The following is a 57,671-nucleotide window of genomic DNA, read 5'->3' as shown; positions in this document are numbered from 1 at the left end:
TGGCCGCACCACCAGCGCCGGATCGATTCCACCGCGAATGCGGCGGTGTCGTGATCGGTGCCCACGTTGACCCAGCCGGTGTTCGCCGCGAGGTCGTAGATCCCGTACGGAACGGCCTTGCCCAGCTGGGGGTCGGCGAAGTCATGGACGTTCACCGGCGCCGGATCAGCCGCAGGCCGCCACTGGCGGCCGTTGTTCTTGAACTCGCCGACGAGCTCCTTCTTCTTGGTGTCCACGCTGATCACTGGCTGGCCGGCGTCCCGGTGGTCACGGGCCTGCTCGTTGAGATAGCGGAACTGGGCATCCCGGTCGGGATGTTGGTTTCCCTCGATGGTCTTGGCGTTGGCCTGCAGACTGAAGCCTTCCTCTCGCAGCAGGTCCGCGACGGTGTCCGCACTAACTTTGTGTCCGGTCCGGGCTAGCTCCCGCGCCAGAGTGCGGGTCGACTTCACCGTCCACCGCAGCGGCGACATCGGATCGCCTCGCTCGTCCGGCTCGACAAGAGCCAGGAGAGCTGGCCGCAGCCCCGGATCGAGATCTGCGACCCTCTTGCGGCCTCCGCCCGGCCGCCGCACCCGCCCCAGAGGGGCCTCACCGGCCTCCAACTCGGACACGCCCTTGCGGACCGTGGTCTCACTCACCGAGGCCGCCCGCGCGACGGCCCGAACACCACCATGTCCCAGAACACGGGCCTCTGCGGCCATCAGCAGCCGTCGTTGCCGCTCGTCCAGGTGCGGGAACAGCACCCCGAACTTCATGGTGAGTTGGGTACAGATCTCGTCCGGGATGCGCATACCACATCAACGAGCCATGGGACGGGAAGCAACACCTTGATGATCTGCAAGCCCTTAGGTCAAAGCCTGCCGTTACTGATCTCGGTGCGCAGTGTGTTGGCGTAGGTCTGCCACATGGTGTTGACCACTCCCGTGCTGATGCTCGTCGCAGCGCCGAGAGTCCACGGACCCCACCCTTCCACCCTCATCCTAAGTTCGAACGTGGGGGTCCGGTAGAAGGTGAATCGGATGTTGCGGTCGGCTCCCTCGGCGTGACCGGGAAGCGACAGAAACCCGAACGACGTGGTGGTGCGACTGACGACGGCTATGGGATTCCACAATGGGCCGACGGAGAGGTTGCAGCGCACAGGAGGCGTCTGTGCGGGAGGAAGCTGCGAATAGGATCCGCAGTTCGCCGGGACGGGGAAGGTGGACAGGAAAGTGCGAGCAGCACCGCTCATCACGCTCTCGCCGGTGTAAAAGAAAGAAGAGCCAAGTGAGTAGTCGTACTCGTAGGAGAGCGGTGAGGAAACATAGTTCGACACAGCGGTCGTGGCCGTCGACGCCCGCGGTACGTCCGGCGCGGTCGATGCATGGGCCGGCAGGGAGGTAGCCACCACAGCGACAAGAGACAGGGCTGCGGCGTGGAGGAATCTCTTACGCACCTTTTCATCCTTCTGTGTGGGGAATTCTGGAACAGTACGCCGGTCCCCGCAATACCGGAAATGACATTTAATGCACTTCCGGCCGACGGGCTGGTTCTTGACGTACCAGCAATCTGCTGACTCGCACGCACGCTAACACCTTCGCTGTCGCTCCCCTAGGTCCGTCGGCATAGCGAAGCAATTTTGAGTAGGCGCTACTCAGCTGAACGAGCAATGCTCAGGACTTGTGGATCGGTCTTCGGGACGGGACGCGAAGGGCGTACCTTCCCGAGTGATCTACAAGTCACCGAGTAGAGGCCCGCGTTCGCAGCGCGGGTCGGGAAGGCACGCCCGTGCTCAGCGTAGTGAACGCCGACGGCTCGACCGAGTCCGGCTCCCTGATCGACGAGATCGTCCGCGAGGGCGCCCGGCGGATGCTCGCCGCCGCGCTGGAGGCCGAGGTCAACCAGTACATAGCCGAGCTGGCCGCCGAGACCGACGGGGCCGGACGGCGCCTGGTGGTCCGCAACGGCCACCACCGGCCTCGCACCGTGACCACCGCCGCGGGTCCCGTCGAGGTCACGGCCCCGCGCGTGAACGACAAGCGGGTGGGGCCTTGGGTCAAGGCCCCCTGGACGGCTACCCCCGCGACCCCAACCTGCGTTCCTTCCGCCAGCCCGCGCTCGCGCTCACCCAAGCCATCAGCCCAGAAACCGACCCGGGCTACGTACCCCGCCTCACCAAGGTCCTCAAGCTCAGCACCGCGACGAGCTACCGGCTCACCATCCCCGGCGCCGCCCACCTCACCTTCATGGACGCCCCCCTGTACCTGCCGCCGGTGCCCTCGATAGTCGGGTCCCTGGGCCGCACCGAGAGCCCAAGCATTGTCGCCGCAGCCACTCTCACCTTCCTGGACACCACACTGCGGCACAGGCCCGACAACCTTTCCGCCGTCCTGTCGGGCTACGGCGACCTCAGCGTCTATCACCCAGATCTTTGATGTGCTGGATGACCTGCTTACTTTTTCGTCATCCGGCGAGGTTGCTGAACCGTTCCGGGTGCAAACATCGCCAGCGGCCGACGCGCGCACACCCAACCCGAAACTCAACGGCGGCCTCACCTGCTCGGAGCCCACCGGAACCAGTAGGCGGCCCCCTCGGCCCGGTAGCGAGCGTCGGCGTCGAACCGCAACTCGCCTATAAACCGCCGCGCGTCGTCCGGCGCCTCACGGTGCGGCGCGAGCAGCAAGGCCAGTTCGTCGTAGCGGGCGTTGACTCCACCCTGACCGGGATGTGTGCCCAATGCGTCGGTCCCTGCTTCGTTCCGCGCGTACCACCTGGCGAAGATCGCCCATTGCTCCAGCTCCAGTGCGAGAACGGCCACATCCGCAGGCCACACTAGGTACTCGTCACCCGCATCGGAGGGGGCAAAGTCGTGATTGAGAAAGTAGTGCGGGACCCCGCCGACGTCGGCGATCCCCTCCCGGGGACCGTCATACCACGCCAACTCGACATGCACACGCTCGAATCCATCCGCTACCAGCTGCTGTTCATCCCAGATCTCAGCCACGCAGGCAGGCTACTGAAAGTGGCCTCCGCATACATGATCACGATCTGCGGCTGAAGTACTGCTACTTCGGTCGCAGATCGCTATCACTGCTGGTCAGAGCCGTTTTTCTTAGGGCACTTGGCTGACTTCACGTCAGGTTGTGGAAGTCCGTGACCTCGGATGCGGCGGCGGTAGTGGCAGCCTCTGGCGGTGGCCTGGTGGTGCCTGCGCCAGCGCGACCAGTTCAGCGCACGTCCTGTGCGCCCCAGATGTGTCACGGGGGACAGGCCGGCTGCCAGGAGTCGCCGCATTTCTGCCACGGTGAGTGGCGCGAGAGTGCCGGAACCGTTTCTGCCGCCCCCTTTTCGGCTGCCGTCGAGGCCATGGAGGCGAGGAAGGCGTGGGCGAGCATGGCCAGTCTGATGTGGCGGTACCAGCCCGCATAACGGCGGACCTCGTACTGGTCGAGGCCGCGCTTGTTCTTCGTGGCCTGGAAGGCTTCCTCGATCACCCAGCGGCTCCCGGCAACGCGCACGGGTTCGGCGACGGCGGCGTCGCACGACTGAAGTCCTGGCGCATCTTCCGCAGATCCCGGTGCAGCCCGAATCGAATGACGTCAATCGCCGCAGCCGTCCCACTGGCCAGAAGGTGGATGTCATCTACCAAGAGTGGGGTATAGGCGGCGTTTTCTCCTCGCAGGCTTCGCGCGATGAAGGAGAACGATGTGAGCGGGTCGGTGAGGTCCACTCCTGGGGGCAGCACGGGCGCGATCGCCCCGAGCGGCGTGTCTGAAGCCAGCACACTCGCCGTGGCCCGTGCGGTGCACACGCCTCGATGTACGGCCAGCGCCAGGTACTCGTCGGGCAGGCGTGTTGTGCCCACGCCAGTCGGTCCGCAAATGATCCACCCGCCGCCGCGCCGACCGCTGTCGAACTCACGAGCGTATGCGGCTGATCCAACGGCCTCTCCGCCCCACGGAGCCATGTTCGGGCTCATACCCCGGTATGAGTCCGGCGGTTGCCGCAGGGTGCAGGCCGTACCTCAGTACGGGACCGGGTTGGCTCCGGAGCGGGATCCGCCGCAACACCCTCCCGGCCTACCTTTTCGGTGTTCCCACGGCCACCGACTACGGAGGGCTCCGACAATTACTGTGTTCCCTTGTCTCCTCCCCGCCGCAGCCTGCGGGCCAGGGCCGACCGGAGAAGTCGTTGCTCGTGCCACCGGCCCACTGAAGGTCTACGGCAGCGTGGATGACCGGGTAGCGGTCCTGGACCAGGGGATCGGTATCTGCCGATCCGGACGGCGCGGTCGTCAGCTCCATCCACCGGGACGCGCTCGCGCTCGGGTGGCAACCCCTCCCCGTCCGCCCACGGACCCGGGTTCGGGCTGTTCTGCCGCCACACCGCAATCGCGCTAGGACTCACCGCGCGGCAACTGCGCCACCGGGATGACCCGGTTACCTCGCACCCTCGTTAGGAGAATCCGATGAACCAACCACGGCGGCTCACGCTGCTTGTCGCGGTGCTGGCCACAACCGCGGGGCTCGCCGCGGTACCCGCCGTGCATGCTGACACAACGCACGACGCCAAACTCGCCCCATACCACCATCAACACATCGACTGGAAATCATGCCAGCGTAGCGCGGACGATACCGACGGCCACGCGCTGAATGAAGCCGGTGTGCAGTGCGCCGACATCCGCGTTCCGCTGGACTACAACCGGCCTGGCAGGCGTACCATCACGGTCGCAATCGCCCGCAGCAAGGCCACCGACACGGCCCATTACGCCGGTCCGCTGATCTTCAACCTGGGCGGCCCGGCCAACCCGGCGCTCGACTCCGTGCCGCTTGCAAGGCAGGGGCTGGGCGCCACCGGCGCCAAGTTCGACATCATCGGTATGGACATCCGCTTTTCCGGACGCAGCACGCCGATCGACTGCGATTGGCCCGCCAACTGGCTGCCACGCTCCGCCGGCACCGACCGGGACAGCTTCAACCGCATGGTGACGCAGTCGAGCGACCTGGCCAGCCGGTGCGCCCGGACCAACGCTGACGTGCTGCCATATGCCTCCACGGCCAACGCCGCCCGTGACATGGACGTCATCCGTGCCGCGCTTGGCGCGCCGAAGCTGTCATTCCTTGGCTACTCGCAGGGCAGTTACCTGGGCGCGCAGTACATGCAGCGGTTCCCCAAGCGAGCTGGGCGGATGGTGCTCGACAGCGCCGTCGACCCGGATCGCCCCGGTGTCACGTCCTTCCCGGACCGAACGGTGTTCGCACGGCGCGGGGCAGCGCTACGCGAGTGGGCCGAACTGGCTGCGGCGCACGATGACCGGTTTCATCTGGGCACGACGACCGGGCAGGTGCTGAGCACGGTGAACCGGGTCTACCGAGCCGCCGCGCGCACGCGGCTACGGGTGGGCCAGTATCTGGTGGACGACACCATTATCCCGGGAGTCATTGCTAACCTCTTGGTCGACGACACTGAGGAGAGCGCCGTCGAGCTGGCGGCTACCGTCCGGGTGCTCGTGGAGGCGGCCGACACCGGTAGCGCCGAGCCGACAGAGGCCCTCGCGAGCACGCTAGCGGGCCAACTGACCGGCCGGGACTCCGCGCAGCGCAGCGCCGCGACAGCCGTGCAGTGCGCCGACGCGCCGGTGTCGCGCGACGTCGAGGCGTACTGGCGCGACATCGAGGCCGGGCGTGCCGCAGCTCCCCTGTTCGGCCCGCTGGGCAGCAACATCACGCCGTGCGCGTTCTGGCCCAACCCGCCGGGCGAAGGCCCGATCTGGATCCGCAACGGCGTGCCGGCCCTCGTTGTCCAGGCCGCCGGTGACGTCAACGCAATCCTGGAGATGGGCCAGGCCATGCACCGGGCCCTCAACGGTTCCCGCATGATCACCTTGGATGGCGTCCGCGACCATGGCGTCTACCTGTTCCGGGGCTCCGGGTGTGTTGACGCGGCTGTGAACGCCTACCTCGACACGGGCGATCTGCCTGCGGCCGATCAGACCTGCCCCGAATAGCTTGAAGTGCCCTCGTTACCGTCCTCGTGGAGGTTCCCCCGAGGTGCGGGAGAGGTGACAGCAGGTCAGATGGTTCTCAGCTTGACTCTGTCGGGGATCTTGGTTGCGCCGGGAGGCGCTGTGGTTCGAGTGAAGGTGAAAGACCATCACCTCCGGCCTGTCGCAGCAGGTCGGTGTAGCTGAGGACAGCCTGATCCGGGTGGTGCCGGGGAAGGTACGAGCGGCCGTGACAAAGCCGGGACGTACCACAGTCACGGCTTCGGCTCCGGGCAGGTTCTCATCACGCGCAGGATGCGGTGGCTTGAGTGGCGATGAGTATCGGCTACTCAAGCCGCAGCCGTTGCCGACCTGCCAGGCTTCCTAGGGTTCACTGATCATCTCTCCTGACAGGTCTCTCCGGATGAGACACAGGGGCACCGGATGGTGCTCGAACTCGGAGGTGTTCGCCGTAAGAAGCCGGCGGGTCAGGCGGCGAACCGCCGGTTGATCTTCTCGGCGGTACTACGCCGGCTTCCGCCCCGCACCCATCACCTGCAGGTCCCGTGATCGCTCCAGAAAGATGCGTCTGCTGGTGGCGTTCTGGGCGAGGGCGAAGCTGAGGGCGAAGACCTTTTGGCGTTCGAGGCCGTAGGAGATCATGCGGTCGTTCCACAGGCTTTGGTCGAACTGGTTGTGTACGGACTCGGAGTCGCTGCGGTACGGGTAGAGCTGCTGGTGGGTGAGGGTGGACTCCGGGATCTGCTGAAGGTGTTCGGCGCGGTGGAAGCCGCGTTCGCTGTCGCTCTTGAATCTGCGGCCGGTGGCCGAATCCTTGGCCATGCGGTCGTCGGGGGTCGTGGTGATCCCGACCTGCACGCGATACGTGTGGGCGCCGTGGCGGCATGGGATCTGCAGCAGGTGATACCAGCGCGACTTGGTACGGCCCTGTCGGTGTTCGAGGCGGCTGATGGGAACCGGAATCAGGGTGCTCGTGCCGTCGTCGAGGAGGACGCGCTCGGCGATGCGGCCCTGGTTGCACCACAGGTCGTGGCGGCAGCGCCCCAAGCGCAGGAGTTCGTAGGCACGTGGCTTGACCGAGCCGTGCTGCCGGTTGATGACCAGCAGACCGAGGCGGGCGAGGACGTCGCGGTGGACGCCGCGGAACGCTCCGTCGTAGATGACGCCCATGCAGCCGGGAAGCAGGCGGCTGAGCTGGGTGAAGGAACGCACGGCGACGGCGGCCTCGTCCTCGTAGTCGCCGCCGGCGACGTGGCGGACGGCCAGGATGACACGCTGCCAGTAGCCGTCGTCACGAGCCGAGGCGAAGAACCACTTCGTGCCCCGTGCGAGACGCTTCTCCTTCTCGCCGTTCTCGTAGTAGAGGCGGGCCGCGGGGTCTACTCGGTGCCTGCGCATCTCCCCGGTGGTGGTGTCGACCGTAAAAGGGTGTTCCGCTTTGGAGGGCGCTTTGGGGACAGTGGCGTCGCCGACGAGGAGCTGACTACGCGCGGGCCTCACCCAGTTGCGCGTGGCGTCCTCCGGGAACAGGCCCTGGCTCAGGGCCTGTTGCACAGCATGCCGCTCGAAGAGGTCCTGGAGCAGCTCGATGCTGGGGGCCAGGAGCTTCAGCTCGGCGTACTGGAACTGGAAGCGGCTCGGCGCGGTGAGCGGCAGCAAGGCGGCTGCAGTGCGTCCGGCATTCCGTCGTACGGAGGCGCGGACGGCACGCCACTGTTTGCTGTCGAGGGTGCCGACGGCGGAGCGTTTGGAGCCCGTGACGGTCATCAGGGTGGCGAGCAGGAGGTAGACGACGGCTGGGTACTGGCGGGGACAGCCTCGGCTGGCCGGAGCGGGCAGGTGTTCGGCCATCTCGTAGATGAGGGGCTCGTCGAGGCAGTCCGCGATCCGCTGTGGCTGGGTGCGCTGTTCCTTGTCGCTCAGCTGGCGTTTTCTGCTGGGCCGCAGTTCTTGGGGAAGAGGATCACCGAAGATATCGTCAGGCACCGAGTGCCTCCCGGTCTCTCTCATCGCCGGGTGTGCGCCAGGTGTGGCCGATGACGGCTGCGGCGCGGTCGAGGGAGCGCAGGCCGAGACGACGCGCGGCATCCTCGATGTGCCCGGTGCGTTCGAACTCCGTGACCGCGGCCCAGGCGGTGACCGAGGACGGTTTGATGTCCTCCTCGTCGCCCAGGCCGATGCGTTTGAGCAGGTCGCCCAGGGCGACACACGCGCGGGCCTGCAGGTAGGCGTCGGATCCGTGACGATCTGACACGGCCAGGCGGGCATTCGGCGCGGACTCTTTGCGGAGCTGCCGTGCGCTGACGAACTTGGCTCGGGTGGTCAGGACGTTGAGACCCCAGTCGTCCAGGGGACACCAGCGAGCATCCACCTTGGTGGAGCCGTGCATCCACACACGGCGACGGCTGGCGTCGAGGTCTCGTACGCGGATGTGCCCGATCTCCCCGCTGTGGCCGCCGGCCAGCGCGAGGGCGGCGGCTGCTCCGTGGCGGCTGGGGCGGGTGACGAATGAGGCGTGGTGGCGAAGGTCGATGACCTCGTCCTCGGCCAGTGGCCGGACGCCGCCGATCGCGCGGGTGGCCAGGACGATGTCGCGGGCGGGGTCGGCGTTGCTCAGACCGAGTTCGCGCAGGGTGCGGTAGGCGGTACGGACGACCGATCGTCGCAGCCGCATCGTGGCCGCGGCGGAGTCTGTGACACGGCCGTGGCGGCTGCGGCCTCGGGCGGTGACGAAGTCCTCCGCCAGATCGGTGGTGACGTCGCCGAGGACGACGGCGCCGCGCAGCTGCATGTAGCGCTCGAAGCGTTTGAGTAGCAGACCGAATTTGTCGAGGGTCTGCTCGGTGAACTCGCCGCAGGCGGCCATGGTCTGCCAGGCGTCCTGGACACGGTCGAACGCGTACGTGAGAGAGGGATCGCTTCCCACAGTGAGGGCCCTTCGCCGGGGTGGTACCAGCACAACCGGCTCTGATCCCTGGACGACAGGACGCGCAATGGGAGGGGTCAAAACCGTTGGAACTGGGGTGTTCCATACATGCGACACCTTGGGCATGGATGATCTCCGCGGCAACAGGAAGGGGGTGAAGGGGTGAAAGACGCCGCGCGGGCAGGTGCGCTCACGGCACGTCGGCATTGCGGCGTACCGTGAGCGAGGGCGGCATGAGGTGGTGCACTGCGGGCTTGGACGGGCAGGCGCGCATGCCGGGGTGCGGGCCGTCAGTGCAGGCCGCAGCACCCCTCATCCGGTGAGCGCTGGTCAGCTTCCTTGCTGGCTTGGGGCCTTCGGTGTGAGGGACGCGAAGACCGTCCTGTAGGCACTCATCAAGGCGATGAACTCGACGTCGGGCAATGCGGAGAGCTGCTCAGCGGACGCGTTCATCAAAGGGTCCAGAACTCCCATCGGACCCGAGGGCCCCGGGCCGGAGGGCGTGGCAGTCTGCTGCTCGGCAGGCAGGGTGAGACGCCCCTGCTCGTCGCGGTCGAGCAGTAGGGCGTACGTCATCCATTCCGTCAGATACAGGCCGCGCTCGAGCGGCCCAGGCCGGTCGGCGCACAGATGGGCGGCAAGCTCCGCCTCCTCCAGTGGGCCCGATGCCAGCAGCCGCTGGGCGCGCTGCTGGAACCAGGTGCCCTGCCAGTGGTCCCGCAACAGGAGCCGGGCGCGTGCCGAATCACTGGACCGCAGCCGGGCCAGGGAGTACCCGAGCTCGGTCAGTGCCCACGCGCCCCGGCCGGGTTGGAGGATCGCGGCGTGTGTGAGGAACCCGGTCGCTCTGCTGATGGTCTTCGGCGTGATGCCGAGTCGGGTGGCAAGAGCCTTGGCAGTCACGGGGTGGCGCTCGGGGCCACCCAGATCGGCCATGGCGTCGACCACCTCGAGCTGGCGGCGCGGGGTGAGGCGCTCGGTTGGAAGTACATTCAAGTACTGGGATCCGGGGATGGTCACAGGCTGCCTCCCGCCGGTGCGGAGGCGGACAGCGCCGGAAGCGGTATGCCGAGACAGCCGTCAGGGGAAGGCAGGAAAAGAGTCATTTTGGGCCCTCAAATAGTGCGCGAATGCAAGAATTTCCTAGCGAGGGCCTGGCAGGGACAAGCGGGCATGACGCTGCAAGAACAGGCGGGCATGCCTTAAGGTGAGTCCGATGCGTGGGCCCTCAGCTGACGCGTCGCGGGCGCCGCTGGAAGATCGCCAAATATTCCGGCGGCGCCTTTGTGCGCGTCACTAGGGTGATGCGTTGTGATCTCTATCCGTCCGCCTGATAGTCCTCCGGAAGCTTCAGGAGACGGTAGACGCTCCGACGGACGAGCTTCACGGAGCCGGCCTTGTGTAGTTGTGACAGCGCTGAACGGATCGCGCTGTTGGTGGTTCCGGGCCGCAGGCGCTGCACATTCCCGTAGATCGCGTGGAGCTCGGTGTCTTTCTCCGGCTCCAGTGTGTCCACGATCAGCTGCATGACTGATCCGGGCCTGGGACTCGTCGGTGCTGCTGGTTCCGCCGCGGGTGCGGTGTCGGATTCGGGCTCGGCGGTGTTGTGCTGCGCGCCTGCCAGGTCGAGATCGGCTGCATAGGCTTCGGCGGCCTCTACCGTCGCCATGACCGCCGCGTGCCGCTCTGCCGCGACACGCTGAGCCTCACGCGCTTCCTGCAGGATTCGCTCAGCTTCGGCGACGGCCGCTTCGGCCCGCAGCCACCGGGTCTGCTCAGCATCCGCGATCTGTCGCAGTCGGGAGATGAGCGGCTGTGTGGGCCCGCTGGTCACGTTGCTCAACACACCCTCCTCATCCGCATCCGAAGCGACTTGCGGCACACCCTACCTGTCCCCGAAGCGGAGCGCACTCAGTGCCTGAATCATTGTGAAGCCAGATGCTTCTGATGACCCATCACATCTTGCAGAGCGGCAGATGGAGCCCCATGAGGGACTGTGGGATCCGTTCGGAAAACTTGTTTCTGGTCAGCTTTAAGAAAGTTGACGTCACGTCAGACAACGGTGTTCCAACTGCCCTGTCTGACTCGATATTTGACGATGCAATCGGCGCCAGAGCGATAGTCGGCGCCGGAGCGCCCTCGTCGGCGGCAGCTGCCCGTAGAGCAATCAGGAAGCGGAACATTGGGCCATGCGCCGTACGGAGCGCTCTGTCGAGTCGGGTGGCCCTGGCCGTGCCCGGCGGTCCAGGACAGCCCGCGGGCCCGCCGAAGTCACCTCTGCCACGTGGCACGATCGGAACATGCCGCGCAGTAACAACGACAAGTACCCCCTGTTCTACGTAGCGGACGGCACCTGGCCCGAGGTGATCCTCGCTGCTGACGCTCCGCTGAGCGCCCACTGCGGCCTGCTGCTCGCCCGCGACCTGAACCGGACGATGCGCTCCCGTGGTCTGTCCTTGAGGAGCCTCGCCGAGACCGCCCGCGTCGCTCACTCCACTGTCGCCCGCGTTCTCAATGGTGACGTCCTGCCGGACATCGGCACCCTTACCCGGCTTGAGGACGCCCTCGACTTTCAGCTGTGGCCGGGACCGTCCGCTGTCAGAGCAGCCGCTTCAGGTCAGGGATTCCCTCAGGGGTGACCGTGAGTCCGCGGCTGTTCTGTGAAGCCGTTGTCGTACCGAGCATGGTGAACGTGAGGGCGGCGGCTGAGACGGGAGATCGTTCCGCAGTCGGGGCATGAAGGGATCGCTCACGGGCCCGCCCGTTCGACCTCCGGCTTGGCTTCGCCGTCCAGCCCTTCAGACGAGCCCGTTGTACGCCGCGATGGCGGGGCCGCACACTGCCCCAACGCTACTTCGAGACGGGTGAGTGTCCCCATATCGAGTGAAACCATGCCTCGGGGCAGTTGACTGATGGTTGAGCACGAGACCCCCTTTCGTCCCGAGTGCTCTGAGTCCGACCTCCGAAAGCGCGATCGCCTACGCCAGGTTCCGCACGAACGCGGGGCGCAGTGCGCACTGACACGAGCGCTCTGGATGAGCCAAGGCGGTATTACGCCGACAACCTGGTCGCCCGTGTGCTGTAGAGGGCAGGGCGACGGAAGCCCGCCCTGGTGGGTCCTAGCCTTGGGCGCGACCAGCCACCACTGACGCCTCAGTTGTCGTTGCTGCGGCTGATGCGTTCGCGCAGTTTCAGCAGTCCGGTGCGCTCGGTGGAGTAGCCGACGGCCTTCAGCGCCTTGATGCCGCGCTGTTCGAGGCTGCTCCACTTCTTGGCGCTGGCTTCGACAGCCGTACGCACGGCTTTGCCCATTCCCTTGGGGACGGATTCCATGAGCTGCGGCAGATAGGACAGCGCGTGTTCGGCGGCTCCCTGGTTGGCCTCGAGCATCGGGAGGAGGATTGTCTGGAGCAGGTCGCGGCGGGCGGCCGGATGCGTGATGTTCGCGGCCTTCCACAAGTCGAGAACGGCGCGCCGGTCGGGATTCTTGGATGCACGGGCGAATCTGTCGGCCAGCAGCTCGGCGGCGAAGGCGTCCGGGAGCGACGGCCATCCGGCCGCGGTCAGTGCCCGCTCCGGCAGCTGAATGCTTGGGCCTCCCAGCAGATCTTTCCAGAAGCCGGCCTGCTCCTGGGCGGGCAAAGCCGCCAACCGTGAGGCCACTGCCTGAAGCAGCGTCGTGTCGGTCTGAAGGAGAGATGGTTTTCGCAGGCATGCCGATATGGCTGTGAGCAGGTCTGAGGTGGCAGGCTCTTCGAGCGCGATCCACGCGGCCAGCGTTTCGCCGGCACGGTCGGGGCGTTTACGGGCGTGGTCAGCCATGGAAGCCGCCGATGGCAGTGCCTCCAGAGTTACCCTGGGGATTCCACCCGTCAGCAGGAGATGGCGCGCACGGACCCTCAAGTGGGTGTGTTCATGTCCTGGGAGCCAGCCCGAGTCGTCAAGGGTGCCCACCAGAGAGCGGGCCTCCTCGGGACTGAGCGGATGCGTTACGGGAGAGCCCAGGTCACGCAGGCAGTCGTTCATGACCGACTCGATGTAGGCCAGGAGGGCACTGTCCTGCGAAATGACCAGGTCATCCCCATTGTTGAGCAACTCAGTGAGCGCTGCCGCTTGATGGTGAACGAGTGCCGTGCGCTCCAGCAGGCCGCTGTTTTCCAGCGGCCCAAGTGCTTCGAGCAGTCGCATCTGCTCGGTGGCTTCCTCATCGGTCGAGGGCAGGGACAGCGACCGCAGGACGAAGGGCGTGATTTGCGGATGCCGATTGGGGGGCTGGTGATCGAAGAGCCGCATGAAGCTGTCCGCGATGCGCTCTACCTCGGCGGGTTCCAGAGGATCGTCAGGGTCGCTGGCTCTCACCCACAGGTTCTTCAGCAGGCTGTCGAACTCCGCGGTCATGTCGTCGGTGGATGAGTGCGGGTCCAGCAACCCCAGCCACGTCGGCCACTGGTCGGCCGAACGTCGAAGGGCGCTCGACAGCACAGCGCGTATCAAGGCCGTTTCCCGCACCGTGGGGATCGTCGCTGTGTGTCGCCCCACGATGTCCCGGCCGCCTTTGCTGCCCAACGCCAGCAACAGACCCACGACGGCGTGTGCTGCTCCGGGGCATGCCTCGCACCAGTGTTCCAGCAGCCCTTCCAGTCTCCGGAGTGCCTCGGCTGGAGATACCGGCTCAGGTTGGGGCTGCGACGCGACGACTCCGGGCTGCGCCTGCGCTGCAACCCATTCCGCATGCTCCTCGACCAGCGCTCGCAGTTCTTTCGCGGTGTGAGGGCCGACCTGTGTCATGAGGGTCGCGGCTTCCGAGGGAGGGAGCCCGGCGAGCAGGCCCACCATGTCCTCTTCCTCGCCCAGCAGATGTCGGGACACCAGCTCCGGCACATGGTCGGGGGCCGCTGCGAGAGCCTGTTCGACATTGCGCACCACCATGGCGGCCACCGAGGCGTTCTGCTCGACCGAAGGGTGTCGCAGCACGATCGTGCGCAGCTCCAGAGCAGCTGGCCGGTCACTCGCCAGCGCCAGTCGCCAGCAACCGGCCAGCACCTCGTCCGGCAGTTCGTGGGGGGAGTGCGTCAGGATCGGTGTGACTATCTCGACCGCTGTGTCCGCCGTACTGTCCAGCGAGATGGCTGTGTCGCCACAGACTGCCAGAACGGCATGGGCGACGTTCTCCTCCTCCAGGCCGATCGCGTCCCGCGCCTGTTGCGTCAGCAGTCTCAGTGCGGCAGGGCGCTCGTCGGTGGGGAGGCCGCCAACGGACGACAGCACTGCGTCCAGCTCGGCGTTCTGTGCCTGTTGCTCCAATGTCTCGGCCAGAGCGGCGGGCAGACCGAAGACGCTGCCGCTGGTCTCCATGAAAATCAGGTCACGACTCGGGCCCGGTACCTTCCGGGTCCGGTTGAGGTAGGACACGAGTTGCTGGCCGTGGCGCTTTCGGATGTTGGTCGACTTCTCCTCTTCGTCCTCGTCGCAAGTCTCAGGATCGCTCAGATGCTGGTCGACAGCGGCGTCGAGGTTCGCGTACCGTCGCGCGGCTTCCCTGACCTGTTCTCGCACATGAGGGCCCAGATCGGCCTCAGGGTCGGCGTCCAGTGCCAGGACGTACTCGCACAGCCGGTGGTCGAGCAGCAGATCTCTGGTGAACAGAGGGAATTCCACCCGGAGGCAGACCAGCTTGGCGATTTCCTCTACTCGTGTGATCGGGTCAATCTCCAGCAGACCGTCCACAGCCCGTCGCTGGGCCAGCCGGTACGTCAGTGCGAACGTGTTGAGCAGTGTCTTCACCCGGCGGGGGCTACGCACGTGCGAGGGCACGAGGACGCTCACCACCAGATTGACGTCCACGGCTCCCCACACGCCGCCCCGCCCGCGCACCAGTTCTGCGGCAAAGCTGGTCACCTTCGGTACCAGCAGTGGGGGGAGACTGATCTGATACTGGAAGACCTTGTCCAGGTAGCCGCTTCCACTGCTGTAGTACGGGTTGATGGCGTCCGCGGGCGTGGCCTGTTCCAGGGCCTGGGTGAGCGCCTCTTCCAGGACTTGTTGGTCGGCGGCCACGACGAAGATGCAGCCGTCGACCCCCAGAAATGTACGCAGGGCGTTCAGGGCCGCCACCACATCGGAGGGGGTACAGCGGTCCAGCTCGTCGACGAACACGACCAGACGCTTGGAGCCGGAGAATGAGACGAGGTTGGAGAAGATCTTCTCGAACTGCTCGTCGCTGTCGGCTGCCTCTGTTTTGTGCTCGCGGGTGAGGGTGCGCGATACCAGAACGGCCAGAGAGGTCAGCAGTGCCGCTGGCGCGATACCTGCCTTCAGTGCTTCGGTCGCTACGTCGGCGAAAGCGGGCCGGAAGGCCCCTCCGCGCACCCAGGCGAGAAGGGACATGACGACGGCGACGAAGAGGACAACAGCACTGAACATCTGGCCGAACATCTTCAGGAGGCGCCACATCTCGGCGCGCTCGAACTGAAGCTTCACGGCGACTCGCCCGTTGTACAACTCGTCGTGGAAGCGCGGGTCCTTGATGCCCAGGGCGGTGGCGACGGCGATGATGAAGTTCCTGCGCAGCGGGTTCTCCGCGTACTTGAATGCGTCGAACCGCACGAAGCGCACGTCCCGTTGCTTCTCCAGTCGGCCCTTCAGGAGATTGGCCACACCCGACTTGCCTGATCCCCAGGGACCCCACACAGCGATGTTGGTCGGCATGGGGACCGACAGCACCAAATCATGGAGCTGATCGGCTATATGACTGTGAGCCAGGCGATCCCCCTGAGCGTTGTCGACTTCACGGTCCTGGATGAGGTCGTCCGGTTCCAGACGGCTGCTGTCCTCTGCTGCCACTGCTGCCCCACTTTCGGGCTCTAGGTGCCCACGTCCCCCGAAGCCCACGGTTCGCGCCATTGCTTCACCTGATCGGCACGATAACGGGCACCACTGACAACGGGAGGGGAGTGCGCGGTCAGCGGCGCGCCGATGGTGGTGGCGGCGCGTCGACCGGCCTCGATCTCGAACAAGAGGCTGGAGGTCAGCCCAGCGGCTCACGCCGAGTCGGCGACGACCGGATTTCGCTGAGCGAAGAGCGGCACGCTCCGCACGAGGCAGTCCTCGCGCATATGTGGCTGGAGCGTCCGCGACTGCGATGCGTGCTTCTGAACTACACATGTGTCGCAGGGGGGAATCTGAGCTCTGGAGGCAGGCTTGTATGGCCCGCTTCGTTCCCTGCTCTGTCAGCTGGCCCTGTCGTGAGAGTCGGCCGTACTCACGGCGACAGGTCAGGCCCCTCCGCGCTTTCTGCAGAGCCACGTAGGTCCGCAAGGATCCGCCTGATGTCCGCGGCCAACACCGTGGGTGTGGAAATCAGGCCGACTCGAACGGTCAGGGCACCCGGAGTGTCAGTGGAATCAGCCTCCACCAGGTAGCCGACTTCCGACAGGATGCCGAACAGAGCCGCATGCAAATGACGTCGAGCGGCCTCGTGTGCACGGTCCGCCGCGCCCATGGGCCAGCCTCGTAGCTGTTCGTCGGCGGCGGCGCGACGCAGACTGCGAGAGGTGAACCACTCCACGCCGACCGAATCACCGCGATCGGTCACCATCATGCCGTGGGCGCGGTAGCGGTCGTCGGTGTCCGCTTCGGGCAGTCCTGCGGCTGCCAAGAGGGTCCGAACTTCCAATCCCAAGGGGCCGCGCGTCGGAGACCGGCGTCGGTGCTGAGGACTTGGCACGGGGGACTCTCCTTTGCTCTCTGACAGCCGGCGTCGGGCCGAGATGTACGTGGTCACTCAACGAGAGTGATGACACCATCAGGAATCCATCCCTCAAGGTATCCGCGCAGAAATGATCCGAGCTCGCGTGGATACACGTCAAAATCCTCGTCCTCGACATCGGACAGAGGATGCCAGACGTAGTCGGCTTCCAGAGAGGAATGGGTGCGAGCGCGAAGGCTTAGCCGACGCATTCTGCTGTGACGGGCAATGAAAATGCGGGTCATGCCGCACGGTTCGCCTCGTTCCGACAGCGGATCGACCCTGCCGACTACCGGAGTGGCCGCAAGGAACCAGTGAGAGAAGAGCGTGTCCAGAACGTGAATGACGGAGAACCTGGACGGCTGAACACGGATCACTCTTGCCTCTACCGGCCGCCAAGAACTCTCGCCGTGAATTCGGCATAGCAGCACCCGTTCCTGGCGGTCAATCACAGCCAGCACGGTTGATGACGACTTCTTTCGGAGTGCGCTCCTCATGCGCTGAGCGTCCGTCAGAACCGGTCCGCATGCCTGCGCTCAGCCGCAAGCGAATGAAGCCGAAAGCAACCAGGCGATTCGTTGAAGTGAGATCCCAGTGGCCCACCAGGAGATCACTCCGGAACGCATGCCCCTCATGATGTCCACCAGGTCCTGGCGGGCGTCGAGTTGCAGCAACTGCCCGACCTTCTCCGGCAGGGTCATCCGGGCCACCAGATCCTCGACCCGCGCCGCCACGGATGCGCGCGGGTCCAGGTACATCGCCGGGTGGATCGAGTGTTCCAAAACGAGCTCCAAGAGCGTTGGCTGTGCGTACGTCTCACGCCGGGGCGAGAGCGGAGTCGATCTCGTGGCCGGTCGGCGGCCGCGCGCCGGCCCGGCTACAGGCGAGCGCGCCGCCGACGGCACATCGTCGAAGAACCGCCCGCAGCGCGTCCGGGGTCGTGGGGATGCGTACGCCGTCCGGTGTCATCAGGCAGTCGAGCAGGGATGCTTGGAAGGCGTCTCCGGCGCCGATGGTGTCGACGACGTTCACGGCGGGCGCGGGCACGGTGATGTGGTGGTCGGCTGTGATGGCCGTGGCGCCGTCGGGGCCCTGGGTGATGACGACCAGGCGCGGGCCGAGATCGAGCAGGACGCGGGCCGCAGCAACCGGGGCGAGGTCGGGGTACAGCCAGGTCAAGTCCTCGTCGCTGGCCTTGACGATGTCGGCGACCTCAACGAGCCGGGTGACGGCCGAGAGGTAGGCGGTGCGGTCGGGTAGGGCTGCGGGGCGGACGTTGAGGTCGACGGCGACCGCGCGGCCTGGGCGGCCGTGCAACTGGCGGCAGGCTGCGAGGACTTGTTCCGCTCCGGGGGTGAGGACTGTGGCCAGCGAACCGGTGTGCAGCAGCGTCACCTCGGGGTCGAGGGGGATGCCGGTCGGGTCCCAGGCGGGGAGGAAGTCGTAGGTCGCTGAGCCGTCGGCCGCGTCCACGTACGCGAGTGCGACCGTGCTGCGGCCGGAGGCGCTGGGGAGGCGGCGTACCGGCACGCCGGTGGCGGCGAGGTGGGCGGCGATCAGGGTGCCGGGCGGGTCGTCGCCCCAGCAGGTGGCCAGGGTCACCGGTCTGCCGAGGCGGTGCAGGCCGAGGGCGACGTTGGCGGGGCTGCCGCCGGCGTGCGGGGTGAGCTGGCCGGCGCCGGTGGGCCAGACCAGGTCGACCAGGACTTCGCCGATTACCGCGATGGTCATGCCGCGTCTCCTTCGGCCAGGTCCGATTCCGTGGTGAGCGGCGACAACTCCCATGCCTCGACGGTGTAGTCGAGATCCCCGCCTGCCTGGATGCGCCAGGGGTCGTCGCCGGTGGGGTAGAAGCGCAGGGTGAGGGTCTGTCCGGTGGACAGGTACAGCTCGGCCACGGAGTGGTCGACGATCAGGCGCAGTTCCACGGTCTCGGTTGCCGCATCGGGCAGGGGCAGCCGGTAGGAGCCGCCGTGTGCCCGGGGGTCGAGGGAGGCGTGGTCGCGGTCGACGACAAGCTGCCGGGTTGCCGGGTCGATGCGGATGTCGAGGTGTTCGCTGTCGTCGGCGGTGGTGACCAGCCGCAGGACCGGCTCCTCGGATCCGGTGGCTCTCAGGCGGGCGGTCAGGTCGAAGCAGCGCTCGACCTGACCGAGGTCGACGGGTTCGTACGACGTGCTGCAGCCGTTGGACTTCAGCGTCTGCGGGCCGCGCAGGGCGAGGAGTTCGCGGGCGGGTTGCTGGTGGATCGTGCCGTCATCGGCGAGGGTCAGTTCGCGCGGGAGGGTGAGGAGGCCGGACCAGCCCCACTCGTCTGCCCAGTCGGGGTCGCGGGCTTCCCCGGCCCAGCCCCACAGCAGCAGTCGGCCGTCGGCGGCGGGCAGCAGCGCGGGGGCGTAGAGGTCGGGGCCGTAATCCAGCGGCACGGGGGCGGCGGCCGAGAACTGCCCGTCGCGCACACTGCCCAAGAGGACGAGCGTGCCGCGCGGTCCGTCCTGCGGGTGCCAGTCGCTGACGATCAGCGCGCCGCTGCCCGCGCCGAAGTCCGCGTACTGCGGGCACTCCCACCCGGTGTCGGGAACGTCGCCTGAGTCGCTGGTCTCACTGGTGAGGAAGGGCCCCTCGGACGTCCACTGGTCGAGGTCGTCCGAGGTGTACAGGTACGCCGCACCGCGGCCGTCTGCGAGGGCGGCGCCGACGAGCATCCGCCAGCGGCCGTCCTGGCGCCACACGTACGGATCGCGCCACATGATGGTGCCGTCCGGTGGCTCGGGGATCACCAGCTCGGGGCGCTTGGTCCAGCTCAGGCCGCCGTCGTGGGAGTCGGCGGCGGCGATCGACTGCCACCAGCGGTCTTCGCGGTGGGCGGAGTAGAAGGCCACCAAGCGGTCGCCGTCGCTGACCGCGTTGCCCGAGAAACAGCCGTCGGCGTCGTAGCCACCGGGGGTCGGGGCGAGGGCGGGCGGCAGCAACTGCCAATGGGTGAGGTCCGGGCTGCGGAAGTGGCCCCAGTGGATCGTCCCGTGGCGGGAGCCGTGCGGGTTGTACTGGAAGAAGACGTGGTAGTGGCCGTCGTGGAAGACCAGTCCGTTGGGGTCGTTGATCCAGCCCCGCGGCGGGCGCAGATGGACGGCGGGCCGATGGGGGTCGGAGCCGAGGGGTATGGACATGGTCGGGCCTTTCTTGACGGGAGGGGACTCGCCGTGCACGGTGCGCGGGGCAGGGCGTGGCCGTGCACGGCGAGTGACGGGAGCCGGTGGGGGTCAGGGGTCCCACCGGCTCCCGCGTTCACGGGGCGGACGGGTCAGGAGGCCGTACGCGGTAGTTCGCGGGTGCGGCCGAGGCCGCCGAGCCAGACGGCGGACGGTTTCGCCGTGCGCTCGAAGGTGCTGGGGTCGACTGCGATGAGGCCGAAGGTGGACTTGTAGGTCCCCCACTCGTAGTTGTCGAGGGCGCTCCAGGCCAGGTAGCCCTGGACGTCGATCCCGTCCTCGATGGCGGCGGCGACCTGGTCCAGGGCTGCGGCGTAGTAGTCGATGCGGCGGGTGTCGTCGGCGGTGGCGATGCCGTTCTCGGTGACGATGAGCGGTGTGCCGTCACCGATCACGTCGGCGGTGTGGCGCAGCGCATGCCCCACAGCGGCGGGGTAGTACTCCCACCCCGTCAGCGTCCGCTCGGCGTCCGCGGGGGCCGGGACGGGCCCGTCGGGGCCGATCCGGGTGCGGGTGTAGGACTGGACGCCGATGAAGTCGTCGCCGCGGGCGGCCTCGATGAAGACGTCCTCGCGGGGGTGGGTGTAGGCGACCGTGGCATCCTCGGCGCCGGACAGTGCCTGGTAGACCTGGTTGGCGACGGTCCAGCCGACCTTGATCTCGGAGTTGACGGTCCGTACCGCCCCGACCGCGGCCCGGTGCGCGGCGATGAGGGCGTGGGTGGTCTCCTCGTCGGGGGTGACGGTTCCGCCCGCGGTCGGCCAGGGCTGGTCGCCCGTCCGGGCGCCGGCCGCGAGGATGGCGATCACGTTCGGTTCGTTGATGGTGCACACGTGGCGGACGCCGTCGGCGATGATCGGCGCGCAGGCTTCGACGTACCGGGTGAACGCCTGGACGGCCCCGTCGGCCGTCCAGCCGCCGAGGTCCTCGAACCAGCGGGGGACGGTGAAGTGGTGCAGGGTCACCATCGGGCGCAGACCGCGGGCGAGTGCTCCGTCCACCATGCGCCGGTAGTGCGCGATCTCGGCCCGGGAGAAGAAGCCGCGCTCCGGTTCGATGCGGGCCCACTCGATGCCGAAGCGGTAGTCGGTGAAGCCGAGTTCGGCCAGCAGGTCCATGTCCTGCTCCCAGCGGTGGTAGCTGTCGCAGGCGTCCAGGCTCGGTACCTCGATCTTCGCCGCCGGGTCGTGTTCCCTGCGCCACCAGTCGCTGTTGACGTTGTTGCCCTCGATCTGGTGGCCGGCGGTGGAGGCACCCCACAGGAAGCCGTCGGGGAAGGGAGTCGCGGTGTGCGTCATCGTCTGAGCTGTCTTTCTGGCGTGTGGGGGGCTGAACGTGTTGCGGGCTAGGCGTCGGTGGTGAGCCGGCCGGTCTTGGCGACCTGACCCAGCCAGTGGGCACTGGGTTTGGGCGTGCGGACGAAGGTCTCGCGGTCGACGGCGATGAGGCCGAACGTCGGGCGGTAGCCGGAGCCCCACTCGTAGTTGTCCAGCGCCGACCAGTGCAGATAGCCGCGCACGTCGATGCCGTCGGCCATGGCCTGGTGGACGGCGGTCAGCGCGCCGGCGGTGTAGGCGATGCGGCGGGTGTCGTCGGCGGTACCGATGCCGTTCTCGGTGACGAAGACGGGGACGCCGTCGGTGAGTTTCCAGGCATTGCGTATGCCGTCGCCGACGGCGGGCGGGTAGTACTCCCAGCCCATCTGGGTCCTCTCGACGCCCTCGCGGGGAGGCTTGGGGCCGTCGGGGCCGATGATCGTACGGGTGTACGCCTGGACGCCGATGAAGTCGTCGCCGCGGGCGGCTTCGAGGAAGAAGTCCTCGCGGGGGTGGCCGTAGGTGTGGGCGACTTCTTCACAGCCCGGCTCGGGCTGGAACGCCTGGGTGGCGATCGCCCAGCCCGACTTGATCGTGGGGATCGCGGAGAGCACGGCGCGGCTGCGGCGGTGGGCCTGGACCAGTGTCTGGGAGACCTGCGGGTCAGGCAGGGCGTAGACGTGGTTGGGCAGGTTGAGGTTGGCTCCGCCGATGGCGCCGGCGACGCCGTTCGGCTCGTTGATCGTGCACACCCAGTCCACGCCGTCGGCGACGATGGGCAGCGCGGCCTCGGTGAAGCGGGCGAACAGGTCGACCGCGTCCGGGGACTGCCAGCCACCGAGATCGGCGAACCAGCGGGGGTTGCTGAAGTGGTGCAGCGTGACCATCGGGGTGAGGCCGGCCTCGTGGCAGGCGGCGACCATGCGCCGGTAGTGCTCGATCGCCGCGCGGGAGACGAAGCCGCGCTCGGGCTCGATGCGGGCCCACTCGATGCTGAACCGGTAGGTGTCGAACCCGAGGTCGGCCAGGAGGCGGATCTCCTCGCCGTAGCGGTGGTAGCTGTCGCAGGCGTCCCCGCTGACCTCGGGCAGCGTGGTGCCGGGGGCGTGCTCGCGGGCCCACCAGTCGCTGTTGACGTTGTTGCCCTCGATCTGGTGGGCGGCGGTCGCGGCGCCCCACAGGAAGCCGGAGGGGAAGTGGAGCTCGTTCGGGTTCGGTGGCACGGTGAATCCTTGGTTCAGAGGTGGGGGTGTGTTCGGGCCGGGAGTTAGCGGTCCAGAGGCGTCACGGACATCTCCTCGGCCCGGAAGTAGCGCGAGACGACCTTGCCGACCGGGTCGTTCAGGAAGCGGCGCTGCAGCGGGCCGATGCCGCCGGTGCTGTTGAGCGCGTTGTTGAGGGCGGCGAGGATCATGCCGTGGTCGAGGGCCAGATAGCGGTGTCCGACCGTGCCGGTGACCGGGTCGAGGGCGTCGTAGAAGCCGTACGGGCCGTAGACCTGCGGGTAGGACTTCTGGAGCTGCTCGATGTTGCGGTACGCGGCCTGCGGCAGCACGTCGAGACCGAGGAAGGAGGCGTGCGGGGTGACCGCGTCCTCGCGGTAGTCGGTGTCGGAGGAGCTGGTGCCCAGCTGGTGGGAGCCGTAGGCGGAGTAGTTGCCGGTGTCGTCGGGGGTGCTGGAGGGCGACAGGCCCCACACCTTGTAGCCGAGGGCCTTGGTGTCGTAGGCGATGGTCGCCTTGAGGTAGGCCACGTCGTTCGCGCCGAACGCCCGTGGGGCACGCGCTACTTCGGGCACGAGGAGGTTGGGCATCAGGCCCTCGAAGACGCTGCCGCCCCAGCTGGGGACGTAGTCGATGCCGTCGTAGGAGTAGTGGCCCTGGACGACCTCGAACGTCTTGCCCGTCAGCGGGTCCGCGATGGTCTGCGCGCTGCCCTGCGGCATCTGCCGCTGGCCGAACTGGGCGGGCATGGTGCGCCAGGTGCGCCACCACACGTCGCTCGGCATGGTCCCGGTGCCGATCCCCATGTACGCGGAGATCCGCGTCTCGGTGTTGAGCATGCCGTAGGTGAAGGAGGCCGGGCCCTGGTCGACGGTGTAACCGCCGTACATCTGGCCGGCGTTGACATTGGTGGACTGGTCGCCGTCGTTGTAGAAGACGCCGAAGTCCATGGCGTCCAGCAGCTTGGTGGCACGGTGCGCGAACTGCGGTGCGGCCTGGCGGAGTTCGACGAGGCTCGCGGCGTACCAGCCGTTGTCCACGGTGGAGATGAACTGTCCGGTCAGCGGCTTGCCGTCCAGGCTGGTGCCGCCCGGGCCGGTGATCGGGTCGCCGCTGGTGGTGTCGTACCAGCTGAGCAGGAAGCCGTTCCACTTGCGCAGCTTCTCGATCGCGCCCAGGGCGTCGCCCAGGCGCCGTATCTGCTCGGCGCGCGAGATGAAGCCCAGGTCGTAGGCGCTGATGATGGACCACAGATTGATGCCGATGTTGGTCGGCGAGGTGTAGGTGCCCCGGGCGGGCGTGGTCCCCAGCGTGATGTTGTCCAGCGGCAGATGGGTGTGCTGGTCCACGCCGGTCTTGGCGAAGTACTTCCAGGTGTCCGCCGCGATGGCGCGCAGTCGGCGGCGCTGCCCGGAGGTGAGCGGTGCCGTGTCGTGCGCGGCCGTGGAGGCGTGGGCCGAGGTTGCTGCTGCGCCCATCGCCAGGGCGGCGGTGGCGGTGAGGACGGCTCTGCGGCTGAACTGGTGTCGCGTCATGGAGACATTCCTTCCGGGAGGGGATGCAAGCAGCGCGGATTGGGGTCGGCAGCGGAGCGGGACGGGGCTGATATGGGTGGGGTCTACGGCTGCTGCGGGGTGACCGCGTTGGCGGTTGCCACCTCGCCCAGCCAGCCGAGCGAGGGCTTCGGGGTGCGGACGAAGGTCTCGCGGTCCACGGCGACGAGGCCGAACGTCGGGTAGTAGCCGGAGGCCCACTCGTAGTTGTCCAGCAGGCTCCAGTGGAGATAGCCCTCGACCTTGACGCCGTCCTCGATGGCGGAGTGCAGGCCGGTCAGCGCGCTGCGGGTGTAGTCGATACGGCGCCGGTCGTCGGCGGTGGCGATGCCGTTCTCGGTGACGAATACGGGCACGCCGCCGGTCTTCTCCCACGCGCTGCGGACACCCTGTTCCAGCGCCTGCGGGTAGTACTCCCAGCCGGTCAGCGTCGTCTCGACTCCCTCAGGCACCTGGCGCGGGCCATCGGGGCCGATGAGGGTGCGGGTGTATGCCTGCACGCCCACCCAGTCGTCGCCGGCGGCGGCCTCCAGGTACCAGTCGTCGCGCGCGTAGCCGTACGCACGCGCCTGGTCTTCGCAGCCGGGCTCGGCCTGGAACGCCTGGGTCGCCACCGTCCAGCCCGACCTCACGCCCGCGATGCCGGAGAGCACCTCGCGCGAGCGGCGGTGGCACTCCAGCAGGGTGTCGGCGACCTCCAGATCGGGCTTGGGCAGGGCGTAGGCGACCAGGTTGGCCGGGTCCTCGCCGCCGGCGATCATCGCGGCGATGTTCGGCTCGTTGATCGTGCACACCCACTTCACGTCATCGCCGAGCACCGGCAGCCCGAACTCGGTGAACCGCGCGAAACGGTCCGCGGCCTTCGGGCTGCGCCACATGCCCTCCTGGGCGAACCAGCGCGGCACGGTGAAGTGCGTCAGCGTCACCATCGGGGTCACGCCCAGCTCCAGCGCGGTCTCCACCATCCGCCGGTAGTGGGCGACCGCCGCCCGCGAGAGGTGCCCCTCCTCGGGCTCGATGCGGCTCCACTCCAGGCTGAAGCGGTAGGTGTCCAGACCCGCGTCCCGCAGCAGCGTCATGTCCTCGCGGTAGCGGTGATAGCTGTCGCAGGCGTCACCGGAGGGCTCGACGATGCCGGTGTCGCCCGCGTGCTCGCGCGGCCACCAGTCGTTGTTGACGTTGTTGCCCTCGATCTGGTGGGCGGCGGTGGCGGCCCCCCACAGGAAGCCGTCGGGGAAGCGCAGGTCGTTCGGGTTCGGTGGCACGGTGAATCCCTGGTTCAAGAGGTGGGGGGTGAGATTCGGAAAGTGGTGGACTACTTGATGCCGGTGCTGGCGACGCCCTGCACGAAGAACCGCTGGAGGGCGATGAACAGGGCGACCATGGGCGTGATGACCAGGACGGAACCGGCCAGCAGCAGGCCGTAGTGTGTGGAGTTCTCGCCCTGCGAGTACAGCGCCAGGGCGACCGGGAGGGTGAACTTGTCCTGGCTCTGCGCGGCGACCAGCGGCCACAGGAAGTTGTTCCACGAGCCGAGGAACGTCAGGATCGTCAGCGTGGCCAGCGGCGGCCCGCACAGCGGCAGCACGATCCGGGTGAACGTCCGCACCTGTCCGGCGCCGTCGATCCTGGCGGCTTCCAGGAGCGAGTCGGGGATGTCGAGCATGAACTGCCGCATCAGGAACACCCCGAGCGGTGAGGCCACGAACGGCAGGATCAGCGCCGGGTAGGTGTCGACCATGCCGAGCTTGGCGACCATGACGAACAGCGGCACGAAGGTCACCACGCCGGGCACCATCAGCGTGATCATCACGAGGATGAACAGCAGGCGCTTGCCGGGGAAGTCCAGCTTGGCCAGGGCGTATCCGATCATCGAGCAGAAGACCAGATTGCCCAGCACCGTGAAGACGGCGACGATCACGCTGTTGAAGAAGTAGTGGCCGATGTGCAGGTCGTCGAGCCAGGTCGTGTAGTTGCTCAGGGTCGGCGACTTCGGCAGCCACCCGCTGGGGTCGCGCAGCAGTTCGCCCTGGGTCTTGAAGGAGCCCAGCAGCATCCACACGAACGGCATGAGCGTCGCGGCGAGGGCCAGGGCCAGGGCCGTGTAGGTCAGGGCCCGGGAGCGCCGCGAGGGCACGGTGAGCCCGGCGCCGTCCTGGCGCGTTTTGCCTGCGGACGCAGTCGCGGTGGGGGGCAGGTTGGTCATGGTGGCCGCCTCAGTCCTTCGTCCGCAGCAGGCGGAACTGCAGCACGCTCAGTGCGGCGATCACGGTGAACAGCACATAGCTGGCGGCCGAGGCGTAGCCGTACTTGCCGAAGCCGAACTGGTCGTAGGTGAAGTAGCTGACCGACAGCGTCGAGTCCAGCGGACCGCCCTGCGTCATGACGAAGGACTCCTCGAAGAACTGGAGGTAGCCCACCGACAGCAGGACCGCGCCCAGCAGCAGCGTCGGGCGCAGCAGGGGCAGCGTGATCCGGCGGAAGCGCTGCCACGCGCTCGCCCCGTCCATGATCGCGGCCTCGTGCACTTCCCAGGGGACGTTCTGCAGACCGGCCAGGAAGATGATCATCAGGGTGCCCATGTTGCGCCAGGCGGTCATCACGATCAGCGACGGCAGCGCCCAGGTGGTGCTGTGCAGCCAGTCGGTGCCGCCGATGCCGACCCAGCCGAGCATGGTGTTGAGCAGGCCGTCGGGCTGGAGGATGAACCGCCATACGACGGCGACCGCGACGATGCTGGTCACGACCGGGGTGTAGAAGCCGACCCGGAAGACGGTACGGAACCGGGTGATGCCGCTGTTGAGGGCGACCGCCAGGGCCAGGGCCACGGCCATCGTCAGCGGGATGCCGAAGATGACGACGTACGCGGTGTTGACCATGGCCTTGCGGAACTGCGCGTCGCCGAACAGGTCGGAGTACTGCTTCAGGCCGACGAAGCTGACGTTGAAGGGTGTCTGCGCGTCGCTGCTGCGGAAGTCGGTGAACGACATCAGGAACGACGACACCAGCGGCACGAGCATGAAGACGCCGAAGACCAGCATGAACGGCAGCGCGAACAGCCAGGCGGCCAGCCCCTGCTGGCGCCGTGCGGTCGCGGGGCCGCCCCGGGGCCGGCCTTCCGGCCCCGCGCCCCGGCCGGCGCGGCGCCTGCCGGCCGGGGCGTGTGCGGTGGTGGGGGCCATGGATCAGTCCCCGGTTCCGATGGAGTCGGCGCTGCTCTGGAGTTCCTTGAGAGCCGTGGCGGGGTCGGTGCCCTTCACGATCTTCTCCAGCTGGCTGTCGGCGGCGGCGCTGACCTGGGTCCAGGCGGTGTTGGCCGGCGGCGACTTGGTGTCGTTCAGCTGCTCCTTGAAGACCGCGAGCTTCGGGTCGGCGGTCAGGCTCGGGTCCTCCCAGGCGGACTGGACGGCGGGCAGGTCACCGGTGGTCTTGTACCAGTCGGCCTGAGTGCTCGCCTTGGACAGGTACTGCACCAGTTTCCAGGCGGCGGCGCTGTGCGCGGACTTCTTGAAGACCACCAGGTTGGCGCCGCCGACGAACGAGGTCGCGCTCTGGTCCTTCGGGATCGTCATGACGCTGAACTTCTTGTCGAAGCCGGCGCCGCCCGCCGTGTTGAGCGCGCCGATCTCGTACGGACCGTCGATGAGGACCGGCGCACTGCCCTTGACGAACGCCGCTTCCCGGCCGCCGGGCGTGGTGGAGAGGTTGGGGTCGGCGATGCCGTCCTTGAAGAAGCTCTGGTAGTACTTCAGCCCGGCGGTCATCTGCGGGGTGTCGAGCGTCCACTTGGTGCCGTCGCTGTTCATCAGCGAGGCGCCGGCCGACCAGGCGAAGGGCAGCGCGGACTGGAAGGAGTCGGTGCCGCTGGGCACCAGCGAGGCGCCCCACTTCGCGCCCGCCTTGGTCTGCAGCGCCTTCGTCATGGCCTTGAACTCGGCAAACGTCTTCGGCGCGGTGGCATAGCCGGCCTTCTTGGCCAGATCGGTGCGGTAGTAGACGACCCGGGTGTCCACGTACCAGGGCACCCCGAGCGTGGCGCCCTTCACCACGTTCGTCGCCTTCGATCCCGCGAACATGTCACCGGTGTCGATGCCGCTCGGGACCGCCTGGAAGGCGCTCTCGAAGTCGGGCATCCAGGTCGTGCCCATCTGCGCGATGTCCGGGGTCGTGCCGCCCGCGATCGCGGTCTGGTACTTGGAGTGCGCATCGGCCCACGGGATCGCGGTGACCTTCACCTTCACCCCGGGGTTCTCCTTCTCGAAGCCCTTGAGCAGCGTCGGCAGCTTCTCCCCCTCGGCGCCCTGCGCCCACAGGGTGATCGTGCCGGTGACCTTGCCGGACGCCACCGAGGCCGTCGGCGTCGACGACGCGTCGTTCCCGCTGCGCCCGCAGGCCGCCAGCACCAACGCGGCGGCCACGCACACGGCGGCCGTGGAAGTCCTTCTCAGCACCATCGCTGCTCCTCTCCTGGGAACCGCCAACCGCCCGGGGAGCGGCTGACGGGACAACGGCCGATCTAAGGATCTAAGCGCTTAGATTTGCGGCGTGGTGGGAATCTAAGCGCTTAGAGTCGTGGCTGTAAAGGGTCTATGGCGGTCACGTTACGAGCACGGTCCGGCCGGGGACGCGCAGGTGGGCCCGAGCCCCCGGAAACCGCGAGGGCGGCAGGCAGCCGCCGGGTGTGGCTGCTACCAGGCAGGACTTACGGCCGCGAGCAGCCGCAGCTCTCCCGAACCACCACCTGAACCGGCAGCCGGCGCGACACCGGCGGCCCCGCGGGTTCGGCGATGCGTTCCACCAGTATGTCCACCACGGCACGCCCCATCGCCTGCATCGGCTGGCGCACGGTGGTCAGCGAGGGCCGTACCACCCGGCCCGCCACGATTCCGTCGAACCCGGTGACGGCCACCTGCTCCGGCACCCGCACGCCGTGCGCGGCCAGCGCCGCCATCAGATTCAGCGCCGCCTCGTCGGTGACACAGACGAACGCCTCGGGCAGGCCGTCACCGCCGCCGGCCAGCACATCGGCGATGATGCTGCCGGTGTCGTGCTGGTCCACGGCCAGCCGCGCCAGCGGCTTGCGCGGCACCCGAAGCCCCGCCGCCCGCAGCGCCGCCTGGAACCCCGAGAACCGCTCCTGCGCGTCGGACATGCTCAGCTCACCGACGAATTGAAGGTCACGCAGTCCGTGCTCCACGATCAGGTGCTCCGTGACCGCCCGCATGCCGCCACGGTTGTCTGCGCAGACCGTGCTCAGCACGTCGAGCTGATGCCCCTGCGACAGCGCCACCACCGGTATCCGCTGCGCGATCCGCTCCAGCACGTCGTCGGGAACCGTGCGCGGGAACACCGCCAGCCCGTCGACCCGCCCCACGATGTCCGTGACCACCGTCGGACTGTCCGCCCGGCTCCCCCCGCCGATCAGCAGCGCATAACCGCGCTGCCAGCACTCCAGCTCGACACCACGCTGCACCTCGTCGACATACAGCGGGAACCGGAGGTGTTCCTCGTCTTCATCCCGGACCACGGCGACCTCGCCGCCCTGTGCCGGGCTCACCGAGGCGGCTTCCGCGGGCTTCTCGATCACCTCCTGGCGGAAGTAGTCGAACGAGTACAGACCCAGCGCCCGGGTCCGCCCGTGCGCCAGCCCGCGCGCGCTCGCGCTGGGCACGTAGTTCAGCGCCTCGGCGGCAGCCTCGACGATCTTCCGGGTCTCCTCCTTCACCTTGTGCGGACGGCGGAAGGTCATCGACACGGTCGCGATGGACACCCCGGCGCGTTCCGCCACGTCATAGACCGTTGCAGCCTTCGCCACGTTCCCCGCCTCTCGCCACTGCCGGATCACGTCCCAGGGCAATGTTAAGCGCTTAGACTCGGCCTGCGGATCGCGATCCAGCCGACACGGCCTGCAGGCAATCCCCCTGCGGAGTCGATCAAAGGGGCGGAAGACCGTACGCGGCTGCCGCCCAGAAAAGAGCCGTCGGCTCGCCCATGGCCCGAACCGTCACCGGTCTCATCCGAGAGCACCGTCTCGACCCCCGTGCGACCGCTGCTTTCGCAGGGCATCGCGGAGAGCCTTGACGCGTCCATCAGCCTGCCTGCGACGATCGGCGAGTGTCCGTGACGGCGGCCTGCTTGGGGACTCAGATCGTGCACCCCTTGGGGCAGTAGTTCAGGACGGCAGCGGAAGGCGGGTGAGCGTGCCGTCTGACCTTTGGAGCCCCTCGCGCAAGGCTGCGTTGGCCGCCTCAAGTTCTGCGTTGCGCAGGCTGAGGGTCTGAATGTGGTTGGCGTAGGCGGCGAGAGCGGCTCGGGTCTCCCGCTGTTCGGCTGCGTGCTGGGAACGCAGTGCACGGTCGGCCCGTTTGAGGCGGGCGATCTCGTTGGTGAGGACGTCGGTCTGCGAGCGGGGTGCGTCCGGGGCCTGGAGAAGGCCGGTGACGGTCTTCTCCACGGGCGAGCGGTAATAGGTGGCGCGCGAGATGCCAGCCTCTGTGCACAGTGCGGAGATGGTGAGGGTGCCGTCGGTGTGCTCGGGGTGCCCGGACATGATCCGCTCGAAGGCGTGCACGATGGTCTGGTCGACGCCCTGCCGTATGGCGACGCCGGCGGTTTCCAGTGCGTGGCGCAGGCGCAGAATCGACGGGTCAGTCATGGGCAGGGCTCTCGGTTTCGGGGTGCAGTTCGGCGATGGCGTGGTCGAGTTCGTCGATGTGGATGGTCAGGGCTGCGGTCTGGAGGCGGGACAGGGCCGCCGGGGCGTCCAGCGGGTGCTGGGCTTGGGCGCGGGCGGTGGTCAGGCGGGGCAGATGGATGGTGGATCGGCGGGCGTTGGGGCAGGTCAGGCACATGGTGAGCAGGGGCAGGGGGCGACCCGCGTGCTGGGCACGCTGGGCGCAGACCGCAGTGGAGTGTTGGTAGAAGCAGTCGTTGAGGATGCCCGGGTGAAGGGTCTTGGTCAGGTGCTGGAGCATGGTGCGCAGCCGGGCGGGGCTGGCGGTGATGCCGGGCAGATCGCCCAGTTCCCGGCGGATGCGGTCGAACTCGGCGTTCACGCGGCTGGCGGCGCCGCCGCTGGAGCGGTGGCCGTCGTTCCAGTCGCGGTAGAGGTCCTCGACGTAGTCGAGCTGGGCAATGGCCCGCTCGGCGGCGACCTCGGCGGCGAAGCCTGAGGCTGAGGTGCCTGCGTAGCCTTCGAACAGGGCGAGTTCGGCGTGCTGGTACTGGCGTGCGCCCGCGACGATCCCGAACGGCTGGTGCGCGATATGCCAGGCCAGGGTGCGACGGAACTGCCGTGTGTTCAGCCGCCAGAGCACCGGTTCCTGTGTGTTGTCCCCTTCTGGCTCGTGGGTGTCCTGGGCCGGATCTGGCGTCGCCCCATCGACCGTATGCCAGGGAATGTAGGGGGCCTCCGCCGGGCTGAAGAGCCGGTTGAGGTGGTCGCGGAAGTCGTTCAGGCGTTTGTTGACCGAGCCGAACAGGACGAGATCGTCGCTGGTCATGCCCTTATGGGCGAACAGGTGCGTTGGGTCGTCGTTGACGGCGGCCAGCAGCGCGACGGCCTGGTGGACGACATCGAGCACCACCCACTCGGCTTCGTCACCGGTGAGCTTGCGGCCCTTGAGGACCTTCCCGCGGAGCTTGCGGCGGGGGCGGCCGTCGGGGCCGGTCTCGGTGAATGCGCAGTCGGGAGCGAGTTCACGGACTTCCGCGTCCCGCATCCCGGACAGGTATGCGATCACGATCCAGCAGGCTGTGCGCATATGGACTACTTCGGCGGCCAGTTCTGCAGGGCCAAGTCCCGGTCGCCACGGGAGTCCGGTGCCGGGCCAGGGTGCCATGGCGGTGCGCAGACCGCCTGTTTCGTACCCGATCTCTTCAGCCGCCTCGGTGAGGTACCGGCGGATCTCGGCGGACTTGGCCACTCCAGCCAGGCGGGCGACGAGCGAGGCGTTCGGTGCCTGAACCACCCCGCCAACGAGGGGGATGTGCGGGTAGCGGCGGGCCTGGCCTTCAGGCAGGGCTGGAACACCGCGGCCAGCGGCACGCAACTCGGCCAGATAGGACTCGACACGGGTGCGCGCGGAGCCATTGCCGCCGAAGGAGCGTGGCTTTTGGGCTTCGACGGTCAGCTCGGCGTGTTCGCGCCGGGCCGCCAGGATGTCGGGGCCGGCCGTGGTGACGTAGAAGACCGCGGCCTTCACCAGCGGGGCGATGATGTCCTCGGGGATGCGCTCGGTGCTGTTCTCCGGGTCTCGGACCACTCCCGCCACCGCGTGCCCGGACCGGCCGGGCCACGGGTTGACCATGAGCCGGGCGGCGGTCAGGAACGGGCCATGCGCGAACAGGTGCTTCAGGGCCGTCACCCGCACCGCCGCCTCCTCCGCCGAGACGGACCGCCAGCGTTCCAACGCTGCCTCGAAGTGAGCCGCCGTCGCGTCGCTGAGGCGGGCGGCGCCGACGTCCCGCAGCGTGGCGATGACGATCTTGGCCTTCTGGAAGGTCCCGAAAATGCCAGTGAGCTTCATCGGTGCTCGCCGGACCAGAGCGGAGTTGCCGCGCCGCAGCCGGGAGTAGAGGTATTCGCGCAGCACCAGGGCCACGACCGGATCGTCGAGTGAGGCGAACACGATTGCGCCCTCGCGGGTGCTGCGCGGCAGGAAGGGCCGCAACTCCCAGACCGGGTCGGCGAAGCGCGGCCCGGGTCCCGGGCGCCCCGTAGCGGCCAGGACGTGGTCGGGCAGTACGGGCGCGTCGTCCGGGACACGCCCGGCCGGCTGGGCGGAGAGAGGAAGCCTCGTGGCTGGAGCGGTCATGTCAGTCCCTGGAGGATCTGCCCGGGAAGGTGCAGGGCCGGGTCGTGGCTTTCGGCGATGAGGCGCGCGGTGGCCTGCTGCTCGCCGGTGAACTGCGGCAGGATGCCGGAGGTGATCCGCTCCCAGGCCAGCGCGAAGCGGGCGTTCCACTCCAGCACCGGCATCTCCTCCCGCTGGTCAGTCAAGAAGGCGGCGAAGCTGAAGAGCGCAGGCAGATGACGGGTGGTGAACACCGCGTTCGGGCACTCCAGACAGCCCCACACCGCCACCGGGCACCCCGCGTCGGGGCGGCGGGCGAAGGGCGAGGCGTGGAAGTCCCGGCAGGAAGCCAGCCACACGTCGCTGTCCCCGGACAACGCTGCGCTCACCTGCTCAGGAGGCAGTTCGTCGGCCGACCCATCCAGTCGCCGGCCATCGTTGTCGAGAACAACGGGCGCCCCCAACGCGGCATCCAGGGCCTCGCGCAGCCCCTTCTCGACGGCCTCCTCGTGCAGCGGGCGGTGAGCGTCGATGTTGGCGTAGTGCTTGGCCGCGACTCGCGCGCTGTGGCCCTCGGCGAAGTCCTCCAGCACCCCGCCGGTCTGTTGGTAGCGGCGCGACTTGTAGGTCTTGCGCAGCCGCCGCAGGTTCAACACCGCTTCTTCGCCGGCCGCCTCGAACAACGGTGCCAGGTGATGGCGTTCCAGGAATGCCCGCTTGAAGGCGGCGACGTCGGTGGCCCGATGGCGGCCGAAGCTGGAGATCACCTCTCCGCTGCGCAGAGTGTGCGTCCACAGCAGGTCGGTGCCGGTCAGGCGACGTCCGTGGGCGGTCAGCCGCACCGCCAGGCGGATCAATCCGCCCGGCTGGTGCAGGGCCCCTCCGTCCGTCACCCGCAGCGTCTTGCGTGACTGGCCGTGCGCCCGGTTCTTGACATAGGCGACGCTCACATACCCGCGGGCCGGGTTGACCAGGCAGTCCGCCGACAGCCCACACGCGGCTTCCGGTTCCAGGCCGGTCTGGCACATCAGCAGCACCACGAACGCCACCACGTCGTGCGCCGTCAGGAAGAAATAGCTGTTGAGCCGGCCGATCCCGCCCAGCTCGTCGATCTTGCTCCCAGCGCCGTGCTCGGCGCGCACCGTTCCCGTCAGCGGCCCGCGGCGGGCGATGTGCCAGGCCGCGTTCTCCCGCGTCCAGCCATGCCAGCCTCCGCCGACCGGGTCCTGCCCGGTCGCCGCCAGACGCTCACCGGCCAGCATCCGGTCGCGAGCTGCCCGCACGTCCGCCAGGGCTGCAGCCTGAATTGCCTCGAACACGGCATCCGGATAGGCGTCCAGGGGCCGGCTTCGGCCCTGGCCCGCCTGCGCCGCGGTGAAGCCCAGCCGGGCCTGCATCACGGTACTCAACCGGTCCGGGTTGTCCTCCTGGACGAGCCGCAGCAGCTTCACCACCTGCTGCATCCGCAGATACGGCGTGGTGCTGGAATCCCCGTACCGGGTGACCAGGTTGGCCTCGAAGGAGTCCAGGAGCTCGGGGACCAGGTCCTCCAAGTCCATGCCGCCGGGGCTGTCCGTGGCCTGTGCGAGGTGGCTGACGAACTCGGTCACCGTCTGGGCGTAAGCGTCGGTCGTGCCCACGTAGCTCTGGCTGTTCTCCACTCCCGCCAGCCCCGCCAGTGCCCGCGCCAGATACCGCACCAGTCGTGGGCACGCCAGAGCGGAGAAGTCATAGCGCCGCTCGACCCCACCGGAGAACCCCGCGGTGAACACGACCGGACCCACTGCCGCAACCGGCTCCGGCTCTGGCGGCAGATCCTCTGGCGGTGGGAACCGGACCCGTCGGCTCACGCCGTCTCCCCTGTCTGCTCCAGGGCCACGCTCTGAGCATCCCACTGCGCCAACGCGCCCAGTACGATCTCCTGCGCCTCGTCCAGCACGTCGAGGTAGGTATAGACGGTGGCCTCCCGGGCATGGCCCAGCAGCAGCTGAAGGGTCCGCATCGGATTCCCGATCAGCAGTCTCCGCAGCTCCGCCCGGGAGACCGGCCCGTCCAGGCGGCGGCCCAGCGCCCGGACCGTCTGCCGCAGCAACAGACCCAGCATGTACACGGCATAGGTATGCCGCAGGGTGTGCGGATGCACCTCGATACCGATGCCGAACGACGCGCACCGGGCATTCGCCCGCCGGAACACCGCCTGCCACGCGGCCGGCGCCAGCAGCCGCCCGTCATCGGCGAGCCACAGCCACAGAGGCTCGCCGTTTCGGCGTACGAGCCGGCGCCGCTCCGCCACACCGATCCGCCCGTAGGGCCAGCTCCGGGAGACGCCGTCCAAGGCCAGTGCATAGCGGCCCGCGCGGATCACCGTCCAATCCGCGCCTGTGGGCGAGAAGCGGTCCTCGGCGACGCAGCGGGCAATGATTGCATCGCGTTCCACCGCCAGGAAGTGGTGTACCTGGCGCAGCTTGCGCGGGGGCAGAAACACCCGGCGGCCTTTGCGCCGCTTGGCCACTGCTGCCGCCACTCGGAACTCGCCCGGCCCGCCCACCGGCGGTACCTCCGGCACCAGCAGACAAGTTGCTTCCCCCAGCCGCATCCCGCTGTGCACGAGAACGTCGGCGTACAGGCCGTTGCGCTCCCCGTGCCGGCCCTGCCACACCGGATCCGCGCCGCCTTCCGGCGCTTCCCCGCGCAACCCGACGTTCCGCCACAGCAGGTAGTCCTCGAACGACACGAACGGCAACGGTTCGTCCTGCGGATCCGACTCCATCTCGGCGTTCACGTGCATCCGACGGGGCCCTGACGGCGTCATCACCGTCTTGTCGACGTACCGGAACGGCGCCCGCTTCAGCAGCCCGGCGTCCAGCGACCACGCCACCCACTTGTCCAGTGCCGCCACCGACCGGTTCCACGTCCCCACCGAGACCGCCCCCGGTCCGGTCGACCACAACCTGACACGCTTGTACGCCCTCAGATCATCACCGTCGCACGCCCAGATCGACTTGCCGTACCGCGAGGTCTCCAGGAATCGGACGAACAGCATGACGTCCCGGGCGTAGCCCAGCACGCTGTTCTCGGCCCTCACACCCCAGCTCGGCAACTCACGCAAGAACCGGTTCAGTTGCAGGTCGTACGAGCCGTCCGCTCCCAGAATGAACGGCTGTCCCTCACGAATCCCCACCCGATCGAGCAGCGCCACCGGGTCAGTAACACTGGGACAGCCATCCGAACGAGTCCGACTCGTCGTCCACAGGTCCGCGATCACGCCTTGCCTCGTTTCGATGCGGCAATCCGGCTCCATCAGAGCCCCGCCACCATCCCGAAGTCCGAAGCCTCCGGGCTCGACATCCACCCCGAGACCACCCGCAGCGGTGATCCGGCAGTGAACAAGGACCTATCGATGAGACACACGTGGTAGCCCGCATAAACGGCGAGTTGGTCGTATGGGATGCCGCGGGCCGCATCGCGTTCGAGCGGTTGCAGAACCGGCTCGCCCGGCGTGGTGCCGGGGCAGCCCGGGCAGCTGACGAGTGGCCGGTCCACTTCGTCTTCCCTGTCAAGTTCAGCGTGTTGAGCGATGCTGGGTCTCGGATTCGTCCATGCGCAGGATGCAGGTGAGTGAGCGTAGGACGCTCGTGGAGACGCCGCGCAGTTTCCCGCGCTTCATCCCGGTGTAGTAAACGGTGCAAGCTGGGGGACTTCCTCGCGGCGCATCCCGGGGACGCGACGCTCACCGCAGAAGACCGTCACGCCAGCTTCCTCGGGGCTGATGCGGCCTGGAGCGTGTTGGTTGGTCGGCTGCATCGGGCGCCGCTGTTGCTGATCGGCTTCCAGGGGCGTGATGTCCGGAGCCGGGCGGATGTTAGTCCTCTGCATTGTGGTGGCGACTCGTCCGGAACGTCCGTGGGCTTGCGCGGTCCCGTTCCCGTGATCCGTATCCCGCCTGGGGGCGGAGAGGTATCCAGCGGCGAATCCCTCTGACCTGCGGCTCCGCCCAACCGGAAGGGGCTGGCGCTGGGGGTTACTGCTGTGAGGGGTAATGACAGGGTCTCTCAGTTGGTGGGCGGCGAACCTACCCTGACCTCATGGACAACCGCGCCGAAATCAGTGCGTTTCTGAAGTCTCGCCGTGACAAGATCACGCCCGAGCAGGCCGGTCTGCCCGTGTACGGCCAGCGCCGGGTAGCCGGGCTGCGCAGGAACGAGGTCGCGACGCTCGCGGGCGTCAGCGTCGAGTACTACACGCGTCTGGAGCGCGGCAATCTCAGCGGTGTCTCCGACAGCGTCCTGGAGGCGCTGGCCCAGGCTCTGCGGCTTGACGACACGGAGCGCACGCACTTGTACGACCTGGCCCGAGCGGCGAACAAGACGCCCGCCCGGGTGCGGCGCCGCACTGCCCGGCCGGCTGTGCGGCCCAGCGTGCAGCGCATCGTTGACGGGATGCCGGGCATGCCGGCGTTCGTGAAGAACCACCGGTTCGACATTCTGGTCGCCAACCCGCTCGGTCGCGCACTGTTCTCGGAGATGTACGCCGATCCGGTCTGCGGGGCGAACACCGTGCGGTTCGTGTTCCTCAGCCCCGCGGCCCGGCGGTTCTACGTCGACTGGGAACGCATCGCCAGAGGCGCTGTGGGGGCGCTGCGGATCGAGGCCGGCAAGAACCCCTACGACCGCGAGTTGTCGAACCTGATCGGTGAGCTGTCGACCCGCAGCGACGCCTTCCGCGTGATGTGGGGCGCCCACGACGTACACGTCTTCCATGAGGGGACGAAACGCTTCCGGCATCCGGTCGTCGGCGAGCTGGACCTCGACTTCGAATCGATGAACCTGCCGGACGGCTCAGGGCTGGTCGTGGCGTTGTACAACGCGGCCCCCGGCTCCGCGGCCGCGGACGCGCTGAACCTGCTGGCGAGCTGGTCCGCCACGGCCGAGGCCGCGGATGTGCAGGCCGCCGAGGCGGACTCCGAGAACTGAACCGACGTCCACGGCCCCGCCTGCTCCGGCTGCCGTCGGCAGCAAGGGCGGGGCTTTGGCCTGCGCATATGCCGCTAGGGGTCCCTGCTGTTACCCGTCACAGCGGAGACTCCCTCATCGTGTCCGTTCCGGGTTGCATGGTCAGTGCCCCGCTTAGGGGCCGACCGGTATCGAACCTCGTATCGGTCCGTCCCCCGCTCATGCAAGGAACCACCATGACTGGCAAGAGCACGATGATCACGCTGAACAACGGCGTGCAGATGCCCGCGCTCGGTCTCGGCGTCTTCCAGAGCCCACCGGAGGAGACCGCCACCGCGGTCACGACTGCGCTCCAGGACGGCTACCGGCTGATCGACACCGCTGCCGTCTACGGCAACGAGAAGGAGGTCGGTGAGGGCATCGTCGCCTCCGGCGTCGACCGCGGCGAGGTCTTCGTGACCACCAAGCTGTGGCTCTCGGACTTCGGCCACGACGCGACCCTGCGTGCCTTCGACGCCAGCCTGGGCAGGCTGGGACTGGACTACCTGGACCTGTACCTGCTGCACTTCCCGTACACGTCCGAGTTCGACTCCACGGTCGCCGCGTACAAGGCAGCACAGAAGCTGCTGGCCGACGGGCGAGTGCGGGCGATCGGCGTCTCCAACTTCAGCCCCGAGCGTCTGAACGGCCTGATGGTGCGCACCGACGTCGTACCGGCGGTCAACCAGGTCGAGCTGCACCCGTACTTCATCCAGGGCGAGCTGCGCGAGGCGCATGCCGGCCTCGGCATCGTCACCCAGGCGTGGTCGCCCCTCGGCGCGGTGAACCTGTACTGGCCCGACGCCCCGTACGCGGGCAAGAGCCCGTTGCAGGACCCGGTCATCACGCAGATCGCCGCCAGGTACGGCAAGACCCCCGCGCAGATCGTGCTGCGCTGGCACATCGAGCACGGCCTGTCCGCGATCCCGAAGTCCGTCACGCCGCACCGCATCGCGGAGAACATCGGCATCTTCAACTTCGCGCTCACCGCCGACGAGACGGCCGCCGTCGACGCCCTCGACACCGGCCTGCGCGGCGGTCCCGACCCGGACAGCATCAAGGCCGACTCCTTCGGCTGAACCAGCGCCGGCGTCGGCGCCCGGCCGCTCCCGCGACGCGGCCCCCTGTTTCACGCCCACCTTCAGCAAAGGCTCTACCTCCGCATGTCTTCTCACCGAGAAAAGCCCGCCAGGCTGCCGTTCGTCGTCCCGCTGCTGGCCCTCGGCACCTTCGTGATGGTCACCAGCGAGTTCATCATCGCGGCCCTCCTGCCCGAGGTGTCCGCCGACCTCGGCGTCAGCGTCGCCACGGCCGGCCTGCTGATCACGGCGTTCGCGGTCGGCATGATCGTGGGCGCGCCCACGATCTCGATCGCCACGCTGCGCCTGCCCAGGCGCTCCACCCTGGTCCTGGCGCTTGCCGTGTTCGCCGTCGGCCACGTGATCGCCGCACTCAGCTCCTCTTTCCCCATCGTGCTCGCGGCCCGTGTGATCATCGCGCTGGCCACCGGTACCTTCATCGCCGTCGGCTCGGTCGTGGCCACCTCCGCCGCAGGACCGGCCGCCGCCTCCCGCGCCATGGGCGTGATGATGAGCGGCATGAGCCTGGCCATCGTGGCCGGTGTGCCGCTGGGCTCCTGGGTCGGTCAGGCGATCGGCTGGCGCGGCACGTTCTGGGCGCTGGCCGCCCTCGCGGGCGTGGCTGCCATGATCATCGGCCGGTTTATCCCCGCCGCGGAACGCGCCGAGGTGACCCCCTCCGTCCGCTCCCAGCTCGCCGTCCTGCGCCATGGCCGTATGTGGCTGGTCCTTGCCGCCACCGCGCTCGTCACTGGTGGCTTCATGGCCGCGTACAGCTACATCTCTCCGCTGCTCACCGAGAGGACCGGGATCTCCGAAGGAGCCGTACCGCTCGTCCTGGTCGGCTTCGGCATCGGTGCTCTGCTGGGCACGAACATCACCGGCCGCCTCGGCGACCGCAAGCCGCTGGCCACGTTCATCACCACCTCCGTCGCGTCGGTGCTGGTGCTGCTCCTGCTGATCCCGCTGTCCACCAGCCCCGTGGCGACCGTCGTCCTGGTGGTGCTCCTGGGTGTGACGGGCCTGGGTATCACATCGATCGCCACGCCGCTGGCCGTGCGCTTCGGACACTCCTCGCCCGCCCTCGCCGCTGCCTTGACGGTGTCGGCCTTCAACCTGGGGATCGCCCTCGTCTCCTGGCTGGCGGGCACGACCTTGGACACCTCCCTGGGAGTGACCGGACCGGAGGTGGTCGGCGTGGTCATGGCCGGACTGGGCCTGATTCCCCTGCTCGTCCTCGCCGCGATGCGCGCCACCCGCACCGCCGTGCCTCAGGTGTCCCTCCCTGCGGCGGACGAGGGGACCTCGCTGGCCCACCGCGTGGCGGCCTGATTACGGGACACCACTGGGTGTTCCTGCAACGAACCCACCAATTCGGTTAATTCCGTTTTGTAACGGATCAAACGCACAGAAAGGATGAAAGGCCATGGCTGAAGAACAGACCGCCGCGCAGAAGCTGCTCGGCGACTTCGCGCCCGAACTGGTCCGGCTCACCGACGACGTCCTGTTCGGCGAGGTGTGGGCGAGCGAGGGCCTGTCCCAGCGGGACCGCAGCCTGATCACCGTTGCCACCCTGGTCGCCCTCTACCGCGCCGACCAGCTCGCCTTCCACCTGCCGAAGGCGCTGGAGAACGGGGTGACGAAGAACGAGCTGGTCGAGGCCATCACCCACATCGCGTTCTACGCTGGCTGGCCCAATGCGATGTCCGCGATCACCCAGCTGAAGAACATCGTCGAGGGCGCCGACGCGAGCTGACACCGCGCCCCGTCGGAAGCAACACCTCACACGACGAAGCGGACTGACCACCCGTCTGGCACACCTCACGACCATCAGGACCTACACCCGCCAGGGCGTTGTCGTCGCCCGTGGCCACTCGAAAGGAGAACAAAATGAGGAAGCGTGTACTGGGAAACAGCGGGCTCGAAGTGTCGTCGATCGGGCTCGGCTGTATGGGAATGACCTTCGGCTACGGCCAGGTCGCGGACACCGGTGAGGCCATCAAACTGATCCGGGCGGCCGCCGAGCGCGGTGTGACGCTCTTCGACACCGCCGAGGGGTACGGAGAGGCGAACGAAAGGCTGGTGGGCGAGGCCCTGGCGCCGGTGCGCGACCAGGTCGTCATCGCCACGAAGTTCGGGTTCAAGGACGGCAATCCCACGGCGGGGCTGGACAGTCGGCCGGAGCGGATCCGGCTGGTCGCCGAGCAGTCCCTGCAGCGTCTGCAGACCGACCACATCGATCTGTTCTACCAGCACCGGGTGGACCCCGACGTGCCGATCGAAGAGGTCGCCGGCACGGTCCGGGATCTCATCCAGGAAGGCAAGGTCAAGCACTTCGGCCTGTCCGAAGCTGGTGCGGACGTCATCCGCAGGGCCCATGCGGTCCAGCCGGTCACGGCCCTGCAGAGCGAGTACTCGCTGTGGTGGCGCGAGCCCGAGGAGATCATCCTGCCGACCCTGGAGGAACTGGGCATCGGCTTCGTGCCGTTCAGCCCGCTCGGCAAGGGCTTTTTGACCGGCGCGATCAGTCAGGACACGAAGTTCGAGGCCAACGACATCCGCAACGTGCTGCCGCGCTTTGAGGAAGAGGCGCGTGAGGCCAATCTCGCACTGATCGCGCTGCTGGGTGAGATCGCAGACGCCAAGCAGGCGACCCGGGCTCAGACCGCCATCGCGTGGCTGCTGGCGCAGAGGCCGTGGATCGCACCGATCCCGGGCACGACGAAGCTGCACCGTCTCGAAGAGAACATCGGCGCCGACAACGTGGAACTGACCTCCGAGGACCTCAGGCGCATCGAAGAGGCCGTTGCCCAGGTGCAGATCAAGGGCGAGCGGTACACCGCCGCGCAGCAGAAGACCATCAACCGGTAAGTCACCAGCCTCCATCGGCCCGTTCCTGACGAAGCGTCATCAAGGCGCTTCGTCAGGAAGGCCCTGCCCGTCAGGAGAAGTTCACATGGAATCGCAGGCACTCAAGGGGCGGATCGCCCTGGTCACCGGCGGCACGACCGGACTCGGCTTCGGCGCCGCCAAGCGCCTGGTCGAAGAGGGGGCCACCGTCTACATCACGGGCCGGCGCAAGGACGTGCTCGACGCCGCAGCGGAGAAGCTCGGCCCGTCCACCACCGGAATCCGAGCCGACGTCACGAGCAAGAGCGACATGCTGCGCGTCGCCGAAACGATCAAGGCGGCGCACGGCCGCCTCGACATACTCTTCGCCAACGCCGGTGGCGGACACGCCACGCCCCTCGCCGAGCTGACCGAGGAGCAGATCGACAGCGAGCTCGGCATCAACATCAAGGGCGTCGTCCTCACGGTGCAGAGCGTGCTGGACGTCCTGCGCGACGGCGCGTCGATCGTCCTCAACGCGTCGATCACCGCCGACATGGGGCTGCCCGGGTTCGCCGTCTACGCGTCGTCGAAAGCAGCCGTACGCTCCCTCGCCCGCAGCTGGACGACGGACCTCAAGGACCGTGGGATCCGGGTCAACTCGATCAGCCCCGGAGTGGTGCCCACGGAGGGCTACAGCCACGAACAGAAGCTGAGCGACGACGACATCGCCGCCTACGTCGAGCGCGTCGCCAAGGAGATCCCGGCGGGCCGCGTAGGGACGGCCGAGGACATCGGCGACGCCCTCGTCTTCCTGGCCTCGGACACCAGCCGCTACATAACGGGCGTCGACCTCGTCGTGGACGGCGGCATGACCCGCGTCTACGCCGGCCAGAACTGACGGAGGAACCCACATGACCACGCTCAAGTCGGCAGAGCACCACATCATCTGCGAGGTACGCGGCCAGGCGGCCCACCGCGCCAGGGTCGAGGAGCTCCTGCTGGAGCTCGTGGGCCCCGCGCGGGCGGAGGCCGGCTGCCTCTACTACGACCTCTACCAGCAGTCGGACGAGCCCGACACCTTCTACATCGTCGATGGCTGGGCTTCGGCCGAAGCCGTCGCGGAACACGCCGAGCACCCGAACGTGACGAAGGTGGTGGAGCAGTTGCTCCCGCTGCTCGACGCACCCCTCAAGGTCACCACCAGCAATCGGGTCAGCAACCCGGACTAGCGACAGGCCGGGGTCCGAACCCTTCAGGACATACTCATGGCTCGCATCTTTATCACCGGTTCCACCGACGGCCTCGGCCTGATGGCCGCCCAACTGCTCTTGCGGCAGGGCCACACGGTGGCGCTCCATGCACGCAACAGCACCCGGGCCCGCGACGCACACGCCGCGCTCCCGGACAACGCGGGCGTCGCCGTCGGTGACCTCTCCAGCATCGCCCAGACCCGCGATGTGGCCACCCAGGTCAACGACCTGGGCACCTTCGACGCGGTCATCCACAACGCCGGCGTCGGCTACTACGGGCGAGGCAGGGTGGAGACCGAGGACGGCCTCTCGGACGTCTTCGCGGTAAACGTGCTGGCGCCCTACCTCCTCACGGCGCTGATCACCCCGCCCCGACGGCTCGTCTACCTCAGTTCCGGCATGCACCACAGCGGCGAGGCCACCCTGCGGGACCCGCAGTGGGCGACGCGGCCGTGGCAGGGCTCCCAGGCGTACTCGGAGTCGAAGTTCCACGTCACCGCTCTCACGCTCGCCGTCGCGAGGAATTGGCCCGAGGCGCTCTCCAACGCCGTCGACCCGGGCTGGGTGCCGACAAAGATGGGCGGGAACAGCGCCACCGACGACCTGCGGCTGGCTCCGGTGACCCAGGCATGGCTGGCTGTCAGCGACGACGCCGAGGCGCTGGTCACCGGCCGCTACTTCCACCACCGGCAGCCCCGCCCGCCGCACCCGGCGACCCAGTCACCCGAGGTGCAGGACCGGCTGCTGGCGTACTGCGCCGACCTCACCAAGGTCGAACTGCCGACCGCGGTCTCAGCCGACTGAGCCCCCGCGACCCTTCACCTCCGCACGTGCGGACTGCTGCGTGCGCCCACCTTGATTGGAGCGAATCATGACCGGAACGAACCCGCTCATCACCCTGAACAACGGCGTCCAGATCCCCGCCTTGGGACTCGGCGTCTACCAGAGCACCCCCGAGGAGACCACCGACGCGGTCCTGACCGCGCTGCACGACGGATACCGGCTGATCGACACCGCAGCCGCCTACTTCAACGAGCGGGAGGTCGGCGAGGCGATCGCCCGCTCCGACGTGGACCGCTCCGAGATCTTCGTGACGACCAAACTGTGGATCAGCGACTACGGCTACGACTCCGCGCTGCGGGCCTTCGACGTGAGCCTGCGCAAGCTGGGCCTCGAACAGCTCGACCTATGGCTGCTGCACCAGCCGCTGCCGTCCGACTTCGAGAAGACGATCGCGGCCTACAAGGCGGCGGAGAAGCTCCTCGCCGACGGCCGCGTCCGGGCGATCGGCGTGTCGAACCAGACACCCAAGCAGCTCGACGGACTCATCTCCCGCACCAGCATCGTCCCGGCCGTTAACCAGATTCAGGTACACCCCTACTACACGCAGCCCCAGTGGCGGGCGGCGAACGACAGCCACGACATCCTGACCCAGTCGTGGTCTCCCATCGGCGGCGCCTACGTCTACCGGGGCGCCGACGCCAACCCACTCGAAGACCCCGTCATCACCGCCCTGGCCGACAAGTACGCGAAGACACCCGCGCAGGTCGTGCTCCGCTGGCACCTCGACCACGGCTTCTGCGCGATCCCCAAGTCCGTCAAGGCGCACCGCATCGCCGAGAACTTCGACGTCTTCGACTTCGCCCTGACCCCCGACGAGGTGGCCGCGATCGACGCCCTCGACACCGGCGTACGCGGCGGACCCGACCCCGACTCGCTCGACCTGCAGAACGCGGGCTTCCCGATCCCCGACTAGGGGCTCCCCAGCCGATCAGGATGTCGTCAGCGCCGCTGACGCCCCACTCCGCCCGCGCCTGCGGCGCCGACGGAAAGAACGAACAATGATCACGAAAGACATATCCATGAAGAAGCCATTCAAGCTCGCGGCGATCTCCGCGACCGCAGCCGTCATCCTCTCGGCACCGTACGCGTCCGCCGCGACCGGACCCGCGCACGCGCAGCCCGCCGTCACCCACGTGAAGACCGTGGCTGCCTTCGACTTCGCCACCGGCGACGTGCCCGAGAACATCACCGTTGCCCCGGACAATTCACTGACCGTCTCGATGGTGGGCACACCCGCGGGCGAACGGGCGGCACTGGTGCGGATCGCACCGTCCGGGCACCGCACGGTGCTGGTCACCGGGCAGAAGGGCGACGGAATCACCGGCAACACTCGCGGCCACGACGGCACCGTCTACTACAACGTGTGGTCCTCCGACGCCCCCCGCAACGGAGTGTGGAAGCTCGCTCCCGGCGGCACACCCCACCGCATCTCGGCGCTGCCCGTCGGAGGAGTCCCCAACGGTCTGGCCATCGATCCGGCCGGGCGCACCCTGTACGTAGCCGACAGCCAGAAAGGGACCGTCTGGGCCGTCCCGGTCTCCGGCGGTCCCGCGACCACGTGGCTAATTGACCCCACCCTCGCGATCAAGGCGTCCGCACCCGTGCCGTACGGTGCGAACGGACTCCGTTTCCACAACGGCGCCGTATGGGTCTCCAACCTCAGCAAGGGCACCCTGCTGCGGATCCCCGTCACCGCCACCGGAACTCCGGGCCGGATCCACACCGTCGCCAGCGGCCTCACCGGCATCGATGACTTCAACTTCCTCAGCGACCACTCCAACGTCGTGTTCGCCGCGCTGAACACACAGAACAAGATCGCGGTCGTCTACCCGAACGGCACCACCAGGACCGTGCTGACCGCCTCGGACGGCCTCGCCTCGCCCACCGCCACCGCGGTGCGCGGGAAGCGGCTGTACATCACCGACGGCGGACTCAACGAGCCCCATGACGCGCAAGTGCAGAGCGGGAAGATCGACCTCGGCGCGCTGCTCTCACACTGAGCGTCCGGCAGTTCCCAGTGGTGCAAAGGGCGTGACCTGCAGGGGTGCCAGCTGGGGGTCCCTGCAGGTCCCCTTCACGACTGAGACTCCCACGTCATCGCCATTGCCGGTTGCATGGTCAGTGCCCCCCTTCCGCGGGGAACGGGCCCCAACTGGCAAGAGCCCGGTGAGCACGCTGGACAGCGCCGCCGAGATGTTCACCCCGAGCCTCGGCGTCCGCCACAGAGCGCCCGCCCACACCACCACCGCGACGACTCCGTGAGGAGAACAACAGCATGACCACAGCTATGCGCGACGTGCCCCGTTCCGGGAACCGGGACGAGCGCCAGGGTGCCGCCATCGTCGTCGGTGCATCTCTCGCGGGTCTGATGACCGCATTGGCCCTGTCGCACGCCGGAGTCGACGTGACAATGCTGGAGCGATCGGGGGCCGCCCCTCGAGCCCGGAAGGGTGCTGCTCTCGGCGGGGTGAGTGAGGGCCTCCTCAGCAGGCTCACGGGATCTCGTCACGCACAGGGCGATTCGGCGCCACTGAGTTCAGTGGCCCCCGGCGTGCAGAGCTGGATGGCGGTCCACGCCCGGCTCCGGGCGGCCGTCGACGCCGACCCCTATATCGAGCTGCGCCCCCACACGCTCGTACGGAGCGTCGACCAGGACGCGGATTCCGCGTGGGTGATCGCCTCGGACCAGCAGACGTTCCGAGGCGATGTCGTGATCGGAGCGGATGGCCACGGAAGCGTCGTGCGCGTCGGCGTCGCACCCGACAAGCCCGACGCGACGTTCGCCGGCTACCTGATCTGGCTCGGCCTCACCAACGAGTCCTCGCTCGCGTCCTCGCGCCGCCTGCCACGGGACGTCGACATCCTCAGTGGCGGAGGGGACTGTCTCCTCGGCTACCCACTGCCCGGCCCCGACGGTTCCGTCGCCTTGGGCTCGCGCCAGGTCGGCTGGGCCTGGTACGACGCGAGCCACAACGATCTCCTATGCGAAACGGGCAGTGTTGTCGGCAACGTCGTGCGTCGGTCGCTCACCTCCGGCGACATACCGGAGGCGACCTTGCGTGAGCTCGCGGACAAGGCCGAGGACCTGTGGCCGTCGCCCTGGCGTGAGGCCATCCTCGATTGCATCGAGCGGCGTGCCGTCATCGGCACCCCCATCGCCGAGTACGTCCCCGACAAACTCGTTAACGGGCGTCTTGCCCTGGTGGGAGATGCCGCGCATGTGCCGACGCCGATGACCGGCTCGGGCTTCAGCGCATCGCTCCACGACGCCGAGGCCGTCGCCGAAGCCATTGCTGTGGGCGTGCGCGGATCGACGGTGGCGCAGGCTCTCGGAGAGTACGAAAGGAAGCGGCTCGGCAACGTCCGCGGCATGGTCCAGTCGGGCCAGCAGTTCAGCCGCTCCTTCACCGGTCGAGCCGCCTGACCTCATCCCGGGCGCCGGCGTACCACCCGGAACCGAATCCACACCGTCACCGGCAGCCTCACCGGCGTCGACGACTCCGACGTGGAGCTGGCCCCCGCCCTACCAGCTGAGGGAACTCAAGGCCGATGGGTCGGGACTCTCCGCGAATGCCGGGTGTATGTACCGACGTGGACGGGTTGAAGCCAAGGCCTCAGCTGGTCGTCGGTGGCACAGGGCCTGCTATGGGCCGAGCGTGGCCGGCGTCGGCAATCTGCGGACGGTGGCATGGCGGTCGGCGAGCTGCTGGCGCAAGCGGCTGTTTTCCATCGTGACCTGGTGCAGGGCGCCGACCAGTGCTTCAACGTCGGCCTTGAGCTGGGTGATCTCTTCGGCGTCCGCCGCGCGCAACTCCCTCAGGCGCCGGACCTGCTGGCGCAGCCGTTTCTCGCTGTCGGGGGTCTGCCCGCGGGCGCGGACCTGGGCGTAGAAGTCGTTCTTCAGATCCAGGTGGCGTTGGGTCAGGGCATTGCGGGGGACTTGGGCTTCGGCGGCCAGGGCGACGATGGTCAGGGCGCCGTTGGAGTGTTCGGGGACTCCGGTCAGGATGCGTTCCATAGCGGCGCGGATGCGGTTACGTTCGTCGAGCGCGGGTGTCACGAGGTCGTCTCCTGGGTGGTGCGGTCATGGTGATGCTGGGCGGCGATGTCGCGGTGGCGTTGTGCTTGGTGGCGCAGGCGTGCGGCCAGCGGTGGCGGGGTGAGGGGCGAGTCTGCTTGGTGTTCCAGCGTCGCGGCGTGTGCGATGAGGGTGCGGGCGTGTTGGTCGGTGCGGGCAATGTTGGCGCACAGCGGTTCGCAGACGTCGAGTCGCGGTGCATCGGGGCGGGGACCGGTGCGATGGCACAGGGCCTTGTCTCTGTCGTAGACGCACAGGAGATAGGCGTGCGGGTTGTCGTGGACGGCCAGGGACGGATTTGGCCAGGAGTTCACGGGCCTGCCGGGAAGTGTGCAGGACGCCAGCGAAGGCTGGTCCGTGCGAGGCGGAGCGGATGGCGCGGGCTGCGGCGGGCCCGGAGATCCCGGCGCCCGTGGCGAGGTCGTCGTGCAGGCGAGCGAGGGTGTCGGCGGTGGCGCGGGCGGTCTCGATGTCGAGGAGGTCGTGGATGCCGCCGCGGCTGCGGGAGGCGTATCCGGCTGACAGGGCGGTGCGCAGGTGCCCGTACTGGACGGCGAGGGCGACCAGGCCGCCGGGGCGGCGGGCGATGTGCCAGGCCAGGGTACGGCGCAGGCGGCGCGGGGTGAGCGGACCGTGTGGGTCGGGCGGGACACGTTCGTGGGGCCGGCCAAGGCGGGTTGCGACGGTGTTGATCCAGTCGGCGTAGGCGGCGAGGCGCTCGCGCATCGCCTCTACCGTGAGCGCCTTCGGCCGGGAATGGTGCCGACGCTGGGTGTGGTGGGCGGCATCGAACAGCAGGCTGCCGGACGGGGCCATGCTCTCCAGCACCCGGACTGCGTCGGTGGGGATCGCGACCCAGGGCGTCTCGCGCCGCCGGCCTGAGGGATCGTGGGTGCCGTCCGTACCGGTGGTGGTCTTGAAAGTGCGGGCGTGCAGCAGGGCTGGGCCGTCGGCAGAAGGTGTGCAACAGCCATGGGGCAGGGACAGCGCCTCGGCCGGGCGCATTCCAGTGAGGTAGGCGATGACTACGAAGGCGGCCGTGGCCAGGTGACGGCGCAGGTCCGCGATGTCGTGGAAGTCGATGCCGTCGGTCCACGGCTGGCGGTCGACTTGCGCGGTGATCTCCACGGGCAGCGGACTGGTGCCAGGGTGGTTGCGCAGGTAAGTCGGCCATGGCGCTTTCTGGCATGCGCGTTGGACCTGGTGCTCGGTGGCGTCGGTGAGCGCGCTGATGTAGGTGGTGGCCAGGGTTGGCGCGCCTGCGGTCCGGGCCCGGGTGGGCAGCGGCTGACCGTCCGCGGCGAGGCGTGCCAGGTAAGACTCCACCCGGTCCCGGGATTCCGGCGTCGCGCTGGCGTGGGCAGCGCGGGCGAGCAATCGCTGGTGCGCCTCGGTCGCGGCGAGGATGTCAGCGGCGAAGTCCTCGACCAGACGCAGGGACCACACCAGCAGCGGGCCGATCGTGGCCGGGGCGATCGGCTCCGTGGTGTTCGCTCCACCAGGGCGGGCCGAAGGCACGTATTCGTCATCGTCATGGGCCCAGGGCGGCTCGCCGACCCCGGCCGGGCAGGGCGAGGTGGCGTCCAGGGCCCACAGCCTGGTGAACGCGGCCAGTTCGTTGTGTACCTGGGTGCGATCCAGTCCTCTTGGTCTGATCGCGTCGTCGAAGTAGGCGTCGAAGACATCGGCCTGACAGGCCCGCAGCGTGGTAGTACCGCGCCGAGCGAGCCACTTGGCCAGGCGCAGCCAAGCCAAGTGAGTGTGATAGATGCCGGCGTAGCTGGGGCGTGAGCGCCAGGACGGGGCGCGGCCAGCGAGGAACGCGTCGGGCAGGCGCCGGTTGATCAACAGCCAGACCAGTAAGCGGAACTCCTCGCGCAGGACGTCTGGGTAGCCGTCCCAGACGATGCGGTGCGCTCGACCGGCCGGATTGTCATCCAGGGGCGGCAGCAGCCAGATGGGATCGCCGTAGCGTGGCAGCGGTCCGCGCCAGGAGGGGGCCACTCGGTCCGGTTCGATCGCCCAGATCGGGGCGGTGGCTGCGGTTGGTGGCTGCGGTACGAAGGTCACTGGTCGAAGTGGCCTTTCATCAGTGAGGCGATGTCGTCGCGGTCGGCGTCGCTCACCCGGGCCAGGGCGTGCTGCCAGGGACCGGTGCCGATGCGGTTGCGTAAATCTTCGAGCCGGGCGAGGGCCGGGCCCCAGTCGCGTTCCCAGCTCTCGAGCGGCAGCACGGCGCGCAGGTTACTGATCGCGCGATGCAGATGGGCCAGCCGGGCATGATGGCCCGGGTGTACGCGGGCGTTTGGGCACGCGGTGCACATCATGAACGACGCCGCACAGCCGTCGGCCTCGGGAGTCAGCGGACTGTGCGTGAAGTCCGCGCAGTCGGCGATCACGGTCATCTGATCGCCCGGGTCGCCGGCATCGGTGAGCCTGGCCCGGACGAGCGCGGTCCGGGCCGCTTCGACCGCGGCCGCAACTCCGGCAGCGATCACGGGCACTGCGGCCTGCCGGGCCTGTGGCTCGCGCAGCACATAGACCACGTCATGGGTGTCCTGGCTGTTCTGTCCCGGCTCCTGGCGGTGCAGGACATTGACGGTGCGGCGGATACGGCGCAGCGGCGATCCAGGCCAGCCCTGTGAACGCCCCCAACGGTCCACCTGGTTGTCGGCAAGCCCGAGCCCGAATGGTCCCACCCTCAGCCCCTGCCATGTGGCGCGACGGCGGCTGTCGGTGGCCTCCCGCCAGATCAGCAATCGCCCCGCGTCGCCGCCTGCTGCCTCGACGCATGTGCGGGCTGGACCGGTTGCATGCAACGTCTGCGTGATCAGCCGGCCCGGGGAATCGGCACCCCAGTCGGCCACGTTGCGGGTCTCGGTGCTCAACCGGTTTCCCCGACGGCGTTTTTCGGTCTCCAGCCGGTACACGGCTCCTGGGCCTCTCTCCGCGGCTGCGGAAACGATGCGCGGGACCCGGAGGTCCGACACGGTGGTGGCGTTCAACCCGAACTCCGCAACCAGAAGCACCGCCAGCGCGGCCGCCTCCCCCGGGCTGAGAAACAGCCGTTGCGGAGCCGCCACAACCCCGCCGCCGCCCAGCGCCTTGCCGTACCGGTACGGCACTCGGACGTACCCGTCCACCTCCCATGGAGGCAGGCGGCCGGTCTGGGCGAGAGCGTCCAGCACCTCGCCCACCAACCAGTCCGGCGATCCCGGGCCTTCCCCCGTGAAGGTGGACACGCGGTCAATGGTCACGCGGCGAGCGTGAGTTTAGCGGTGTGGTGTCGGCGTTCGTATTCGTTGGGGCTGAGCTGGGCCGTTGGCGGAGTGCCGACGGCGGGTGTTGTAGCGGGCCAGCCAGGCGAAGACCGTCCTTCTGCAGGTGCCGGCATCGCCGTAGTCGCGGGCGCCCCGGAGGGTCTCGCGTTTCAGGGACGCGTGGAAACTCTCGCAGGCCGCGTTGTCCGCGCTGGTGCCGACCGCACCCATCGACCGGGTGACCCCGAGTTGGTCACAGAGATCGGCGAAGGCCCGGGATCCGTACTGGGCTCCGTGGTCGGAGTGGAACACGGCGCCGTCCAGGCCGCTTCGGGTGGAGGCCGCCATCTGCAGTGCGTCGGCGACCAGACCGGTGCGCATGTGGTTGGCGATGGACCAGCCGACGACCTTGCGGCTGAAGCAGTCCAGCACGGTCGCGAGATAGAGGAACTCCCCGCCTGCGAGCGGGAGATACGTGATGTCGCCCATGAATTTCCGCCCCGGCTCGGTGGCGGTGAAGTCCCGCTGGAACAGATCCGGAACCTGTGAGACTGCCGGGTCCGGGACGGTGGTGCGGACGCGTCTGTGCAGGCGGATGCCGGTGATGGAGAACGTCCGCATCACCCGGGCGACCCTCTTCTCATTGACCCGCAGTCCCTTCTCCCGGAGCTCGGCGGTCACCCGTGGGGAGCCGTAGGCGCCGCCGGACTCGCCGTGGACCTCGCGGATCCTCTCGGCCAGGACCCGGTCCTCGCGTAGTCGTGCCGCCCTCGCCTGTCTTCCGGCAAGCCATTTGTAGTAGCTGGACCGGTTCAGGTCCAGGACCTCGCAGAGCCGCTTCACCTCGTAGGTGTCCCGGTGGTCGTCAACGAACTGGAAGCGGCTGATCACCAGTTCGTCTCTCCGGCGAAATACTTGGCCGCCTTGCGGAGGATGTCCCGCTCGGTGGCCAGCTTCCGCTCACTCGCCTCGAGTTCTGCCACCCTCGCCTCCAGCTGCCGGACCCGCTCGTCCGGGTCAGCCGACGCGACGGCCTCCCGGGCCCGGGCGGCCGGCTTCGCAGCCGCGGCGGTGACGCCACGGCGTTCGCCGTCCCGCAGCACCCACTCGCGCAGAGTGGCCCGGTTGATGCCCAGGTCTGCGGCGATGCTCTTGTAGGTCGCCCCGGGCGTGGACTCGTACAGGGCCACGGCATCGGCCTTGAACTCGTCTGAGTAGTCCTTCATCGCCATCGGCGGTCTTCTCGCTTCCTCCGGATCAAGCAGATCCAGTATCAGCGTGTCCACCACTCAGGGGGAGGCCCCTTTATGCCGCCCGCTCCGGCTCCTCCTGAGAAGGTCGCACAGTTATCGAGACCCGTTCAAAGGTATCCCTCGCAATCCGCCCAATCTCGTCGCGGAGGGATTCCTTGCTCATGTCGATGAGATTTTTGCTCCGCATTGCCTTGAACCATGCATCGAGCCACACCTGCTCGTGTTTATCCTCGACTCCGCAGCCATGCAGGAACGCCAGGAACTGAGGCGCATCGGCGGGGAGCGCCTGTCGGTTGACGATCCGCGCCACCGTACTCAAGGGCAGGTGCGCCGCGCCGCCTGCGCGGTGCTGCAGGAGACGAAGGGGCGGGGCTCCCTTGTGGGCCGTGCGGCTACCGGGTGGAGGCCCGGTGGGCCCGGCCGAGCCGGTCTGCGAGCCGTCCCAGTTCCTCGGCCAGTTCTGCGGGCTCGTGCACGACGAAGTCGTGGCCGAGCAGCGCCAGGTGCATGGCGATCTCCGGGAGGGAGTCGCCGCCGAGGGTCAGCAGGCAGCTGTCCAGGTCTGCCGCTTCGATGATCCCGGTGCCCGGTGAGATCCGCTCGGCGACGGTGGCGGCCGGTGCCCGTACCAGGATGCGGGCGCGGTGGCGGTAGGGCGCGGCAGTGACCGCGTCGGCGACGTAGGCCGCCGCGTCGGGCGGATCGCGTGGGACGAACCGGATGCCGGTCGTGCGGGGATCGTCGATGCGGTCCACCCGGAAGGTGCGCCAGTCGTCGCGGTCCTGGTCGCGGGCGACGAGATACCAGCGGCGGCCGGTGTGCACCAGCCGGTGCGGCTCCACCCGGCGGGAGCTGGCCTCGCCACCCCGGGCCAGGTAGCCGAACGTGAGCGGGTGATGGGCCTGACACGCCTCCGCGAGCACCGTCAGTACCTCCGGGTCGGCCGTGGGGGCCTGGCTGGTCAGGGCGATGGTGGCCTCCCTGAGGGCGGCGGTGCGCCGGCGCAGTCGTACCGGCAGGAGCCGTTCCAGCTTGGCCAGGGCGCGCAGCGACGTCTCCGCGATGCCGGTAGCGGTGTGGCTGGTGGCGGTGCGCAGGCTCAGCACGATCGCGACCGCCTCGTCGTCGTCGAGCAGCAGTGGCGGAAGTGTCGAGCCGGCGCCGAGCCGGTACCTGCCGGCGACTCCCACTGTGGCCTGGACGGGGTATCCGAGTTCGCGGAGCCGGGCGATGTCCCGGCGCAGGGTCCGTACCGTGACCTCCAGTCGCTCGGCGAGTTCCGGGCCGGTCCACTCGGGGCGGCTTTGCAGGAGGGACAGCAAGCGCAGCAGGCGTGCCGATGTGTCGAGCATGACATCGAGTCTGGCAGCAAACGAGGACGGAAACTGACCTGAATTGGGGATAGCTTTTCAGGTATGAGCGCTCGGACGGTCTGGATCATCCTGTTCCGCGGGGTCGGCGGCGCGACGCGACTTCCCGTTGCGCCGCTGCGGCAGAAGCTTGCCGAGGCGGGCTTCGCCAAGGTCGCAACCTACATCAACAGCGGTAACGCGATCGTGGAGAGCGATCTTTCCAGGGAGGCGGTGGTGGAGCGGATCGCCGAGTTCTGCGCGCGCGAATTCGGCTTCGAGAAAGACATTTACGCCGTCTCGCTCGCCGAATGGGAGGAGCTGATCGAGGCCAATCCGTTTCCGGATGCCGTCGCCGTGCCGAAGTTCCTCCTGGCGGCGGTCCTGGCCAAGAAGCCGGAGCCCGAGAAGGTTGCCTCGCTGCACCCCTTTGCGGCGCCCGGCGAGGGGTTCGCCGTCATCGGCAGGGTGGCTTACGTCCACACGCCCGGCGGATTCGACGGCAGGAACCTGGCGGCGCGGTTCGACAAGGGCATCGGTGTGCCCAACACCGTGCGCAACTGGAACACCGTGCTGAAACTGGCCGAGCTGGCCCGTGCGGCCGCCGCTTGACGAGGCGTCAGTGGCGATGCCGAACGAAGTCGGGCAGCACGTTCACCCCGCCGCCTGATTCCGTCCCCACCGAAATCCAGCGACAGCTCGCGCAACAGACCTCGCACCGGGCTTCCGTTTGTCAGTGACGACGGGCATTTCCCTTTCCGTTCCCCTTTCTTCTTTCCACCACGTAGTCCCGAAGTGGATACCCCCATGTCTCAAACAGCCTCAAAGGCTCTCATCGTCCCGGACGCCAACCGCTGGAAGGCGCTCGTGTTCATTGCGCTCGCCCAGCTGATGGTCGTCCTCGATTCGACCATCGTGAATGTCGCCCTGCCCTCCGCCCAGACCGACCTGGGCATCTCGGACGGCAGCCGGCAGTGGGTCGTCACGGCCTACGCCCTCGCCTTCGGTGGCCTGCTCATCTTCGGCGGCAGGATCGCCGACCTGTGGGGCCGCAAGCGTGCTTTCGTCGTCGGCCTGGGCGGCTTCGCCGTCGCGTCCGCGCTGGGTGGCGCGGCCGTCAACGAGGCGACGATGTTCGGGGCCCGCGCGCTGCAGGGAGTGTTCGGCGCGCTGCTCGCGCCCGCTGCGCTGTCCCTGCTCGCCGTGATGTTCACGGACGCCAAGGAGCGGGCCAAGGCCTTCGGCATCTACACCGGGATCTCCGGTGGCGGAGCCGCCGTGGGCTTCATCCTGGGCGGTGTGCTCACCGAGTACCTGGACTGGCGCTGGACGTTCTTCGTCAATATCCCCTTCGCGCTCGTCGCGGCGGCCGGCGCGTACTTCGTCATCCGTGAGCCCGAGGGCGGCCGCAACCGCTCCCCGCTCGACATCCCCGGCGTCATCCTGTCCACCCTGGGCCTGGTCGCGCTGGTCTACGGCTTCACCCGCGCCGAGTCCGACGGCTGGGGCGACCCGACGACGGTGGGCCTGTTCGTCGCGTCGGCGTTGCTGCTGGCGGTCTTCGTCCTCGCCGAGGCGAAGTCCAAGGCGCCGCTGCTGCCGCTGCGGGTGCTCACCGAGCGCAACCGCGGCGGCGCCTACCTCTCCCTCGGCCTCGCGATCACCGGGATGTTCGGCACGTTCCTCTTCCTGACCTACTACCTGCAGGTCGTGAAGGGCTGCTCGCCGATCAGTACCGGCTTCGCCTTCCTGCCTCTGGTCCTCGGCATGACCACGGGTGCCTCGCAGATCGGGGCCCGCCTGGTGACCCGTCTCGCGCCCCGGCTGGTGATGGGCCCGGCTCTCCTGGTGGCCGCGCTGGGCCTGTTCCTGCTGACCCGGCTGGAGATGGGTTCGTCGTACGCCTCGCTGGTGCTGCCGGGGATGCTGCTGCTGGGGCTCGGCATCGGTACGGCGACCATGCCGGCCATGTCGTTGTCTGCCCAGGGCGCCGCGCCAGGGGATGCCGGTGTCGCCTCCGCGATGGTCAACACCTCGCAGCAGGTGGGCGGCGCGATCGGCACGGCCCTGCTCAACACGATCGCCGCCTCGGCGACCGCGTCCTACCTCACCGACCACACCGCCAGGGCGGCGGCCGGCCGGCAGCAGTTGGTCCGGATGCAGGCCATGGTGCACGGATACACCGACGCGATCTGGTTCGCCGTCGGCATCCTCGTCCTGGCCGCCGTCGTCGCTGTGACCTTCGTCAATGTCGGCCGCCCGGGCGCCGCCACAGCCGGGTCCGGCGAGAGCGTCACGGACGAGCCGGCACCGCCGCTCATCGCCCACTGACAACCGCAGCTCCCGCGCCCCAGCTCCCCCTTCGGCAGCGGCCAGCACGACCCGCTCTCCGCCCTGACCCCACGCTGAGGTGAGGAAGGAGTACGGCACCGCCAGGCAGCACGGCAAAACCCACCGCTGCCTGATCCCCTCCATCACAAGATCCATCGACAGCCCGCTACAGGAGACCACCATGACGAACCTGGACGTACACCCCTTCACCATCGACGTTCCCGAGGCGGAGCTCGACGATCTGAAGGACCGCCTCGCTCGCACCCGCTGGCCGGACACGATCCCCGACTCCGGCTGGACCCACGGCATCGACCTCGCCTGGACCAAGGACATGGCCGCTTACTGGCGCGACGGCTTCGACTGGCGCAAGCAGGAAGCGGCACTCAACGCCTTCCCACAGTTCACGGCCACCCTCGACGGCCAGAGCATCCACTTCATCCACGTGCGCTCGCCCGAACCGAACGCACTGCCGCTGATCCTGACCCACGGCTGGCCGAGCACCTTCGCCGACTTCGCCGAGATGATCGGCCCGCTCACCGACCCGCGCCGGCACGGCGGCGACCCGGCCGACGCCTTCGACGTGGTCGTCCCCTCCCTCCCCGGCTTCGGCTTCTCCGGCCCCACGCAAGAGCCGGGCTGGGACAGCGCCCGCATCGCCAGGGCCTGGGACACACTGATGCACGGCCTCGGCTACCCGCTATACGTCGCGCACGGCGGAGATGTGGGCTCGTTCGTCACGCGCCGGATGGGCATCGCACAGCCCGACGGGCTGCTCGCCATCCACGTCCTGGAAATCTGGGCCTTCCCCACCGGCGCACCCGGCGAACTGGACGGCCTCACCGATACCGAGAAGAACCGCCTGACATTCATGGCGGAATTCAACGACCACTCCAGCCATCAACGCGTCCACCAGACCCGGCCCCTGACCCTCGCCTACGGCCTCACCGACTCGCCCGTCGGCCAGCTCGCCTGGATCAACGACCCCCTCATGGGCCTCGGCCGCTTCGCGCCCCCCGAGCCGCGCGACCGCGACGTACTGCTCACCAACACCTCGATCTACTGGTTCACCAAGACCGCCGGATCGTCGGCCCGCTGGTACTTCGAGGACGCCCGAAGCGGTGCCGACGACGCCGAGACACCCAACCCGACCCCCACCGGCATCGCCCTGTTCCCCTACAACTTCCAGTCAGTGCGCAAGATCGCCGAGCGCGCGAACAACATCGTCCACTGGTCGACCTACGAGCACGGCGGCCACTTCGCCGCACTCGACGTACCGGACCTCCTCGTCGGCGACCTCCGGCAATTCTTCCGCCATTACCGCTGACCACATCCCTCAAGGTCCAACGTCCGAGAGCAGCGTCTCCACTTGCCATGACCCGACACCGTTGGCATCGGCCGGGTCCTGGCAGGCCTGCGCCGGATACAGACGGCGGGCCCACACCCAGAGACGATCACCGCATGAAACTCACCGCACGGGAACTCAACCGCTCCACGCTTCCTCGCCGGCTGTTGTTCCAGCGGGAGACGCACGGCGTCGAGGACGCCCTTTAGGTCCTGTCTGGCGTTCGGATCACGAGTTCGGGAGATCGCCTGCGCGCCGAGGTCTGTTCTTGATAGGCCGTCAGTCATGGCGCGAGGCGATCTCAC

General features: G+C 68.3%; 47 protein-coding genes and 4 pseudogenes (1 of these 51 running past the window's edge). 18 read left to right on the top strand and 33 right to left on the bottom strand.

The genetic code is table 11. The annotated features are described in order from the left end of the window. A pseudogene (locus ACN6LD_RS27525) lies at positions 1-794 on the bottom strand (ISAzo13 family transposase) (its annotated part extends 226 nt beyond the left edge of the window); the annotation flags it as partial. A 59-nt stretch (positions 795-853) separates the two neighbouring features. Continuing rightward, positions 854-1,438 (bottom strand): hypothetical protein, encoded by a 585-nt coding sequence (locus ACN6LD_RS27520; RefSeq protein WP_445044606.1) that lies wholly within the window; start codon positions 1,436-1,438, stop codon positions 854-856. A gap of 332 nt (positions 1,439-1,770) precedes the next feature. Here ACN6LD_RS27520 and ACN6LD_RS27515 point away from each other — a divergent pair. Further along, positions 1,771-2,028 (top strand): annotated as a pseudogene (locus tag ACN6LD_RS27515) (transposase); the annotation flags it as partial. Positions 2,029-2,033: 5 nt separating this feature from the next. Continuing rightward, positions 2,034-2,417 carry a hypothetical protein gene (locus ACN6LD_RS27510; RefSeq protein WP_445044610.1) on the top strand — a complete coding sequence of 128 codons (384 nt, stop codon included), beginning with the start codon at positions 2,034-2,036 and terminating at the stop codon, positions 2,415-2,417. A 116-nt stretch (positions 2,418-2,533) separates the two neighbouring features. Here ACN6LD_RS27510 and ACN6LD_RS27505 read toward each other — a convergent pair whose 3' ends face one another. From ACN6LD_RS27505 to ACN6LD_RS27495, 3 genes and pseudogenes are all read right to left on the bottom strand, one after another. After that, positions 2,534-2,986 carry a hypothetical protein gene (locus tag ACN6LD_RS27505; RefSeq protein WP_445044605.1) on the bottom strand — a complete coding sequence of 151 codons (453 nt, stop codon included), beginning with the start codon at positions 2,984-2,986 and terminating at the stop codon, positions 2,534-2,536. Between the two features lie 253 nt (positions 2,987-3,239). Beyond that, a pseudogene (locus tag ACN6LD_RS27500) lies at positions 3,240-3,512 on the bottom strand (IS701 family transposase); the annotation flags it as partial. Next, on the bottom strand, positions 3,473-3,847 hold the full coding sequence (locus ACN6LD_RS27495; RefSeq protein ID WP_445044609.1) for a hypothetical protein: 375 nt from the start codon (positions 3,845-3,847) through the stop codon (positions 3,473-3,475). The gene ACN6LD_RS27495 and the pseudogene ACN6LD_RS27500, both read right to left, overlap by 40 nt. A 603-nt stretch (positions 3,848-4,450) precedes the next feature. Between ACN6LD_RS27495 and ACN6LD_RS27490 the strand changes: the two genes are divergently transcribed. Continuing rightward, a complete protein-coding gene (locus ACN6LD_RS27490) occupies positions 4,451-5,989 on the top strand; it encodes an alpha/beta hydrolase (protein ID WP_445044604.1) in 1,539 nt (512 codons plus the stop codon). A 501-nt stretch (positions 5,990-6,490) separates the two neighbouring features. On the opposite strand, the gene ACN6LD_RS27485 is transcribed toward ACN6LD_RS27490, so the two are convergent. The 4 genes from ACN6LD_RS27485 to ACN6LD_RS27470 all read right to left on the bottom strand — a co-directional run bounded on the left by ACN6LD_RS27485 (position 6,491) and on the right by ACN6LD_RS27470 (position 10,755). Then, the gene (locus tag ACN6LD_RS27485) at positions 6,491-7,972 is read right to left on the bottom strand and encodes a hypothetical protein (protein ID WP_445044603.1); all 1,482 of its coding nucleotides are present in this window, start codon (positions 7,970-7,972) and stop codon (positions 6,491-6,493) included. Continuing rightward, positions 7,965-8,912 carry a hypothetical protein gene (locus tag ACN6LD_RS27480; protein WP_445044602.1) on the bottom strand — a complete coding sequence of 316 codons (948 nt, stop codon included), beginning with the start codon at positions 8,910-8,912 and terminating at the stop codon, positions 7,965-7,967. The genes ACN6LD_RS27485 and ACN6LD_RS27480 overlap by 8 nt, the downstream gene beginning before the upstream one ends. A gap of 330 nt (positions 8,913-9,242) precedes the next feature. Further along, on the bottom strand, positions 9,243-9,908 hold the full coding sequence (locus ACN6LD_RS27475) for a hypothetical protein (protein WP_445044601.1): 666 nt from the start codon (positions 9,906-9,908) through the stop codon (positions 9,243-9,245). A 322-nt stretch (positions 9,909-10,230) separates the two neighbouring features. Beyond that, positions 10,231-10,755, bottom strand: a complete 525-nt coding sequence (locus ACN6LD_RS27470; RefSeq protein WP_445044600.1) for a hypothetical protein — start codon at positions 10,753-10,755, stop codon at positions 10,231-10,233. Positions 10,756-11,212: 457 nt separating this feature from the next. Between ACN6LD_RS27470 and ACN6LD_RS27465 the strand changes: the two genes are divergently transcribed. Then, positions 11,213-11,551 (top strand): helix-turn-helix domain-containing protein, encoded by a 339-nt coding sequence (locus ACN6LD_RS27465; RefSeq protein WP_445044599.1) that lies wholly within the window; start codon positions 11,213-11,215, stop codon positions 11,549-11,551. Between the two features lie 514 nt (positions 11,552-12,065). Here the strand turns inward: ACN6LD_RS27465 and ACN6LD_RS27460 are convergent. The 18 genes from ACN6LD_RS27460 to ACN6LD_RS27375 form a co-directional block, all read right to left on the bottom strand. Then, on the bottom strand, positions 12,066-15,755 hold the full coding sequence (locus tag ACN6LD_RS27460) for a P-loop NTPase fold protein (RefSeq protein ID WP_445044598.1): 3,690 nt from the start codon (positions 15,753-15,755) through the stop codon (positions 12,066-12,068). A 418-nt stretch (positions 15,756-16,173) separates the two neighbouring features. Continuing rightward, positions 16,174-16,569: a hypothetical protein gene (locus tag ACN6LD_RS27455; RefSeq protein ID WP_445044597.1), complete on the bottom strand. Its 396-nt coding sequence runs from the start codon at positions 16,567-16,569 to the stop codon at positions 16,174-16,176. A gap of 122 nt (positions 16,570-16,691) precedes the next feature. After that, the gene (locus ACN6LD_RS27450) at positions 16,692-17,156 is read right to left on the bottom strand and encodes a hypothetical protein (RefSeq protein WP_445044596.1); all 465 of its coding nucleotides are present in this window, start codon (positions 17,154-17,156) and stop codon (positions 16,692-16,694) included. 39 nt (positions 17,157-17,195) lie between these two features. Continuing rightward, entirely contained in the window at positions 17,196-17,441 is a 246-nt protein-coding gene (locus ACN6LD_RS27445; protein ID WP_445044595.1) for a hypothetical protein, read from the bottom strand. Positions 17,442-17,475: 34 nt separating this feature from the next. Continuing rightward, positions 17,476-18,390 (bottom strand): carbohydrate kinase family protein, encoded by a 915-nt coding sequence (locus tag ACN6LD_RS27440; RefSeq protein WP_445044594.1) that lies wholly within the window; start codon positions 18,388-18,390, stop codon positions 17,476-17,478. Further along, positions 18,387-19,829, bottom strand: coding sequence for a glycoside hydrolase family 32 protein (locus ACN6LD_RS27435; RefSeq protein WP_445044593.1), 1,443 nt, complete (start codon positions 19,827-19,829; stop codon positions 18,387-18,389). Before ACN6LD_RS27435 ends, ACN6LD_RS27440 begins: the two co-directional genes overlap by 4 nt. A gap of 134 nt (positions 19,830-19,963) precedes the next feature. Further along, positions 19,964-21,169: a glycoside hydrolase family 1 protein gene (locus ACN6LD_RS27430; RefSeq protein ID WP_445044592.1), complete on the bottom strand. Its 1,206-nt coding sequence runs from the start codon at positions 21,167-21,169 to the stop codon at positions 19,964-19,966. A 47-nt stretch (positions 21,170-21,216) separates the two neighbouring features. Then, positions 21,217-22,410: a glycoside hydrolase family 1 protein gene (locus ACN6LD_RS27425; RefSeq protein ID WP_445044591.1), complete on the bottom strand. Its 1,194-nt coding sequence runs from the start codon at positions 22,408-22,410 to the stop codon at positions 21,217-21,219. A 44-nt stretch (positions 22,411-22,454) separates the two neighbouring features. Next, the gene (locus tag ACN6LD_RS27420) at positions 22,455-23,945 is read right to left on the bottom strand and encodes a glucoamylase family protein (protein ID WP_445044590.1); all 1,491 of its coding nucleotides are present in this window, start codon (positions 23,943-23,945) and stop codon (positions 22,455-22,457) included. An 83-nt stretch (positions 23,946-24,028) separates the two neighbouring features. Next, entirely contained in the window at positions 24,029-25,228 is a 1,200-nt protein-coding gene (locus ACN6LD_RS27415; RefSeq protein WP_445044589.1) for a glycoside hydrolase family 1 protein, read from the bottom strand. A 50-nt stretch (positions 25,229-25,278) separates the two neighbouring features. Further along, positions 25,279-26,169 (bottom strand): carbohydrate ABC transporter permease, encoded by an 891-nt coding sequence (locus ACN6LD_RS27410; RefSeq protein ID WP_445044588.1) that lies wholly within the window; start codon positions 26,167-26,169, stop codon positions 25,279-25,281. A 10-nt stretch (positions 26,170-26,179) separates the two neighbouring features. Beyond that, complete coding sequence (locus tag ACN6LD_RS27405; RefSeq protein WP_445044587.1) at positions 26,180-27,145, bottom strand: carbohydrate ABC transporter permease; 966 nt, start codon at positions 27,143-27,145, stop codon at positions 26,180-26,182. 3 nt (positions 27,146-27,148) lie between these two features. After that, positions 27,149-28,417, bottom strand: a complete 1,269-nt coding sequence (locus ACN6LD_RS27400) for a sugar ABC transporter substrate-binding protein (RefSeq protein ID WP_445044586.1) — start codon at positions 28,415-28,417, stop codon at positions 27,149-27,151. Between the two features lie 248 nt (positions 28,418-28,665). Next, complete coding sequence (locus ACN6LD_RS27395) at positions 28,666-29,778, bottom strand: LacI family DNA-binding transcriptional regulator (RefSeq protein WP_445044585.1); 1,113 nt, start codon at positions 29,776-29,778, stop codon at positions 28,666-28,668. Positions 29,779-30,135: 357 nt separating this feature from the next. Continuing rightward, the gene (locus ACN6LD_RS27390) at positions 30,136-30,618 is read right to left on the bottom strand and encodes a hypothetical protein (protein WP_445044584.1); all 483 of its coding nucleotides are present in this window, start codon (positions 30,616-30,618) and stop codon (positions 30,136-30,138) included. Next, positions 30,611-32,779, bottom strand: a complete 2,169-nt coding sequence (locus ACN6LD_RS27385) for a hypothetical protein (protein ID WP_445044583.1) — start codon at positions 32,777-32,779, stop codon at positions 30,611-30,613. Before ACN6LD_RS27385 ends, ACN6LD_RS27390 begins: the two co-directional genes overlap by 8 nt. Continuing rightward, positions 32,776-34,530: a hypothetical protein gene (locus ACN6LD_RS27380; RefSeq protein WP_445044582.1), complete on the bottom strand. Its 1,755-nt coding sequence runs from the start codon at positions 34,528-34,530 to the stop codon at positions 32,776-32,778. Before ACN6LD_RS27380 ends, ACN6LD_RS27385 begins: the two co-directional genes overlap by 4 nt. A gap of 74 nt (positions 34,531-34,604) precedes the next feature. After that, positions 34,605-36,023 (bottom strand): tyrosine-type recombinase/integrase, encoded by a 1,419-nt coding sequence (locus ACN6LD_RS27375; protein WP_445044581.1) that lies wholly within the window; start codon positions 36,021-36,023, stop codon positions 34,605-34,607. Positions 36,024-36,843: 820 nt separating this feature from the next. On the opposite strand from ACN6LD_RS27375, the gene ACN6LD_RS27370 reads away from it, so the two are divergent. The 11 genes from ACN6LD_RS27370 to ACN6LD_RS27320 all read left to right on the top strand — a co-directional run bounded on the left by ACN6LD_RS27370 (position 36,844) and on the right by ACN6LD_RS27320 (position 47,177). Then, entirely contained in the window at positions 36,844-37,731 is an 888-nt protein-coding gene (locus ACN6LD_RS27370; protein WP_445044580.1) for a helix-turn-helix transcriptional regulator, read from the top strand. A 215-nt stretch (positions 37,732-37,946) separates the two neighbouring features. Beyond that, complete coding sequence (locus ACN6LD_RS27365) at positions 37,947-38,828, top strand: aldo/keto reductase (protein ID WP_314207578.1); 882 nt, start codon at positions 37,947-37,949, stop codon at positions 38,826-38,828. An 84-nt stretch (positions 38,829-38,912) separates the two neighbouring features. Then, positions 38,913-40,160: an MFS transporter gene (locus tag ACN6LD_RS27360; RefSeq protein WP_314207577.1), complete on the top strand. Its 1,248-nt coding sequence runs from the start codon at positions 38,913-38,915 to the stop codon at positions 40,158-40,160. Positions 40,161-40,254: 94 nt separating this feature from the next. Beyond that, positions 40,255-40,584: a carboxymuconolactone decarboxylase family protein gene (locus tag ACN6LD_RS27355; RefSeq protein ID WP_314207576.1), complete on the top strand. Its 330-nt coding sequence runs from the start codon at positions 40,255-40,257 to the stop codon at positions 40,582-40,584. Positions 40,585-40,718: 134 nt separating this feature from the next. Continuing rightward, positions 40,719-41,699, top strand: a complete 981-nt coding sequence (locus ACN6LD_RS27350) for an aldo/keto reductase (RefSeq protein WP_445044579.1) — start codon at positions 40,719-40,721, stop codon at positions 41,697-41,699. 85 nt (positions 41,700-41,784) lie between these two features. Then, positions 41,785-42,558: an SDR family NAD(P)-dependent oxidoreductase gene (locus ACN6LD_RS27345; RefSeq protein WP_445044578.1), complete on the top strand. Its 774-nt coding sequence runs from the start codon at positions 41,785-41,787 to the stop codon at positions 42,556-42,558. A gap of 13 nt (positions 42,559-42,571) precedes the next feature. Further along, positions 42,572-42,889 carry a putative quinol monooxygenase gene (locus ACN6LD_RS27340; protein WP_445044577.1) on the top strand — a complete coding sequence of 106 codons (318 nt, stop codon included), beginning with the start codon at positions 42,572-42,574 and terminating at the stop codon, positions 42,887-42,889. A 36-nt stretch (positions 42,890-42,925) separates the two neighbouring features. After that, a complete protein-coding gene (locus tag ACN6LD_RS27335; protein WP_445044576.1) occupies positions 42,926-43,714 on the top strand; it encodes an SDR family NAD(P)-dependent oxidoreductase in 789 nt (262 codons plus the stop codon). 67 nt (positions 43,715-43,781) lie between these two features. Continuing rightward, a complete protein-coding gene (locus tag ACN6LD_RS27330) occupies positions 43,782-44,666 on the top strand; it encodes an aldo/keto reductase (RefSeq protein ID WP_445044575.1) in 885 nt (294 codons plus the stop codon). Positions 44,667-44,772: 106 nt separating this feature from the next. Beyond that, positions 44,773-45,753: an SMP-30/gluconolactonase/LRE family protein gene (locus ACN6LD_RS27325; RefSeq protein ID WP_445044574.1), complete on the top strand. Its 981-nt coding sequence runs from the start codon at positions 44,773-44,775 to the stop codon at positions 45,751-45,753. A gap of 275 nt (positions 45,754-46,028) precedes the next feature. After that, the gene (locus tag ACN6LD_RS27320) at positions 46,029-47,177 is read left to right on the top strand and encodes an FAD-dependent monooxygenase (protein ID WP_445044573.1); all 1,149 of its coding nucleotides are present in this window, start codon (positions 46,029-46,031) and stop codon (positions 47,175-47,177) included. 219 nt (positions 47,178-47,396) lie between these two features. Here the strand turns inward: ACN6LD_RS27320 and ACN6LD_RS27315 are convergent, their stop codons facing one another. The 6 genes and pseudogenes from ACN6LD_RS27315 to ACN6LD_RS27290 form a co-directional block, all read right to left on the bottom strand. After that, the gene (locus ACN6LD_RS27315; protein ID WP_445044572.1) at positions 47,397-47,813 is read right to left on the bottom strand and encodes a hypothetical protein; all 417 of its coding nucleotides are present in this window, start codon (positions 47,811-47,813) and stop codon (positions 47,397-47,399) included. 24 nt (positions 47,814-47,837) lie between these two features. Further along, the gene (locus ACN6LD_RS27310) at positions 47,838-49,901 is read right to left on the bottom strand and encodes an integrase (protein ID WP_445044571.1); all 2,064 of its coding nucleotides are present in this window, start codon (positions 49,899-49,901) and stop codon (positions 47,838-47,840) included. Beyond that, positions 49,898-51,088 carry a hypothetical protein gene (locus ACN6LD_RS27305; RefSeq protein ID WP_445044570.1) on the bottom strand — a complete coding sequence of 397 codons (1,191 nt, stop codon included), beginning with the start codon at positions 51,086-51,088 and terminating at the stop codon, positions 49,898-49,900. The genes ACN6LD_RS27310 and ACN6LD_RS27305 overlap by 4 nt, the downstream gene beginning before the upstream one ends. Beyond that, a pseudogene (locus ACN6LD_RS27300) lies at positions 51,085-52,323 on the bottom strand (IS3 family transposase). Before ACN6LD_RS27300 ends, ACN6LD_RS27305 begins: the two are co-directional and overlap by 4 nt. A gap of 73 nt (positions 52,324-52,396) precedes the next feature. Next, positions 52,397-52,654: a hypothetical protein gene (locus ACN6LD_RS27295; RefSeq protein ID WP_445044569.1), complete on the bottom strand. Its 258-nt coding sequence runs from the start codon at positions 52,652-52,654 to the stop codon at positions 52,397-52,399. 82 nt (positions 52,655-52,736) lie between these two features. Then, positions 52,737-53,696: a helix-turn-helix transcriptional regulator gene (locus ACN6LD_RS27290; RefSeq protein WP_445044568.1), complete on the bottom strand. Its 960-nt coding sequence runs from the start codon at positions 53,694-53,696 to the stop codon at positions 52,737-52,739. Positions 53,697-53,759: 63 nt separating this feature from the next. Between ACN6LD_RS27290 and ACN6LD_RS27285 the strand changes: the two genes are divergently transcribed. From ACN6LD_RS27285 to ACN6LD_RS27275, 3 genes are all read left to right on the top strand, one after another. Continuing rightward, positions 53,760-54,305 carry a DUF1697 domain-containing protein gene (locus ACN6LD_RS27285; protein WP_445044567.1) on the top strand — a complete coding sequence of 182 codons (546 nt, stop codon included), beginning with the start codon at positions 53,760-53,762 and terminating at the stop codon, positions 54,303-54,305. Between the two features lie 195 nt (positions 54,306-54,500). Next, positions 54,501-56,024, top strand: a complete 1,524-nt coding sequence (locus ACN6LD_RS27280) for an MFS transporter (RefSeq protein ID WP_445044566.1) — start codon at positions 54,501-54,503, stop codon at positions 56,022-56,024. 181 nt (positions 56,025-56,205) lie between these two features. After that, a complete protein-coding gene (locus ACN6LD_RS27275) occupies positions 56,206-57,348 on the top strand; it encodes an epoxide hydrolase family protein (RefSeq protein WP_445044565.1) in 1,143 nt (380 codons plus the stop codon). Positions 57,349-57,671: the final 323 nt, after the last annotated feature.

The organism is Streptomyces sp. SAS_272 (assembly GCF_052543235.1).
This window is presented reverse-complemented; position numbering and strand designations above follow the sequence as displayed.

Coding starts and splice junctions, on each gene's coding strand:
- ACN6LD_RS27490 (WP_445044604.1), top strand. CDS start 4,451: ATGAACCAACCACGGCGGCTCACGCTGCTTGTCGCGGTGCTGGCCACA.
- ACN6LD_RS27465 (WP_445044599.1), top strand. CDS start 11,213: ATGCCGCGCAGTAACAACGACAAGTACCCCCTGTTCTACGTAGCGGAC.
- ACN6LD_RS27450 (WP_445044596.1), bottom strand. CDS start 17,156: ATGAGGAGCGCACTCCGAAAGAAGTCGTCATCAACCGTGCTGGCTGTG.
- ACN6LD_RS27440 (WP_445044594.1), bottom strand. CDS start 18,390: ATGACCATCGCGGTAATCGGCGAAGTCCTGGTCGACCTGGTCTGGCCC.
- ACN6LD_RS27435 (WP_445044593.1), bottom strand. CDS start 19,829: ATGTCCATACCCCTCGGCTCCGACCCCCATCGGCCCGCCGTCCATCTG.
- ACN6LD_RS27430 (WP_445044592.1), bottom strand. CDS start 21,169: ATGACGCACACCGCGACTCCCTTCCCCGACGGCTTCCTGTGGGGTGCC.
- ACN6LD_RS27420 (WP_445044590.1), bottom strand. CDS start 23,945: ATGACGCGACACCAGTTCAGCCGCAGAGCCGTCCTCACCGCCACCGCC.
- ACN6LD_RS27410 (WP_445044588.1), bottom strand. CDS start 26,169: ATGACCAACCTGCCCCCCACCGCGACTGCGTCCGCAGGCAAAACGCGC.
- ACN6LD_RS27405 (WP_445044587.1), bottom strand. CDS start 27,145: ATGGCCCCCACCACCGCACACGCCCCGGCCGGCAGGCGCCGCGCCGGC.
- ACN6LD_RS27400 (WP_445044586.1), bottom strand. CDS start 28,417: ATGGTGCTGAGAAGGACTTCCACGGCCGCCGTGTGCGTGGCCGCCGCG.
- ACN6LD_RS27390 (WP_445044584.1), bottom strand. CDS start 30,618: ATGACTGACCCGTCGATTCTGCGCCTGCGCCACGCACTGGAAACCGCC.
- ACN6LD_RS27385 (WP_445044583.1), bottom strand. CDS start 32,779: ATGACCGCTCCAGCCACGAGGCTTCCTCTCTCCGCCCAGCCGGCCGGG.
- ACN6LD_RS27370 (WP_445044580.1), top strand. CDS start 36,844: ATGGACAACCGCGCCGAAATCAGTGCGTTTCTGAAGTCTCGCCGTGAC.
- ACN6LD_RS27365 (WP_314207578.1), top strand. CDS start 37,947: ATGACTGGCAAGAGCACGATGATCACGCTGAACAACGGCGTGCAGATG.
- ACN6LD_RS27360 (WP_314207577.1), top strand. CDS start 38,913: ATGTCTTCTCACCGAGAAAAGCCCGCCAGGCTGCCGTTCGTCGTCCCG.
- ACN6LD_RS27355 (WP_314207576.1), top strand. CDS start 40,255: ATGGCTGAAGAACAGACCGCCGCGCAGAAGCTGCTCGGCGACTTCGCG.
- ACN6LD_RS27350 (WP_445044579.1), top strand. CDS start 40,719: ATGAGGAAGCGTGTACTGGGAAACAGCGGGCTCGAAGTGTCGTCGATC.
- ACN6LD_RS27345 (WP_445044578.1), top strand. CDS start 41,785: ATGGAATCGCAGGCACTCAAGGGGCGGATCGCCCTGGTCACCGGCGGC.
- ACN6LD_RS27340 (WP_445044577.1), top strand. CDS start 42,572: ATGACCACGCTCAAGTCGGCAGAGCACCACATCATCTGCGAGGTACGC.
- ACN6LD_RS27335 (WP_445044576.1), top strand. CDS start 42,926: ATGGCTCGCATCTTTATCACCGGTTCCACCGACGGCCTCGGCCTGATG.
- ACN6LD_RS27330 (WP_445044575.1), top strand. CDS start 43,782: ATGACCGGAACGAACCCGCTCATCACCCTGAACAACGGCGTCCAGATC.
- ACN6LD_RS27325 (WP_445044574.1), top strand. CDS start 44,773: ATGAAGAAGCCATTCAAGCTCGCGGCGATCTCCGCGACCGCAGCCGTC.
- ACN6LD_RS27320 (WP_445044573.1), top strand. CDS start 46,029: ATGACCACAGCTATGCGCGACGTGCCCCGTTCCGGGAACCGGGACGAG.
- ACN6LD_RS27290 (WP_445044568.1), bottom strand. CDS start 53,696: ATGCTCGACACATCGGCACGCCTGCTGCGCTTGCTGTCCCTCCTGCAA.
- ACN6LD_RS27285 (WP_445044567.1), top strand. CDS start 53,760: ATGAGCGCTCGGACGGTCTGGATCATCCTGTTCCGCGGGGTCGGCGGC.
- ACN6LD_RS27280 (WP_445044566.1), top strand. CDS start 54,501: ATGTCTCAAACAGCCTCAAAGGCTCTCATCGTCCCGGACGCCAACCGC.
- ACN6LD_RS27275 (WP_445044565.1), top strand. CDS start 56,206: ATGACGAACCTGGACGTACACCCCTTCACCATCGACGTTCCCGAGGCG.